Origin of the sequence: Flavobacterium filum DSM 17961, from assembly GCF_000425465.1 — a bacterium.
Lineage (GTDB): Bacteria > Bacteroidota > Bacteroidia > Flavobacteriales > Flavobacteriaceae > Flavobacterium > Flavobacterium filum.
The window spans coordinates 1-57,671 of record NZ_AUDM01000010.1 but is presented as its reverse complement, the minus strand read 5'-3'; the positions used below and the strand labels follow the sequence as shown (position 1 = coordinate 57,671).

Sequence of the window (57,671 nt, the reverse complement as noted above, 5' to 3'; positions counted from 1 at the left end):
TCCACGTTGGAACTTCGATAAATTTGAAGGTGCAGACAGAACATTAGGACTCCAAATGAAATCGGTTGGTGAAGTAATGGGAATCGGACGTTCCTTTCAAGAAGCATTGCATAAAGCAACACAATCTCTAGAAATAAAACGTAACGGATTGGGAGCCGATGGAAAAGGATATAAAAACTATGAGCAAATCATTGATAAATTGACGCACGCCAGTTGGGATCGCGTTTTTGTGATTTATGATGCTATTCAAATGGGAATTCCATTGAGTCGAATTCATGAGATTACAAAAATTGATATGTGGTTTTTAAAGCAATATGAAGAATTACATTTATTGGAAAAAGAAATTTCTAATTATACAATCGATACATTACCCAAAGAATTATTGTTAGAAGCTAAACAAAAAGGGTTTGCTGATCGACAAATTGCTCATATGATTCGCTGTTTAGAAAGTCAGGTGCATAAAAAAAGAGAAGAACTTTCCATCAATCGAGTTTATAAATTGGTAGATACTTGTGCAGCTGAGTTTAAAGCACAAACACCTTATTATTATTCCACTTTTGAAGCAGAAATTGAAACACCATCTGGTGAGCGATACGTGCACAATGAAAGTGTAGTTACAGATAGAAAAAAAATAATCGTATTAGGTTCCGGACCCAATCGAATTGGGCAAGGAATTGAGTTTGATTATTCTTGTGTGCACGGGGTTTTGGCTGCAAAAGAATGTGGGTATGAAACCATTATGATCAATTGTAATCCGGAAACGGTTTCAACCGATTTTGATACGGCTGATAAATTGTATTTTGAACCTGTTTTTTGGGAACATATTTATGATATCATTCAACATGAAAAACCGGAAGGTGTTATCGTTCAATTAGGTGGACAAACTGCATTGAAATTAGCCGAAAAATTAGATCGATACGGAATTAAAATATTAGGAACCAGTTTTGATGCATTAGATTTAGCTGAAGATAGAGGACGTTTTTCTGAATTATTAGCAGAGTTAAAAATACCTTATCCAAAATTCGGAGTTGCTGAAAATGCTGACCAAGCTTCTGCTTTAGCTGATGTGTTGGATTTTCCATTGTTGGTAAGACCTTCTTATGTATTAGGGGGACAAGGAATGAAAATCGTTATCAATAAGCAAGAATTAGAAGAACATGTAATTGATTTGTTGAAGAATATTCCCGGAAATAAATTGCTTTTAGACCATTATTTAGATGGAGCGATTGAAGCAGAAGCGGATGCCATTTGCGATGGGGAGAATGTGTATATCATCGGAATCATGGAACATATTGAACCATGTGGAGTACATTCCGGTGACAGTAATGCTACTTTACCACCTTTTAACTTGGGTGAGTTTGTGATGCAACAAATAAAAGAGCATACTAAAAAAATTGCTTTGGCCTTGAAAACAGTTGGTTTAATCAATATTCAATTTGCGATAAAAGATGATATCGTTTACATCATTGAAGCCAATCCAAGAGCTTCACGTACAGTACCATTTATTGCAAAAGCGTATGGTGAACCATATGTAAATTATGCCACCAAAATTATGTTAGGAGAAAATAAAGTGACGGATTTTACGTATAATCCGCAATTAAAAGGATATGCGATTAAGCAACCGGTTTTCTCCTTTAGTAAGTTTCATGGGGTTAATAAAAAGTTAGGTCCGGAAATGAAATCAACAGGAGAAAGTATTTTGTTTATTGATGATTTAAAAGATGACCAATTTTATGAATTGTACTCCAGAAGGAAAATGTATTTAAGCAAATAAAAAAAAGAAAATCCCAAGAATAAATCACTTGGGATTTTTTTATTTTACAGTAAAATCAAGTTTTATATTGACTTTCTTTGAAACTTTCTTGCTGACAATACTTGGGATTTCAATTGCAAAATCATCTGCATTAACAGCAAAATCACTTTTAATTTCAATTCCTTTATCTGTTTTACTGATTTTAGCGGTAATTTGAATTTCTTTAGTTTTACCATGCAATTCTAAAGTGCCTTTAATGGTATAATCTTTCCCGTTTTTATCTAAATTGGTAGCGGAGAATTTTTCAATTATTCCTTTAAAAGTTGCTTTTGGGAATTTATCGCTTTCAACATAATTCTCATTATAATGTTCTTCCATTAAGGCAATTCTAAAGCGAAAAAATTTTTGTAAAGCCAAGGCTGCTATTTCTCCGGTTTTTGTATTTAAGACACAAGAAACACTTTCATTTGTTGCTTTCACTTCTTCAAAGGAAGGAACGGAGGCTTCAAATGTAATTTTACCAGTTTTGGTAATCATTTTATCTTGTGCAAAAGCTGAAACAGTTATGACAAGAAGCAATAAAGTAAGATTTTTTTTCATTTTTTATTCCATTAAGCCATCAGTGTTCCATTGAATTACTTTATTTATATCCGATTGAGATAAGCGAGGCCCACCTAAAGGCATGGCACCGGGTGTGCCTTCTGCTCTTGAAATTCTATCAATTAAATCAAGGTTTAAAACCGCATCTTTTACTAATTCGTATGTGTGTAAAGAATTAGGTGCTCCACTTGTTGGTGTAGCTCCATGACAACTAATACAGTTGTTGTCAATAATTGATTTAATGTTTTGGTTATATTTTACTTCCGTGATATTATCAAGTTCTGTTAAATCTGATAAACTATCTGAAGTACAACCATAAAAAAATACGGAACAACAAAGTCCGAACAGGAAATTTTTCTTTGTATACATTTTTGCAATTTTTTAGTAAAATTAAATAAAAGTTATTAAGATTAAAAAAAAATAAATAAATTTGTTCTTGCTATGAAAAAAAATAAGTTAAAATTCTTTTTATTACTTATCGGGGTAAGTGCTGTATTTACGGCAGTATTTCTTTATTTTTACTTATACAAAGATCACCGCAATATTGCTCAAGAAAAAGCACAATTCACTCTTTCAGTAGCGGAATTGAGCAATGCTTTTTTAGAAAATTCAGAAGAGAGTTCCCAAAAATTTGCTGATAAAACGATAGAAACCTATGGAAAAATTTCCTCTGTAGATACTAACAATAATTCTTTAATGGTGGATGAAAAGTTATTTTTTACTTTATCTAAAAGTGATTTAAAAGATTTGAGAGTAAACCAAACCATAAAGGTAAAAGGAAGATTTGTAGGTTATGATGATTTGTTAGAAGAATTAAAAATGGATCAATGTAGTATCGTAAAATAGAATGAAATTGAAAAGTAAACTAATAATATCGATCCTTTTTATTGTATGGAATGTTTCCGCACAGAAATCTATTTTTGATATTGCCCGTTCAGGTTCAGTTGATGAATTAAATCGGGCATTTCAAAATAATAAATCAAGTATTGATTCAAAAAATGAATCCGGTTATACGCCACTAATTTTAGCCTGTTACAAACGTAACAATTCAGTAGCTAAAATGTTGATTGAAAAAGGGTGTGATATAAACTATGTTAGCGAAATGGGTTCGGCCTTGATGGCTTGTTCGGTCAACGGTAATAACGAAATTGCACTTTTTCTATTGAAAAATAATTGTAATGTCAATTTAACTGATTCAAACGGAACAACAGCTTTAATGTATGCAGTTCAGTTTAGGAATATAGAATTGGTAAAAGCACTTTTAGCTGCAAGTGCTGATAAATCTAAAATAGATAAAAAAGGGAAAACTGCTTTTGAATATGCTGTTTTTTCCGGAAATAATGAAATTACTAACCTTTTAAAATAATATTTATGAAAAAAATTACTTTGCTATGTTTAACATTATTAAGTTTTGCAGGATTTGCTCAACAAAAATCTACCGGTGTTGTTAATTTAACCTCAAATATGACGGCTGCACTTTTGTTAGATAGTGGAACTTCAACCGTTACGTTGACACTTTCGGGTCCAAATGACCGATATTTTGCATTACAATTTGGTTCTTTTGATTTTGGGATGCAATCCGGAACAGATTTAGTTTATTGGAACAATACAACTTTAGTTGACGCAAAACATGGCGGTATTGGTTCTACACCAAGTATAGATCCAATTAATAACTGGACATTGGTTACAAATCAAAATAATTCTCCTGTTGCAGGGAGAAGAACATTGGTTTACACGCGTCCATTTAATACCGGAGATTCAAATGATTATACTTTTAATTTTGCGGATAACACGATTGATTTAGCATGGGCTAGAGCTAGTTCAGCTTCCTTTGTAATGTCTAATCATGGTGGTGGAAACAGAGGATTATCATTTGATGTGCCATTAACTACATTGGGTGTAGAAGATTTTTCATTAGAAGCATCAAAATTGTATCCAAATCCATCTAAAGGTGAATTTTCTATTCAAACAAAAACGTATTTAAATCAAGTTAATATTTACACTCAAACCGGAGCTTTTGTAAAAACCATTTTTACTGAAAATAATGAAGAAGTTGTTAATGTAGAAGTTAACGGACTTTCAACGGGTATTTATTTGATTGAGTTAGTAAATGATAATCAAAAGACTTGGAAAAAGGTAATTGTTAACTAGTTGTAAATAAAGTAATTAATATTCATGAAAAAAATTCTACTGTCTCTTCTATTTCCTCTTATTTCTTTTTCTCAAGATGATTTACTAAAAGATATTGAAGTTGTTGATTCTAATCAAGTAGTGACTTCTGCCTTTAAATCGTTGAAAATTGTTAATTTGGAATCTACTAAATTGGCCTCAAAAGGCGATTTTTACTTTGTAGTGGCTCACAGATTTGATTATTTTAACAATGGATTTGAAGACTTTTTTGGTTTAGACAATGCCAATACGCAACTAAAATTTCTATATGGTGTAAACGAATGGCTAACGGTTCATTTGGCGAGAAGTGGTTTCCAAAAGACGTATGATTTGGCAGCAAAATATCGTTTGGTTACTCAAAAAGAGAATGGAACTCCTTTTACCATAGTTGGATTTAATAGCATTGCAATTAATTCAGAATTAAAAGAAAAGGATTATCCAAAATTGAAATTTGAAAACCGGTTGAGCTATGTAGCTCAAGTTTTAATTTCCCGAAAATTTTCTGAAAAATTAAGTCTCCAATTGGCTCCTTCTTTCTTTCATGAAAATACGTTAAGGGATATTTTAGACACTAATAATCAGCCAATTTTACCCAATCCGCAAGATAATAGTCAATTTGCTATAGGTATAGGAGGAAGGTATAAATTAACCAGCCGATGGTCTGTAAATGCTGATTATGCTGCCCATTTGAACCGTGCATCTTCTGCTATTACAAAGAATCCACTTTCTATAGGGGTTGATTTAGAAACCGGTGGACATGTATTTCAAATGCATTTTACCAATTCAAGAGCGATGCATGAAGCAGGATTCCTTGGTCAAACAACTGGTGATTGGGGGAAAGGTGAAATTGCTTTCGGTTTTAATTTAGTAAGAGTATTTTAAAATAAAATGTCCCAAATAGTGGTTAACTTTTTGGGACATTTTCAATATGCTCTAATTTCCTTTAATTCTTTTTCAAAAGGATTTTTTCTTGTGTAAATTGATACGCATCTTCTAAAAAGTCATACATTTTTTTCCAATTTGCATTTGGCTCATAATAATTGTTGTATGATTTTGAAGTTTTTATTGTAATTACATTACCATTTTGTGTAATTGTACTAATAAATCCACCGGTTTCATTTTCTTCCTTTTTATTGAACTTTTCAAGACCGGTTGCAGTGTATCCTTGAGGTATTTCAAACTGAATCTCATGTTGAATTTGTCTAGGGAAACTCATGTAAATGTTGTTTTTTCTGTTTTTTTCCTTTTCAGTTAATTCAATTTGAGAAGTTAAAAATTTACCCAATTCAAAAATAATATTGTTACCGGCTTTTTTCAAATATTGGTCTTTTATGGTAAATGATTCTTTATAAACCATAGGTTCTTTGCTTCCAAATCTACCAGAGTTTTCTAAAGTCATCTTATACTCTTCAACATCATGACCAAATTCTTCTTTTACAGAAGAAATGAAATTTTCTTTTTGTTTTTCTTTATATTTTGCGATTAAAGCATCAAATTCTTTTTGGTATTGTTCTCTTTTCTTTTTATTTGAGACTCTTTCTAAAAGCGTTTCTGTGTTATATTTTTTGTAGTCTTCATAAACATAATCAAAGAAATAAAGTTTATTAGATTGTTCGCTTGGTTTGTAATGTCCGGAATAGCTATTTTCTCTTTCAACTGCAATTGTAGCTAAGTCTTCTCCTAATTTTACTTTGGTTATTGATTTAGAGATATTGTCATTTTTTGTACTTCCGGGAAGTTTTATTAATTCAGCATCTACAATTTTTTTGTTTTTAGATACTTGTAACAAGTAAGCCTGAGTATTTTCAAGTTGTTCATTAAATTGATCCGCCGAAGAAAAAGGAGTAAAAAACTCTAAATAAATTGGGTTTTTTGTGTTAATTCTCAATAGAATAGTTACGTTCTGCTGAATTAACAAATCAGTTATTGAACCGTTATAACGAGCTGTACCAATTAAAATGTCATAAGAAATTTTATTATCTTTCAAAAAAGCCATGAAGTAATTGATGAATTCTTCTTCTTTTTGAAAAAATATTGGATTTTGATACAAAGAAAATGGGTAGAAAATTTTTGCATCATTTACAATAAAAGCTTCAACATATTGAGTAAAAAATTTATGTCTGGTGAAATAATATACTTCTCGAATTTTTTCCTCATCTGAACTGAAACTTTTACCTTTTAAAAATTTTTCAACTGGCCCTAAATCGCCATATGGTTTAAACTTTGAATCATAATAATTAAAAACATCTTCTTTGGAAACTTTTGATTTTACTATCTTTTCTTTATCTGATAAAAAAGCATCTGCTCTTTTTTCAAATTTGCCAGAACGTGCAAAAAACACTTGAAATTTATAGCATGGTAGTTCTACTAATGGATAAAACCATCGCGGAAAATCATTCTTCTCAATGTCTTTAGCTGTAAACTCATAATGACGCTCTCCACCTTTGTTACTAGGGATTTCTTTCAATTCTGGTGCTCCGTTATAGGTTGCAAAATTCAAAAAGAAGTCGTTTTCTGTTTGAAAAATTAGTTTATAATCCATAGTTGGATAAACGCTACCTAGCGTACGTTCAACTGGTTCAAAACCCATTTCCAATTGTGAGATAAAAGGTTCTTCGGAATGAAGATAATAATCAATAATGTCGCCAATTTCTAAATTAGGAATAGCTATCATTTTTTCTTTGTCGGCATTAACGGCTTCTTTGCTAACATTGATAATTGTTTCTTTACCGTTTGGTTTTACTACTTTTATACCTAAGGTGTTTTTTCCGGCACGTCTGCTCCAACCTTTATCTGAAGAAAAACGCTCTTTGAAGGTGAACTCTGAAAATTCTTTCACTGCTGCATCATCTAATAATTTTATTCTATTTCGCAATGCAGAGGTATAATTTACTTTTGTGCCAAATTTATGATAATCATGAAATTCATATTTATAAATGACAACAGCAGATTCATTTTTCCATTTCTCTGGAATCGTGTTTGATTTAGAATGAGGATCATCCTTTCCCCAGAAAAAATCACGAATTTTCAAATCATCTTGTGCAGTTAACGTAGTTGTTATAAAAAGGAAAAGGAAAAGAATTTTTTTCATTGAATTATAATTTAGATAGTGTAATAGATGAATTGTAAAGTTCGTTTAATTTTTTTTGTGTATTGTTCCAAGATTCTTGATTGCTTTTTCTTAAAATAGCATTTTTAAAAGTAAATACTTTTTTGTAAATCAATTCTTTTCCTTTCAAATTGAACTGAATATCTATTTCAAAGTCCTCATTTTTCACATTCAAATTCTCCGGTAATTTTTCAATTGTATAACCAGATGGAAGTGTGATTGAAATTTCTGAATCATATAATGTTTTAAAATCAAATTCATAGTCTGTTTCTCTATCTTTAAAGGTAAAGCTTTTATATTCATTCATAAATTCAAAGTTTAAATAGATTTCATCATCAAATTCACTGACTCTATTGGATGATTCTAAAGCATAATCTATTGTAAGTTTTGCATCTCGATTTTTTAAATCACTTGTTTTTACTTCTTTTACAAAGTTGTTTTTATCTCTTTTTGCTAAATAATTGACAAGTGCTTCTGCTTTTTTATCGGATTCAAAGCTATTGTATATATTTAAAAACTGACTTCTACTTTCTCCATTATAGCTTCGGTTACAACTACCTTTAAGTTTATCTTTTTCTATCGTTAATTTTGCCCTAAATGTTTCTTTGTTCATTTCTGCATTACCTGTAGGAACCTTGTCAATGATATAATCTTTGCTGTTTTCAATCATAACTTCTTTACTTTGAATGCGTTCGGCATAGTTTTCAATTGAACTGAATTTTTCTGTTCCATCTAGGAATATTTTTTTGCCTTTTAAAAACACAGTACAAATCATATGATTATCAACAGATAAAGATGGAATGGAATAGTTATAAGCAATATGTTTCGTTCCTATCCAAGTTAGACGAGCATCAAAACCGGCAATTTTTAGCATTTGTTTGATTAGATTGGCCATTCCTTTACAATCACCATAACGTTTTGAAAAAACTTGATGGGAATCATCCGGTTTAAAGCCCGCAATTCCATCTTCAAAAGCGATATATCGAATGTTATCTTGTACCCAATAGTAGATGTTTTTTATTTTTTCTTCATCAGATGTTGCTTTGGCAGTTAATTCGTTTACTTTACTTTTTAACTGTTCTGTATCGTCTTTCATTTGGTCAACCAACGATTTGTACCAACCATATAAATCTGCAGTTGTTTTGAAAAGCGTACCTTTTTTTCCATTATAATCATATGATTTTGCTAAGACAAGAATATGAGGATAAAGGTATGTTCTACCGGGTGAATTTTCTTCTTTAAACACCGCCGGAATATCTTTGAAATGATAAGTATAAACGGTAGTTTTATTTTTAGTGTCTTTTGTTTGAGTTTTTTCGATTTTATGACCATTAAAATTCATTTCTTTTAACTCAATTTCTAACCAATCCGGTACATTTATCTCAATTTTTTTATCTAAAACCGGAAATTCGTCATTAAAATGAAGCGTAGTAAAATATTTAACGTCTTCAAATTTTTTGTTCATGGTATAGTTATAAGTATATCCCTGAACCGGAAAGTCTATTTGAACATGTTTTACCCTAGCATCGTTATAGAATAAATCTTTGTCTTTATAAAATTCATCTTGAACAGTGAAAAGAGCTGTTTTATCATTTCGATATTTCAATAAAAAAGTTTCAATTTTTGATGAACTATCATAAAATTCGTATTTATAAATGTCTGCTCGATGATTAATATTCATCAATACTTCCTTAACGGCTAAGTCTACAGTAACATTTGAACTAGATTTATTAAAACCAAAATGGATAGTTTCAGTGCTTTCTAGTATGGCTACATCTTGTTTGTTGTATTTACTGCGAATAGATTTTGCAAGTTCAATGTCTTTAGGAGTAGGATCAATGTTTTTTTGTCCCCAAGAAACAGATAAATTCCCCAAGAATAGGAGAATAAATAAAGTTTTTAAATGCATAAAAATTGTTTTTGCTAAGAAAGTAAAAATATTAGAAATTTACTAACTATTAAACAAAAACAATTTTGTGAGTTTAAATTTGAAAATGGAGTTACTTTTTGAAGTATTTCCATGGAACAACTAACATTCCAAAGCATTCACCATCTTCTTTACCGGTATGTTTGTGATGCATTTTGTGAGCTCTTCTTACGGCTTTTGCATAGATGTTATTTGCATTTCTAAAAAGTTTGAAACGCTGATGAATGAAAATATCATGTACTAAAAAATAAGTTAAACCATAGGCAAAAATGCCTAATCCAATAGCTAAGCCAAGAGCAAAAATTTCATATCGCCAAAGTAGAAAAAAGCTAATACTAACAACTGCATAAAATATAAAAAAAGTATCATTTCGTTCAAACCAAGAATCGTGATCTTTTTTATGATGATCAGCATGTAAATGCCACAAAAAGCCATGCATTACATACTTGTGTGTAAACCAAGCCATGAATTCCATCATGAAAAAGGTTAGAAAAAAAACGAGAAAATGAATCCAAATACTCATATTTAAATGGTTTTTAAACGGTAATTAAAATAACATTTTGCCAACAATCCTACCTTTTCATAGTCAGGTACTCTAATTCGAGTATTTTTTATGGCAACAGAAGGAGTGTTTTTTAGTTTTGACAATAATTTTTTGTAATATACATAAGCGGTATAAACACCAAATTTTGCTTCAATCGGAAGTTTACGAATTCCTTCAAAACCGGCTTCAAAATCAGCTTCAATTTCTTTAATTATAGCAAGTTTAGAAGCTTCATCCAATTGATTCAAATCGGTATTTGGAAAATAGGTTCTGTTTAATTCTTCAAAATCAGCTTTTAAATCCCTCAAAAAATTAACTTTTTGAAAGGCAGAACCCAAACGCATGGCACTGTTTCTTAAATCATTATATTTTTGATCATCGCCATTCACAAAAACTTTTAAACACATTAAGCCCACAACATCAGCCGATCCATAAATGTATTCATTATATTCATCAGTTGTTTTATATTCTTTTTTGGATAAGTCTAATTTCATACTTTTCATAAAAGCATCAATTAATTCTTTTGGAATATCATAACGGTTCACCGTATGTTGAAAAGAATTTAAAATCGGGTTCAAACTGATTTTATGCTTAAATGCATTTTCCATTTCATTTTCAAATAAAGCAAATAATTCACTTTTGTCATAGTCATGAAAGGAATCTACAATTTCATCTGCAAAGCGAACAAAACCATAAATATTGTAAATATCTTGACGGATAGAAGGAGCCAACATTTTTACAGCTGAGGAAAATGAGGTGCTGTATGTTTTAGTAACATTTTGGCTACACTCAAAAGAAACTTTGTCAAAAATAGATTTCATAAACAGTAGCTTTAGTTTGTTTTTTTTGTGATTAATTCAGATACCAACTTTCCGGAAATTAACGAGGGTGGGACACCGGGTCCCGGTACGGTTAATTGACCGGTAAAAAATAGATTCTTTACTTTTTTACTCTTTAATTTTGGTCTTAGGAAAGCAGTTTGCAATAATGTATTCGCCATTCCATAAGCATTACCTTTATATGAGTTATAATCTTTTATAAAATCATTGACACAGAAAGATTCTTTAAAGATAATATTGTTTTTGACATTTTGCTCTGTTAATTTTTCAAAACGTTCAATGATGATGTTAAAGTATTTTTCTCTAATTTCTAAAGTATCTTCAATACCTGGAGCTAAAGGAATCAAAAATATACCTGCTTCTTTATTTTTTGGAGCGGCTGAATCATCTGTTTTTGATGGAAAACTAGCATAAAAAAGAGGTTCTTTTGGCCATTCCGGTTGGTCATAAATTGACTTGGCGTGCTCATCAAACGGAACATCGAAAAACAACGTGTGATGTTCAACATTTTCTATTTTTTTATCGAAACCAACATAAAATAGGAGTGAAGAAGGTGCAAAAGTTTTCTTTTCCCAGTAAGTCTCCGAATAGGCACGGTGTTCAATATCTAATAAGGTTTCAGAATGATGATAATCTGCTCCACTTAAAACTATATCGCAGTTTTTTTCTTCACCATTTACCTTGACTCCAACTGCTTTTTTATCTTTAACTAAAATTTTATCAACATTAGCGTTCGTTTGAATCGTTACGCCTAATTCTTTAGCCAAAGATTCCATTGCAAGTATCACACTATACATTCCGTTTCTCGGATGCCAAGTACCCATTCCAAAATCAGCAAAGTTCATGAAACTATAAAAAGCCGGTGTGTCTTTAGGTTTTGCACCTAGAAATAAAACCGGAAATTCAAGCACTTGTACTAATTTCTGATTGTTGAATCTTTTTCGAACTTCTTTGCTGATGTTGGAAAAAAACTGACCAACTTTCATTGCGGTTTGCGTAGTGATAAGTTCTAAAGGAGAAACACCCGGTCTGTACACTAAATCCTTTATAGCAATGTCATAATTGCTTTGTGCTTCTGCCATGAATTTTCGCAACACTTCTCCACTTCCTTTTTCAATTTCTTCGAAAGTGTTGATGATTTCGGGTAAATTATCTGCTATAATAATAAAGTCGCGAATACCAAAATATACTTGATATGCCGGTGATAACTTTATTAATTCATAGTAGTCTGATGGTTTTTTGTCAAAATCTGCAAAAAAACGATCAAAAACATCTGGCATCCAATACCAAGTTGGGCCAATGTCAAACGTAAAACCTTCTTTTTTTAATTGTCTTGCTCTACCGCCAATCGTATTGTTTTTTTCATAAACAGTTACAGTATTACCTGCTTTTGCAAGATAACACGATGCAGCAAGAGCTGAAAATCCGGAACCGATAATTATAATTTCTTTTTTCATATTGTTTAACAAATATAGTAAAAAAGTTAAACAAAAAAAAAAAAAAATTAGGAAAAATTTAAAGATTATTTGATAAATCAAGTATCGAGTTAAATATTTTCACATTCGGATGCTGATCTTTTTTTATGAATTCTGTTAGTCGACCAACCGTCCACAATTCTGAATTAGTATCTTTTAGAATTTCTTCATGCATAGTTTTCAGATAATCATTTATATCATCTTTTGTTGGTTCAACAGTCATGTATGAAATATAAGTTACATTGTCAAAATATTTAGGAATATCTTTTAAACTGCTAATCGGAACACTTTCACCTAAATATATTGTTTTGAATCCATTTAAAGTAATCTCGTAATTCAAATACATTAAACCTAGTTCATGAATTTCGTTTTCAGGTAAATAAAGTACAAAAACTTTATCTTCTCTCGTAGGTTCATAAAGCTGAACTTTTTCGGTATTTACCAAAACCTTTTGTTTGATCATAAAACTAATAAAATGCTCATGAGCCGGACTGATAGTTTCAGATTGCCACAACAGACCAATTTCATTCATTAATGGAACAAAAATTTCGAAAAATACATCACGAAACGATTTTTCAGATAAAAGATTATTATAAGTACTGATGAAAAGTTTTTGATCAAAATTCATCATAGCCATTTTGAAGGCATTGATAGCATGATGTTTTACACTTTTTTCATTCACAATTTCTCGTACCAATAAATTTAATTTATCTGGTGATAATTTGGCTATTTTAGAAATCTTGTATCCGTGATTGTGTAATAATGTAACATTTAAAATTTTTTGGAGAGCAGCCAAATCATAAAAACGAATGTTGGTATCAGTTCTCATGGGTTCGAGAACATTATAACGTTTCTCCCATATTCTAATGGTATGAGCTTTGATACCGGTAAGGTTTTCAAAGTCTTTTATGCTAAAAACATTTTTAACGTTGTTCATTCTTTTCTTTATTTCGTTAAACAAAATTAAGTAAAAAAAAGAAGCACCACACAAAAACAATCATTTTTTTGTGATTTGGAAGAAAAAAAGTTTCAAAAAAGGGAAAATATAAGAATTTTGTGACCACGATGGGATTCGAACCCATACGCCTTGCAGCACCACCCCCTCAAGATGGCGAGTCTACCAATTTCTCCACGTGGCCTAAAAAAGTAAAGACGTTGCATGCAACGTCTCTTTTGTGACCCGACTGGGGCTCGAACCCAGGACCCCAACATTAAAAGTGTTGTGCTCTACCAACTGAGCTATCGAGTCTTTTAAAACACTTTTGACGATGTTTTAAAGCTATATTTTGTTGTTTAAAGTGACCCGACTGGGGCTCGAACCCAGGACCCCAACATTAAAAGTGTTGTGCTCTACCAACTGAGCTATCGAGTCAAATGCATTTCTTGAATGCGGGTGCAAATATACGGTCTTATTATTTATTTTTCAAAGCAAATTTGTCTTAAATTTACATTTTTGAGTTAATCTTTCTTAATGCCTTATTTTACAGTAGTTTATTAGATGAAAAAAATAGTTTTACTTGGTTATATGGGAGCTGGAAAATCTTTTTTTGGAAAAGAATTGGCCAATATTACCCAAAGAAAATTCATCGATTTAGATGAATATATTCAAAAAAGTGAAAATACTTCAATTGAAATGCTTTTTAAAACCAAAGGGGAACTATATTTTCGTAAAAAAGAACATCAGTATTTGATTGAAATTTTAAACCGTGATGAAGAAATTGTGTTAAGTTTAGGTGGTGGAACTCCATGTTACTTCAACAACATGGATTTGTTTCAAAAAGAGGATGTAATTTCAGTTTACATCAAAGCTTCTGTTGAGACGCTTTTTCAACGTTTAAAAGCTCAAAAATCACAACGTCCTTTGATTGCTGGGATTGAAGATAATGATTTAAAAGAATTTATAGCTAAACACTTATTTGATCGATCCTATTTTTATAATCAAGCAAACATAAAAATAAACGTGGATGAAAAAGAGGTAAATGAAGTAGTAAATGAATTAGTAGCATTAATTCGTTAAAAACGCCACATCATTTTCTTTTTCAAAAATTACTTCAACATGTTCTTGCGATGAGGTAGAAAGCGAAATTCCTTTAAAATCTACTTTCACGGGATATTTTTTATGGTTTCGATCTACCAAAACTGCGGTTTTAAATTTTTTTAACGGAACATTTAAAAAATGTTTTACACCATATATTAAGGTAGCACCAGAATTTAAAACATCATCCACTAAAATAACACCTTTGTTTTGATAATCTAATGGTTGTAAAGAGGTTTGAATGGGAGCAAAAACATTATCTTTTTGAATAGTAACTTCACAAAGTACAAGTTGCAAAGAAGAAATTTTTTCTATTTCCTCTGCTATTTTTTTAGCAAATTCAAAGCCGTTTTTTGAAATCCCGGCAATAATTATTTCCTGTTCATCTACAAAAGTTTCATAGATTTGGTAAGCAATTCGTTTGGTAATGTGCTTTATTTCAATTGAGTTAAGAATGATGTTTTTTCCCATGTTCATTTTTTTCAAAGATAACAAATTGCTACTTTTTGAGTCAGAAATTGTGATGATTGTTTTTTTATTTTTTTATGGCAATTAAAAAAAGTTCTTTGTTTTCTCTTGGTTTAATGGAATTATACGCTTTTTTGAGGGTTTTAATAGAAAAGTAAGGTTCAAATAATGCTTTGTACTCACTTTTTGAACCACCAAATGGAGGACCTTCCTCAGTGAGTGGAAAATCAAAAAGTAAACCTACCAATTTGCCATTTTCATGTAATAGAGCGTTCATTTTCTCAACATACTTTTTTCTCAACAATGGCGATAACGCACAAAAAAAAGTTTGTTCAATGATTAAATCGAATCTTTCATCGAAATTAAAAAAATCATTAGTAATAAAAAAAGAAGAAGAGACGGATGGATTCTTTGATTTTAAATGCTGAATTGGTTCTTCAGCAATGTCTATAACATATACATTTGTAAATCCATTTTGAATGAGATAATCAAATTCATGACCATTTCCACAACCCGGAATAAGTATTTTTATCTCTTTGTCGTGAAGTTGGTCAATATATTCTTTTATTGGAGTTGTAATGCTACCGGCATCCCAGCCGGTTTCTTTGTTTTGGTAACGTTGTTCCCAATACTTTTTATTCATTTGTTTCGGCATCAAATTCAGTAGTGTAGTTTTCTAAGTCTCTTCTGTCTTTTTTGGTTGGACGTCCTTCACCGGTTTTTCGATAGTGCTCTTTTGATAGTTTTAATAATTCTAAATGAGCAAATGCTTCGGGTGAAGTTGTATCTTGTCTGTAAATATCTACTAACTTTGCTCCAACTCTGCTTTCAGGAATGGCTAATACTTTAATAGTGTAGGATATTTGATCTTTTCGAAACGAAATTTCATCAGCTGGAAACACTTCTTTTGAAGGTTTAGCAACGTGGCCATTTACTTTTACATTGTTTTTTTTGCAAAGTTCAGTAACCATGTTTCGGGTTTTAAAATAGCGAACGCACCATAAATATTTATCAACTCTCATTTAATTCAGAAATATTCGTTAATTGTGTTACAAAAATAAATCAAAATTGTATCTTGCAGCACTATTTTTTTGAATTACTTAATGGTAATTTTTGAAAAGTAAATTGTTTATTTTATTGCAAACTATGAAAAAAATCGTATTCCTTTTAATTGTTTCTTCTTTGATGTTTATTTCTTGTAAAAAAGATGATGATGGGATTGTAACAGTACCACCAAATGATAGAAATGAACAATATCTTACCGATGGTTATGCTATTGAAGAATATCTTAAAAGCAATTACATGGTTGTAGATTCAGATATGAATGTAACCATGAATAAAATTACCAATCCTTTTACGCAAATTTCTATTTGGAATCAAACGGAATATCCTTTGCAAAGTATTATCGTTAAAAATGATGTAAGAGATACTTACAAAACTGATGGTCGCTTTGATGATCCAGTTGATTATAAGTTATACTATATAATGTTAAATGAAGGTGGAGGAGAACGACCAACTACCATTGATTCCTCTTTTGTGGATTACAGAGGGTGGAATCTAAAAAATGTTGAGTTTGATAGAACTTCAAATCCGGTTTGGACTTCTTTTCCTAGTAGTATTGAATTTATTTCAGGTTTCAGACAAATTTTACCAAAATTAAAATCTGCAGAATCTGTAGTTGAAAATGGTGATGGAACATTAACACACATTAATTTTGGAAATTGTATCGTTTTTATTCCATCAGGTTTAGGATATTTTAATTTGCCAAGAGGTACAAATCTTCCGGCATATTCTAATTTAGTTTTTCAAATTAAGTTGAAAGGTGTTCATTATAATGATCATGATAGAGACAGAATTTTATCCAAATATGAAATTTATAACGGACAAACCGATTATTTCTTGCAAGACACAGATGGTGATGGTTTTCCGGACTTTTTAGATAGTAATGATGATGGAGATAATGTTTTAACCAAAAATGAATTAAAAATTCCTAGCACTGATCCGCAACAATATTATCAATTCAATGATATTCCTGATTGTAGTGGTAATCAAACCAATACAAGTCGATTACGACGACACTTAGATCCGAGTTGTTTTCAATAACATAAAACAAAAACAAAAAAATCCCGAATTTCTCGGGATTTTTTGTTGAGGTAAAAAGGTGAAAATTGTTATTTTCTTTTTAAAACAGCTTCTGCTTTTTCAATAATAGAAGCATGATTTAATTTGTATTTTTCCATTAACTGATCAGGAGTTCCGCTTTCGCCAAAACTATCTTGAACAGCAACATATTCTTGAGGAACCGGGTTGTTTAACGATAATGTTCTTGCCACACTTTCGCCTAAACTGCCTAAAATGTTATGTTCTTCAGCTGTAATCACACAACCTGTTTTCTTAACTGATTTTAAAATTGCTTCTTCGTCTAATGGCTTAATGGTGTGAATGTTTATTACTTCGGCAGAAATACCTTTTTCTTCTAATTTTTCAGCGGCTAACAATGCTTCCCAAACCAAATGACCGGTTGCGATAATAGTAACATCAGTTCCTTCATTCAATAAAACTGCTTTTCCAATTTGAAATTCTCCATTTTCAGGAGTGAAATTTGGAACTGAAGGTCGTCCGAATCGCAGATATACCGGTCCGTGATGGTCAGCAATGGCTAACGTTGCCGCTTTTGTTTGATTGAAGTCACACGTATTAATCACTGTCATGCCCGGAAGCATTTTCATCAAACCGATATCTTCTAAAATTTGATGTGTTGCTCCATCTTCACCTAAAGTTAATCCGGCATGCGAAGCACAAATTTTTACATTTTTATCAGAATACGCCACAGATTGTCTGATTTGGTCATACACTCTTCCGGTTGAAAAGTTAGCAAATGTTCCGGTGAAAGGAATTTTTCCACCAATGGTTAAACCAGCCGCAATACCAATCATGTTGGCTTCAGCAATTCCAATTTGAAAAAATCGTTCCGGATGATTTTTTTTAAAGTCATCCATTTTTAAAGAACCAATTAAATCAGCACAAAGTGCCACAACATTTTCGTTTTTTTGACCTAATTCAGTCAATCCGGCTCCAAAACCAGAGCGGGTATCTTTATTTCCTGTGTTTGTATATTTTTTCATAGTGTTGTTCAAGAGATTAATAATCACCCAAAGTTTCAGGGTTTTGAGCCAAAGCTTTTGCCAGTTGTTCGTCATTTGGAGCTTTTCCGTGCCATGCATGTGTGTGCATCATGAAATCAACCCCATTACCCATTTCGGTGTAAAGTAATACACAAACCGGTTTTCCTTTTCCGGTTCTTGATTTGGCTTCGGTCATTCCGGCAATAATAGCTTCAATGTTATTTCCTTCTTTAATTTCAAAAACATCCCAACCAAAAGCTTCAAATTTAGCTCTTAAATCTCCCATGTGAAGCACTTCATCAGTCGAACCGTCAATTTGTTTGCCGTTTACATCAATAGTTGCAATATAGTTATCTACTTTGTAGGCTGCGGCATACATCATGGCTTCCCAATTTTGTCCTTCTTGCAATTCACCATCACCATGCAAAGAATAAACCAAATGGTTGTCATGGTTTAATTTTTTGGCTAAAGCTGCACCAATAGCAACTGACATTCCTTGTCCTAAAGAACCGGAAGCTACTCTAATTCCCGGTAAACCTTCATGCGTAGTAGGATGACCTTGTAATCTAGAATTAATCAATCGGAAAGTTGCTAATTCCGATACCGGAAAATAACCGCTTCTGGCTAAAACGCTGTAAAAAACAGGAGAAATATGACCGTTTGATAAGAAAAATAAATCTTCTCCATTTCCGTTCATGTCAAATCCTTCTTTACGCTCCATTAGCACTTGATAAAGAGCGACAAAAAATTCAGTACAACCAAGAGAACCACCAGGGTGACCTGAATTAACGGCATGAACCATGCGAAGAATATCTCTTCTCACTTGAGTTGAAAAATCGTTTAATTGTTGTGTGTTGGGTTTCATTTTTATTGTAAAAGTTAAACTGCCGCAAAGGTAAGTCAATATTTAGATTTCAACTTATAATAGAGTGTCGTTTTTTGAAAAGTTTTCAAGAAAAATTGTTAAAAAGCAACTGTTTAGCATCCATAAAAAATTCATAAAAGAAATGATTAAAATTGGAAATCCACTATCTTTGCCCCTTTGTAAAAAATATTTATGAAGTTTGATTTATTAGCCACAGATGCCAACTCTAAAGCAAGAGCAGGAAGTATCACAACGGATCATGGTGTAATAGAAACACCCATTTTTATGCCGGTAGGAACGGTTGCTTCCGTAAAAGGAGTGCATCAACGAGAGTTGAAAAATGACATTAATCCCGATATCATTTTGGGAAACACTTATCATTTATACTTACGTCCGCAAACAGATATTTTAGAAAAAGCAGGTGGTTTGCATCAATTCATGAATTGGGATAGAAATATTTTAACTGATAGTGGTGGTTATCAGGTGTATTCTCTTTCTTCCAATCGAAAAATTAAAGAAGAAGGGGTAAAATTCAAAAGCCACATTGATGGTTCGTATCATTTTTTTTCTCCTGAAAGTGTAATGGAAATTCAACGAACGATTGGAGCTGATATTATCATGGCTTTTGACGAGTGTACGCCTTATCCGTGTGATTATCGTTATGCCAAACGTTCGATGCATATGACACATCGTTGGTTGGATCGTTGTATTGCACATTTAGATAAATTGCCATTTAAGTATGGTTATGAACAGACTTTTTTCCCCATTGTTCAAGGAAGTACGTATAAAGATTTGCGAGAACAATCAGCTGAATATATCGCTAATGCTGGTGCTCAAGGTAATGCCATTGGTGGTTTATCCGTTGGTGAACCGGCAGAGGAAATGTATGCTATGACAGAAGTTGTGACCGCTATTTTGCCTCAAGATAAGCCTCGTTATCTGATGGGAGTTGGAACACCAATCAACATTCTGGAAAATATTGCTTTAGGAATAGATATGTTTGATTGTGTCATGCCAACCCGAAACGCTCGAAACGGAATGCTATTTACGGCAAATGGAACGATTAACATCAAAAATAAAAAGTGGGAAGATGATTTTTCGCCAATTGATGAAATGGGAATCACTTTTGTGGACACAGAATACACAAAAGCGTATCTTCGTCATTTGTTTGCTGCTAATGAATATTTAGGAAAACAAATTGCAACCATTCATAATCTGGGATTTTATATGTGGTTAGTTAGAGAAGCTAGAAAACATATTTTAGCCGGAGATTTCAGAGTATGGAAAGATCAAATGGTGAAACAAATGAGTCAACGGTTGTAATTTTTTATCTAAAGAATCAAAAGAATCAAAAGAATCAAAAGAATCTAACAATCCAACAATCCTTTTCGAATGAAAATTATTGACAAATACATCCTAAAACGTTACATCGTTACATTCGTAGTGATGTTGTTGATGTTTATTCCTATTGGGATTGTGATTGATGTGGCGGAAAAAATCAACAAAATTCTTGAAACAAAAGTACCGTTTTCTGCGGTAGCCATTTATTACTTAGATTTTATTGTTTATTTTGCCAATTTACTTTTTCCAATTTTTCTGTTTTTATCCGTTATATGGTTTACATCTAAATTGGCTAATAATACAGAAATTATTGCCATTTTAAGTTCCGGAATTTCATTTACTCGTTTTTTAAGGCCTTATATTATTGGTGCTACAATGGTTTCCTTGTTTGCCTTAATCATGGGCTTTTTTCTAGTCCCAAAAGCAAGTAAAGGATTTAACGATTTTCGATATACTTATTTAAAGAATAACCCAGAAGTTAGGCAAAATTCAAACGTTTTCAGGCAAATTAGCGATGATGAATTTATTTATGTAAGTAATTTTAATTCTATTTCGCAAACAGCTTTCAATTTTACCTTAGAAAAATTTGATAAAGAAAAATTGAACTATAAAATAACAGCGAATCGAATAAAATGGAATGAAAAAGACAGCACTTATACGATGTTTAATTACCAAAAAAGAACTGTTGGTTTAAATGGTGATATTCTTGAAAAAGCTGAAAAAAGAGATACTGTTTTTAATTTTGATTTAGAAGATTTAACGCCTGTAGTTTATATTGCAGAAACATTAACGTTAACAGAATTAACTAAGTTTATTGAAAAGGAAAAGGCGAGGGGAAATGGCAATATTGATACTTATTTAGTGGTTTTATATCGAAAATATAGTTTACCTGTTACAGCATTTATCCTAACAATTATAGCAGTTTCTGTATCTTCTATGAAACGTAGAGGAGGAATGGGAGTAAATCTTGCAATTGGAATTGTAATCGCATTTACATTTATCTTTTTTGATAAAATTTTCGGAACTATGGCTGAAAAGTCTAGTATTTCACCTTTTGTAGCCGTTTGGTTTCCTAACGTTGTTTTTGGTATATTAGCTTTTTATTTGCTAAGAAATGCAAAACGATAACCTAAAAAGCTACTTACAACTTCATTTTATTGTCTTCATTTGGGGGTTTACAGCCATTCTTGGTGAGTTGATTTCCATTGATGCACTGCCTTTGGTTTGGTTTAGAATGACAATGGCTGTTTTTTTTATTGCTATTTTTATCTTTTATAAAAAAATTAATGTTGTAGTCCCAAGAAAAGTGATGTTTTATTTTTTTCTTTTGGGATTGGTCATCGCTTTACATTGGCTCACATTTTTTAAAGCCATTAAAGTTTCCAATGTATCTGTTACATTAGCTTGTTTGTCAACCGGAGCTTTTTTTGCCTCTTTTTTAGAACCCATTTTACACAAAAGGAAAATCATTTGGTATGAAGTTTTTTTTGGACTCATTGTGATATTTGGCCTGTATATCATTTTTAAAGTGGAAGGAAATTTTTATTTGGGAATAATTTTAGCCCTAATTTCAGCTTTTTTATCTGCTTTATTTTCGGTTATGAATAGTAAGTTTGCCAAAATGTATAGTCCGTCTGTTATTTCATTTTATGAGCTTTTTGGTGGTGTATTATTTTTCTCGATCTACTTACTATTTACACAAAGTTTTACTGCAGATTTTTTCACATTACAACCAATGGATTGGGTTTATCTTCTGATTTTGAGTTCGATTTGTACCGCGTATGCTTTTATTGCTTCAGTTGAAGTAATGAAATTCATCAGTCCTTATACGGTAATGTTAACCATCAATTTAGAACCGATTTACGGAATCATACTAGCGATATTAATTTTTAAAGACAAAGAAAAAATGAGTCCCGAATTTTATTTTGGAGCTTTATTAATATTATTTACGGTCATCGTAAATGGTTTAATTAAATTTCGATTGAAGAATAAAAGGGATTAATTTTTTATATTTGCTGTCCAAACTTGAATAAAACCTTTTTTATATGGAATATTTAGATTTTGAATTACCAATCAAAGAATTGGAAGATCAGCTTGACAAGTGCCAAATAATTGGTGAGGAATCTAATGTTGATGTTACGGCTACGTGCAAACAAATTGAAAAGAAATTAGAAGAAACTAAGAAAAAAATATACAAGAATTTAACGGCTTGGCAACGTGTTCAACTTTCTCGTCATCCAAGCAGACCTTATACCATGGATCACATCCGAGCGTTGTGTGGCGGTACATTTTTAGAACTTTTTGGAGACAGAAGTTTTAAGGATGACAAAGCAATGGTAGGTGGTTTAGGTAAAATTGGAGGTCAGTCATTCATGATTGTTGGTCAACAAAAAGGATTCAATACCAAAACCCGTCAATTCAGGAATTTCGGAATGGCTAATCCTGAAGGATACAGAAAAGCTCTTCGTTTGATGAAAATGGCTGAAAAGTTTGGAATTCCGGTTGTAACTTTAGTAGACACTCCCGGTGCTTATCCCGGTTTAGAAGCGGAAGAAAGAGGTCAGGGAGAAGCCATTGCTCGTAATATTTTTGAAATGTTGCGTCTAAAAACACCAATCATCACAGTAATTGTTGGCGAAGGTGCTTCTGGTGGTGCATTAGGAATTGGAGTAGGCGATAGAGTATATATGTTAGAAAACACTTGGTATTCAGTAATTTCACCGGAATCATGTTCTTCCATCTTATGGAGAAGTTGGGAATATAAAGAGCAAGCAGCTGAAGCTCTTAAACTTACTTCGTATGACATGAAAAAACAAAAATTAATTGATGAAATTATTCCTGAACCATTGGGTGGAGCTCATTATGACAGAGAAATCACTTTTAAAACAGTTGAACAATATATCATCAAAGGATATAACGAATTAAAAGACTTATCAACAACTGAGTTAGTGGCTCAAAGGATGGATAAATACAGCAAAATGGGCGAGTTTAAGGAGTAATTCTTACAGTTTCAAAACCTAATCCGAAGCCTTTACACTTCGGATTTTTTTGTGTTATCAACAAAAAATAAAATGTTGTTAACACTTTGACTTCATAAGTAGATGACGTTTTTAATTAAGAGATTAGTTATTTTAGCCAAATGGAAAATTTACGAAACATTAACCCTATAAAAGTAGATAAAACTACGATAATCAATCTTGAGAAAGGCAAACTTCCTCCGCAGGCTCTTGATTTAGAAGAAGCGGTATTGGGTGCCATGATGATTGATAAAAAAGGTGTTGATGAGGTAATTGATATTCTTCAACCGGATGCTTTTTATAAAGAAGCCCACAAACATATTTTTGAAGCAATCGTGCAGTTGTTTACGGATACGCAACCAATTGATTTATTGACGGTTTCAGCACAATTAAAAAAGAATGCCAAATTAGATATAGTAGGTGGTGACTTTTATTTGATTCAGCTTACACAAAAAATATCTTCTTCTGCTCACATCGAATTTCACTCCAGAATTATTCTGCAAAAGTTTATTCAGCGTAGTTTAATCAAAATTTCCTCAGAAATTATTGAAGAATCGTATGATGAAACCACAGATGTATTTGATTTACTTGACAAAGCCGAATCTAAATTATATGAAGTAACGCAAGGAAACATTAAACGGAGTTCAGAAACCGCTCAAAGTTTAGTTATCCAAGCTAAAAAGCGAATCGAAGAAATTGCCAACAAAGAAGGATTGAGTGGAGTTGCTACCGGTTTTGAAAAATTAGACAAAGTAACTTCCGGTTGGCAACCTAGTGATTTGATTATTATTGCCGCTAGGCCCGGGATGGGGAAATGTTTAGGTAAAGGAACAAACGTGTTGATGTTTGATGGTACCTTGAAGAAAGTTGAAGATATTTGCCCGGGAGAATTACTCATGGGAGATGACTCTACCCCAAGAATGGTTAAATCGATTGCCAGAGGTAGAGAAAAAATGTATTGGATTCATCAAAATAAAGCCATTTCGTATCGCGTAAATGAAAGCCATATTTTGTCATTAAAACGAAGTAGAAACGAAGGTGGACATAAAAAGGGAGATGTGTTGAACATCACTGTTAAAGAGTATTTAACCAAATCAGAAAAATTCAAATCAAATTATAAAGGATATAAAGTTGCTGTTGATTTTTCAGAAAAACCAGTTTCTTTAGAACCCTATTATTTAGGTTTGTGGCTTGGAGATGGACATGCTTACAGTCAAAGAATTACAAATATTGATGCCGAAGTTATTGATTATTTAGAAGATTATGCCAATCGTTTAGAATCTGAATTGGTGGTGTATGAGCAAACAGATAAAACCAAAGGTTACGGTATTGTCAATAGAAACAAACACACATCTGAAGAATTTTCGACTTGTATTCAAACGGAATTACGAAAGTTGAATGTCATTCAAAATAAGCATATTCCTCATTCGTATCTCATCAATTCAAAACAAAACAGATTAGAGCTGTTAGCCGGAATTATTGATGCTGACGGTTATTATACCGCTGAATTTAATTGTTTTGAAATTGTTCAAAAAGATGAAAAATTAGCACAACAAATAAAGTTTTTATGTGATTCATTAGGATACAGAACTTCATTAAAGAAGAAAAAAACATCTATTAAATCTACTGGTTTTGAAGGAGAAGCATTCAGATTGAGAATTTTTGGAAACATTTCTGAAATTCCAACAAAAATCGAACGGAAAAAAGCAAGAGAATGGAAAGCTAAAGTAGATTGGAAAGTTACCGGAATAAAAGTAGAATTAGATTGTATTGATGATTATTATGGATTTGAAATTGATGGGAACAGATTGTTTTTACTTGAGGACATGACCGTTACGCACAATACAGCCTTCGTCCTTTCCATGGCTAGAAACATGGCTATCGACTTCCATCAGCCTGTTGCCGTTTTCTCGTTGGAGATGTCTTCCGTTCAGTTGATTACGCGTTTGATTTCCTCTGAAACAGGATTGTCCTCTGAAAAATTACGTACCGGTAAATTAGAAAAACACGAATGGGAACAATTGAGTGTAAAAGTAAAAAACCTCGAAAAAGCCCCCCTTTATATTGATGATACACCTTCCTTGTCGATTTTTGATTTACGTGCAAAAGCTCGACGTTTGTCATCACAACACGGGATCAAACTTATCATTGTCGATTATCTTCAATTGATGACTGCCGGCGGCGGTGGAAAAGGTGGCGGAAACCGTGAACAAGAAATTTCTACCATTTCCAGAAACCTCAAAGCTTTGGCTAAAGAATTGAATATTCCGGTTATTGCTTTGTCTCAGCTTTCTCGTGCGGTTGAAACACGTGGTTCCAGCAAGCGTCCATTGCTTTCTGACCTTCGTGAATCGGGAGCTATTGAGCAAGATGCCGATATCGTATCGTTTATTTATCGTCCGGAATATTACAAAATTGACGAATGGGATGATGATGAACGCTCTCCAACCGAAGGTCAAGCAGAATTTATTATCGCTAAACATAGAAATGGCGGACTTGAAAACGTTCGTTTGAAATTCATTGGAAATCTCGGTAAATTCGACAATCTTGACGACTTTTCCAGCGGATATAGTGATTTGCCTTCTCGAATGAATATGGATGACACACCGTTTATCACTAAAAACCTTCCATCTCCAAATGAAGCGTTTGGTAGCAACATGAATGCGGAAGATGACGATTCTGACGTTCCGTTTTAAAATTTAATTTTCTCACCCTATAAGTCATAGTTGATTTTTTGATGCACATATGACTTGTAGGGTAATAATTTTTATCATTTTCTTCACAAAAAATCGTTTATCTTTGGCATAACAACTTTTTTTCAACTAAAAAATTTGCCAACTTTGAAAAAGACAATTTTTTACGTATTTCTATTTTTGATCTCCTTTACGGTAAAAGCTAATTTTATTCTTTTACCGATGGATGAAAGCACCCAACAAAATCATCTCAAAGCCTATGGAATAACCTATTGGGCTTTAGAAAATGATTATAAAGCTAGTTGGTTGCTCAATTATCGAGGGGGTTCATTTTTATTGCCCGATGCTCCTGAAATCAGAAAAGAATGTCAGATTCGAGGGGTTTCTTTTGAGCTTTTGTCCAATAGTCAAGCTAATCAAATTTTGGAGGAAATCAGTAGTCCATCGCAAAACATGGAATCAGTTGTCTTGGAAAAAGCACCAAAAATTGCCGTTTATACTCCAAAAGGCAAACAGCCATGGGATGATGCCGTGACGTTGGTTTTAACCTATGCTGAAATTCCGTTTAAAGCGGTTTATGACGAAGAAGTATTAACAGACCAATTACTTTTATATGATTGGTTGCATCTTCACCATGAAGATTTTTCAGGTCAATATGGAAAATTTTTTGGAGCGTATCGAAATGCTCCTTGGTATATTGAACAAAAAAGAGATGCCGAAGCGTTGGCTGCCAAATTAGGCTATACAAAAGTGTCAGAAGCAAAATTAGCCGTTGCCAAAAAGATTCGTGATTTTGTTGTGGGTGGCGGATTTATGTTTGCCATGTGTTCGGCCACCGATAGTTTTGACATTGCTCTCTCCGCAGAAGGGGTAGATATTTGTGAACCAATGTTTGATGGTGACGAAAGCGAAGCCAATTATCAATCCAAAATTGATTATTCAAAAACATTTGCCTTCCGTGATTTTATTTTGGAGAGAAGTCCAACAGTTTATGAATTCTCTGATATCGACATGACTACTAAACGCAAAATGCCGATGGAGAAAGATTATTTCACGTTAATGGAATATTCTGCCAAATGGGACCCAATTCCCACTATGTTATGTCAAAACCATACGCAATTGGTAAAAGGTTTTATGGGACAAACTACCGCTTTTGATAGTGAATTAGTCAAATCACATGTATTAGTCATGGGCGAAAACCGCTATAATGGTGAAGCCAGATACATTCACGGCACCAAAGGAAAAGGAATGTTTACCTTTTTCGGTGGTCACGATCCTGAAGATTATCAGCATTTAGTAGGTGATGCTCCAACCGTTTTGGATTTACATCCCAATTCACCAGGTTATCGGTTAATATTAAATAACGTTTTGTTTCCGGCAGCGAAGAAGAAGAAGCAGAAGACTTAATAATTCAGAAAATAAAAAATCCAAAATTAAGATTTATTAATTTTGGATTTTTTTTGATTTAAACATATTCAAAGTTTCATTCCAAATCAACTCAAATTCTCCTCATTCTCTTTATCCAAATATTCCTGAACGATTTCAATTGCATTGGTCACCACATCACTTAAAGCGGTGATAAATGTACCTTCTTCAGCAATACTAATGGCGTGCTTAATCGCTTCAATTTCTTTGGTAATGATTTCATACGTTACAGGTCGATTCGCTTTTTGAATTCCTTCTAAAATTAAATCGATAATTTCTTGTTCGGTTCTTCCGCGTAAGTGTTTTTCCTGACGGATGATAATATGATCAAACATTCTGGCTGCAATTTCGGCACAGTCGCGAATGTCTTCATCTCTTCGATCGCCCACTCCGGCAATGATTCCGATTTTTCGAGTTGCTTCTATATTGCTCAACAAATCTTCTATAGCGGAATAACCCGCCGGATTGTGAGCAAAATCAATCATCACTTTGAACTTTTTAAATTCAAAAATATTCATTCTACCCGGTGTTTGTGCCACACTCGGAATAAAAGTTTGTAACGATAAGCTAATGTCATCCGTTTTAAAACCATATAAATAACTAGCCAAAGTAGCCGCTAAAACGTTTTGAATCATGAATTTTGCTTTTCCGCCTAAAGTCAATGGTATGTGTAACGCTTTTTCAACACGAATTTTCCAATCTCCTTTTTTGATGGTAATGAAACCATTTTCAAAAACGGCAACAATCTTTCCTTCTTTACTCAATTTTTTGACCACCGGATTTTCTTCATCCATTGCAAAATAAGCCACTTGACAACCTAAATCGTTGGCAATTTTTAAACATTGTTCGTCTTCTGCATTTAAAATTGCCCAACCTTCTTTTCTGACACTGCGAACAACTACACTTTTCACTCGTGCCAAATCGTCTAACGTATCAATGTCATTTAATCCCAAATGATCTTCCCGAATATTGGTAATAATAGCAATATCACATCGGCTAAATCCTAATCCGGCTCTTAAAATTCCTCCTCTTGCCGTTTCTAATACCGCAAATTCAACCGTTGGATCTTTTAAAATATACTCCGCACTGATAGGACCGGTAGTATCTCCTTTTTCCAACATGTGGTTTTGGATGTAAATTCCATCTGAAGTAGTAAATCCAACTCTAAAACCATTATTTTTCACAATGTGTGCTAATAATCGGGTAGTGGTCGTTTTTCCATTCGTACCCGTAACTGCAATAATTGGAATACGACTCGGTTTTCCCGGTGGATAAAGCATGTCGATAACCGGAGCAGCAACGTTTCTTGGCAAACCTTCAGATGGGGCTAAGTGCATTCTAAATCCGGGAGCGGCATTTACTTCTAAAATCACACCTCCGTTTTCTTTTAACGGTTGAGTTAAATTTTCTGCCATGATGTCGATTCCGCAAACATCTAAACCAATTACTCTGGAAATTCGTTCGGCTAAGAAAATATTTTCAGGATGCATCATATCGGTAACATCAACAGAAGTACCACCTGTACTCAAATTTGCAGTTGATTTCAAATAGACAATTTCATCTTTTTTCGGAACAGTTTCCAATGTGTAACCTAACTTATCTAATAAATCAGTCGTATCTCTGTCCACAGTAATTTCAGTTAACACATTTTCATGACCATAGCCTCTTCTTGGGTCTTGATTGGTGATGTCAATTAACGCTTGAATAGAGTGACTACCATCGCCAACCACGTGAGCCGGAACTCTTTTGGCGGCAGCAACCAATTTATTGTCAATCACCAATACTCTAAAATCAAATCCGGTGATGAACTTTTCTACTATGACTCTCCGGCTGTATTTTTTTGCATGAGCTAAACCTTCTACAGCGTCTTCCCAAGTCACTACATTGATAGAAGCACCTTTTCCATGGTTACCGTCCAATGGTTTAATCACGATAGGATAACCAATTTTTTTGATGGTGTGTTCTAAATCTTCTTCGTCCACGCAAATGGAACCACTTGCCACCGGAATAGATGCCATTTCTAACATGCGTTTGGTTTCTTCTTTGTCGCAAGCAATATCAACGGCAATGTTACTGGTTTTGCAAGTAATAGTGGCTTGAAATCGCATTTGATTTACACCATAACCCAATTGTACTAAAGAGTTGGTTCCCAATCGAATCCAAGGAATATCTCTGGCAACTGCTTCTTCTACAATACTTCCGGTAGAAGGTCCAAGACGAACACGTTCTCTGATCTCACGCATTTTTTGAATATCGGCTTCTAAATCATAATCCGTTCCGGCAATCAAAGCTTCTGCGATTCTAACGGAACTTTCAGCAGCAAAAAGGCCAACATTTTCTTCCACATAACTGAAAACAACATTGTAAATTCCTGGAGTTTTGGTTTCTCTAGTGCGTCCAAAACCGGTTTCCATTCCGGCTAAGGTTTGAATTTCAAGAGCAATATGTTCAATAACATGTCCCATCCAAGTGCCGCGTTCAATTCTTATAAAAAATCCACCACGCGTTCCTTCTGAACAACGGTGTTCAATCATGGTAGGAAACATGGCTTCAATTCGTTCTCTAAAACCTTCAATTTTATTGGTAGGAAATTGTTCCATTTCCTCTAAATCCAAACGCATTTGAATTAATTTCTTTCTTTGAACGCTCCAAATATTAGGGCCACGCAAGGCTTGTATTTTTAAAATTTTCATAAATCTTTATTGAAATTAGTTAGTTTAGTAAATCTGTAATGATTTTGTTAAAAATAATAATTTTTTATTTGGTATGAACAATAGCGTTATTATTTTTTCTGTTTTTATTTAGGAAGTCGCAATTTATGTCATCTTTAAAGTTGATTTTCAATAAAATAAAATGAATAGTTGTAGCAGTTTTGGTTAATTTATTGATTTTAATTCAAGTTAAAAGATAAGTTTAGATAGCATATTTTGTTATTTTTGCCACATGAAAAGTAAAGGAAAATTAATTATAATCGGTGGAGCGGTTGATAAAGGCAGTTTTACCGAATCCAGTTTTGATCAGGATGTTTCAAAGAATATGAACTTTTTTGAAACAGGAATTTTAAAACGAATTATAGACGAATCCAAACATAAAGAAAAATCGAGAATTGAAGTGATTACAACTGCTTCAAAAATTCCACGTGAAGTTGGCCCCGAATACGCGAAAGCCTTTCGTTATTTAAATGCCACCAATGTTGATGTTTTATATATTGAAAGAAGAGAACAAGCTTCAGAAGAGGAAGTTTTAAATCGATTAAAAGCAGCAGACATAGTCATGTTCACAGGTGGCGATCAGTTGCGATTATCTTCTATTTTAGGCGGAACAAAATTCCATGATATTTTATTGGATAAATATAGAAATGATCATTTCATTTATGCCGGAACTTCTGCTGGTGCAGCCGCAGCTTCTAACAATATGATTTATCAAGGAAGTAGTAGCGAGGCTTTATTAAAAGGAGAAGTGAAAATTACATCCGGTTTGGGTTTAATTGATGATGTGATTATTGATACTCATTTTGTTCAACGAGGCCGTATTGGTAGATTGTTTCAAGCAGTTGTTGGTAACCCAAAAGTATTGGGCATAGGTTTAGGAGAAGATACCGGATTACTTATCACAGAGGATAAAAAAATGGAAGCAATCGGTTCTGGATTAGTAATTTTGGTGGATGGTAGAGAAATTAAAGACACGAATCTAACTCAAGTTGAATTAGGTCAACCGGTTTCCATCAATCATTTGGTTACCCACGTAATGAGTATGTATGATACGTTTGACTTGGATACGTATAAAATGAAAATTCATTCTTCGCAATATGTTTAAGAAGCAGAAATAGGCAAGGTAATGGGTAAAGGGTTATTGGCAAAAGGTTATTGCGATGCCCATCACCAATTACCCTTTATCAATTACCAATTATCAAAAAAAATGAAAATAATCATCCACGGTGGCTTTTTCTCAGAATCATCCACCAACCTTGAAACCAAAATTGCCAAGCAAAACGCATTACTTCAGATAGTAAAAGATTCCTTTCAATATTTGCAATCGCATTCGGCTTTAGAAGCTGTGGTATATGCTGTTTCATTGTTAGAAGATGATGCTTTGTTCAATGCCGGCATTGGTTCGCAAATTCAAAGTGATGGTAAAATCAGAATGAGTGCCGCTTTAATGGATGGTGTTTCCATGAAAATGAGTGGAGTAATCAATATTGAGGAAGTAAAAAATCCGATTCAAGTCGCTTCGGTATTGATGAAAGAAGACGATAGAATTATTGGTGGAGAAGGAGCGACAAACTATGCTCGCAAACACGGTTTTGAGGTGTTTTCAACCGAAATTCCACAACGTAGAGCAGAATATGAAGCTAAATTGCAAGCTACCGGTTCGGGTACAGTAGGATGTGTCGCAATTGATGCCGATGGTAGAATTGCTGTTGCTACATCAACTGGTGGAAAAGGTTTTGAAATTCCGGGAAGAATTTCTGATTCAGCCACGGTTGCCGGAAATTATGCTAACGAATTTTGTGGCGTAAGTTTAACCGGAGTAGGAGAAGACATTGTCAGTGGAGCAATTGCCGCAAAAATCGTAACCCGCGTTACAGATGGAATGACGCTTGAACAAGCGTTTAACAAAACTTTTCAAGAACTGAAACCTTTTGATGGTTTTGCAGGTGCGATTGCCATTGATAATAAAGGAAATATGTTCCATCAAGATTCTCATCCAAGTATGGTATATGCCAGTTTTGATGGAGAAAATGAAGAAGTGTTTCAATAAAAAAATCCCAACCTTTCGATTGGGATTTTTATATTAAGTAAGTTGTAATCGGGTTGATAAAACGTTTATTTTACTTTATTCACAATAGCTTTAAAAGCTTCCGGATGATTCATGGCTAAATCAGCTAAAACTTTACGGTTCAATTCGATACCGTTAGCTTTTACTTTCCCGATAAATTGAGAATAACTCATTCCTTCCAATCTAGCACCGGCGTTAATACGCATGATCCATAATGAACGGAAGTTTCTTTTGTTTTGCTTTCTGTCACGGTAAGCATATTGCATTGCTTTTTCTACCGCGTTTTTAGCTACTGTCCAAACGTTTTTACGTCTACCAAAGAAACCTTTGGCTTGCTTTAATACTTTTTTTCTTCTTGCTCTTTTAGCAACTGAATTTACTGATCTTGGCATAATTTTCTTGTTTTTTTGTAGCAGGCGTCCCGAATTCAATCAAGGGCACTTATTGGCCATACTCCAAGGTTATTAAAATTGTTTTAACCTAAAGAATTAACAGATAGTACTAACGACTAATTACTAGTCACTATTTACTAATTAAATAATTCTTAATTGTTCTTTAACACTTTTCACATCAGACGCATGTACTAATGCAGAATGAGTTAAAGCTAATTTACGCTTTTTAGATTTTTTAGTCAAAATGTGACTTTTAAAAGCGTGTTTTCTCTTGATTTTACCAGAGCCAGTCACTTTGAAGCGTTTCTTAGCACTGGATTTTGTTTTCATTTTAGGCATAATTTCCCAAATTTATTTGTGATTCAACTTACTTACTATTTTTTGGTGTCTGATTATAATCTCAGTAACTAACTCAGAACCTCAGTTCCTTATTTCTTCTTCTTCGGAGCAATATACATAATCATTCTCTTTCCTTCTAGAACCGGTAAAGCTTCCACTTTTCCCAATTCTTCCAAGTCTTGTGCTAAACGCAACAAAAGAATTTGTCCTTGCTCTTTATAAATGATAGAACGTCCTTTAAAAAACACGAATGCTTTTAACTTTGAACCTTCTTTTAAGAATTTTTCTGCATTCTTTTTCTTAAATTCATAGTCGTGCTCATCGGTTTGTGGACCAAATCTAATTTCTTTTACAACAATTTGAGTTGATTTAGATTTTAGTAATTTATCACGTTTCTTTTGCTCGTAAATAAATTTACCGTAATCCATTAATTTACATACCGGTGGTTCTGCATTTGGCGAAATTTCTACCAAATCTACTTCTAATTCTTCGGCCAAGCGAAGAGCTTCAGTGATTTTGTAAACTCCCGGTTCAATGTTGTCGCCAACTAAACGAACTTCAGGCACTCGAATCAAGTTATTGATACGGTGTGCGTCTTTTTTTTCTACTCTGGGTTGAAAACCCCTGTTGTTTCTAATTGCTATGACTATTAAATTTTAAGTTAAACAATAAATGGTTTTAATGTTTTGTTTATTTCTTCTGATACAATTGAAGCAAATTCTTCAATCGTACAAGTGATGTTTCCTTTTCCTTCTTGACCGTGTCTTCTCACAGAAATCGTGCCGTTCTTTTCTTCTTCTTCTCCAACAATAATCATGAACGGTAATTTTTTCACTTCGGCATCTCGGATTTTTTTACCGATCGTCTCGTTGCGATTGTCAATTAGGCCGCGAATTTCGTGATTTTCCAGCAAACTTAAAACTTTTTTGGCATAATTTTCATATTTCTCACTCAAAGACAAGATTATAGCTTGTTCCGGCATTAACCATAATGGGAAATTTCCGGCCGTATGTTCCAGTAAAATAGCAATAAAACGCTCCATTGACCCAAACGGTGCTCTATGAATCATTACCGGGCGATGCATCTCATTATCAGAGCCTTTATAGGTCAATTCAAATCGTTCAGGTAAATTATAATCTACTTGTATGGTGCCTAATTGCCATTGTCTTCCCAAAGCATCTTTCACCATAAAATCCAATTTCGGACCATAGAATGCCGCTTCACCATATTCAATGACAGTATTCAATCCTTTGTCTCGGGCAGCATTGATGATTGCGTTTTCCGCTTTTTCCCAATTGTCATCACTACCAATGTATTTATCTCTGTTTTCTTGATCACGTAAGGAAATTTGAGCCGTAAAGTTTTCAAATCCTAAAGAACCAAAAACATATAAAACCAAATCAATTACGTTTTTAAACTCAGCATCTAATTGTTCCGGTGTACAAAAAATATGGGCATCATCTTGCGTAAATCCTCTTACACGCGTTAAACCGTGCAATTCTCCACTTTGCTCATAACGATAAACCGTTCCAAATTCCGCATAACGTTTTGGTAAATCTTTATAACTCCAAGGTCTGTTGTTATAAATTTCGCAATGATGCGGACAATTCATTGGCTTCAACAAGAATTCTTCACCTTCTGCTGGTGTATGAATCGGTTGAAAACTATCAGCACCATATTTTGCATAGTGACCCGAAGTCACATATAATTCTTTCTGACCAATATGTGGTGTAACAACTTGCTCGTAACCTGCTTTCTTTTGAGCTTTTTTCAAAAATTGCTCTAAACGATCACGCAAAGCCGCACCTTTTGGTAACCATAATGGTAAGCCTTGTCCAACACGTTGAGAAAAAGCAAATAACTCTAATTCTTTTCCTAATTTTCTGTGGTCTCTGCGTTTGGCTTCTTCTAATAACTCTAAATAATCAGTTAAGTCTTTTTGTTTAGGAAAAGAAATACCATAAACACGTGTTAACTGCTTGTTTTTTTCATCTCCACGCCAATAAGCACCCGCCACACTCATGATTTTCATGGCTTTAATCAATCCGGTGTTCGGAATATGACCACCACGACACAAATCAAAAAAGTTGGAATGATCACAAAATGTGATAGTTCCGTCTTCTAGGTTAGAAATTAATTCTGTTTTGTATTCGTTGTTTTTATAAATTTCCAATGCTTCTGATTTGGAAACCGGACGCATTTTAAACTCATGTTTTTCACGAGCAATTTCAAGTACACGATCTTCAATGGCTTTAAATTCTGCTTCTGTAATTTTTGTATCACCAAAATCTACATCATAGTAGAATCCATTGTCAATTGCCGGACCCAACGTTAACTTGATGCCGGGATATTTTTCTTCCAACACCTGAGCCATTACGTGAGAGGTGGAATGCCAAAATGCTTTCTTTCCCTCTTTGTCATTCCAAGTATATAAAATTAAAGAACCGTCGGTGGTTAAAGTGGTTGTCGTTTCAATAATAGTACCATTATAGGATGCAGAAATTACATTTCTGGCTAATCCTTCACTAATACTTTTTGCAACATCCATTGGTGAAGAATTCTTTTCAAATTCTTTCACCGAACCATCCGGTAAACTAACTTTTATCATACTTAAACTGTTATTCCTTAATTTAGGAATGCAAATATATAAGATTCACGAGTGAATGTGAAATTTAAATTATAATTTTTATCAGTTTTCACCGCGTATAACAATACTTAAACTATTGCTAATTAGTTTTAGTTTTGGTTAGATTCACATAACTTTGTATAAAAACAAATAAATGAGAGTTTTAATTACCGGAGCTACCGGATTGGTAGGGAATGAATTAATGACATTGTTAGAAAAAAATGGCATTGAAATTCACTATCTCTCTACATCAAAAAGTAAAATTATTTCCGGTACAAAAGCCAAAGGATTTTATTGGAATTTGAAAAATGCAACCATTGATGAAAGTTGTCTGGAGGGAGTTGATACAATTATTCATTTGGCGGGAGCTACCGTTTCTAAACGATGGACAGCTGCTTATAAACAAGAGATTATCGAAAGTAGAGTCTTGAGTACTCGATTGCTTTTTAATGCTGTTAAAAATCATCCGAATCAAATCAAGCAAATTGTCTCCGCTTCCGCAATTGGAATTTATCCGGATAGTTTGACAGCTTTTTATACTGAAGATGAAAAAGCAGTTGACAATAGTTTTTTAGGACAAGTTGTTTTTAAATGGGAAGAAAGTATTGATGTTTTTAAACGCTTAAACATCAAGGTTTGTAAAATTAGAATTGGTTTGGTTTTGTCTAATAAAGGTGGAGCACTTCTAGAAATGGTGAAACCCGTAAAAGTAGGTTTTGGTTCTCCATTTGGCACCGGAAAACAAATGCAATCTTGGATTCATGTTACTGATTTGGCGGCAATTTTTGCTTTTGCTTCTCAAAACCAATTGGAAGGTGTTTACAATGCCGTTGCTCCACATCCGGTTAATAATACAGAACTCACCAAATCCATTGCAAAAGCGGTCAAAAAACCACTTTTTATGCCAAACATTCCTCGATTTGCGATGCGAATGATTCTAGGCGAGATGCATGAATTATTATTTTCCAGCCAAAAAGTAAGTGCTCAAAAAATACAACAAGCCGGTTTTCAATTTCAATATTCAACAGTAGATAAAGCTCTTGAAGACTTATTAACATAAAAAAACTCCTCTTTTAGGAGGAGTTCTTATTATGTATTTTAAAAATTATTTTGTAGCAGTTACCGTAACTTTTAATTCGATTTCGTCATCTACAAATTTATCTTTTAAGTTGTCAAAAATCGATTTTGAAGCATAGTTTACACCCCAAAGTGTACGGTTAATTTTAAACGACTCGCTGCTTAGTGTCAAGTTGTTGCCATCAACAGCAATAGATGCCGGAAAAGAAACCGGTTTAGTAATTCCTTTTAAAGTTAAATTACCGTTTACAGTGGTTTTTGCGTCAACCGTTTCTACAGAAGTGATTTCAAATGTACCTTCCGGGAATTTTTTTGTATTGAAAAAATGGTCAGCGTCTTCTTCTTTCCCTAAACCTTTTAAGTGACCTTCTAAATCTTCTTTTCCGTCACCGGCTTTTAAGTCTAAAACAGTGATACTGTTCATATCGATGGTGAATTTACCGCTTTCCACTTTTCCGTTGTTCAACGAAAGTTCTCCGGCCGATAACGAAATGGTACCATTGTGTTTTCCGGCTGGTTTGGTTCCAACCCATTCAATAGATGATTTTGTAGCATCTACTTTGAAGGTGTTGGCGTCTGCCGAAGCTTCTGCTGCTGTTTCAACCGGTTCTGTTGATTCTGCTTCTTTTTTACAAGAAGTTAACGATAAAGTGGTTACAACCACCAAGCTTAAAATGATTTTTTTCATAGTTTTATGTTTAAAGTTTCAACAAAAGTAGAAAAGCTATAGGTTGCATACTCTTAAAAAAATATTAAAATGAAAGAAGTATTGCGACAAATTTTGCTGACAATTTGACATTTTTAAATAATTGGCAGTACTTTTGCAATCCAATGAAAACAAAGCAATGTTTAAAAAATTTTTTAAAAATATGAACCAAGAGCATACAGAAAATAGTGAAAAGGAAATCATTGAAAATGAGGTTTCAGTAGAGCAAAACCAAGAAAACACCGAGATTCCTCCGGTAGAAATGACCAAAGAAGAAAAATTAGAAGAAGAGTTAGCCAAAGAAAAAGATAAATTTTTACGCCTTTTTGCCGAATTTGAAAATTTCAAAAAACGAACTGCAAAAGAACGAATCGATTTATTTAAAACTGCCAATCAAGAAGTTTTACAAGCGATGTTACCTGTTTTGGATGATTTTGATCGTGCATTGGTTCAAATTTCAAAAAATGACACTACTGAAGAACAAGTATTATTAAAAGGAGTAGAGTTGATTCATGATAAATTGAAATCAACTTTAGTATCCAAAGGACTTGAACAGGTTGAAATCAAAGCAGGTGACGATTTTAATGCAGATTTTGCTGAAGCCATTACCCAAATTCCGGCTCCGTCTGACGATTTGAAAGGTAAAATTGTAGATGTAGTGGAAAAAGGATATAAGTTAGGCGATAAAATTATCCGATTTCCAAAGGTGGTAATTGGTCAGTAAAAACAAGTAGCAACTTGTTCTTACTGATAAAAAAATATAAATTTCGAATTCTAGAAAATGAAAAAAGATTATTACGAAATATTAGGCATTTCAAAAGGTGCTTCTGCTGAGGAAATCAAAAAAGCCTATCGCAAAAAGGCGATTGAATTTCACCCTGATAAGAATCCGGGCAACAAAGAAGCAGAAGAAAATTTTAAAAAAGCAGCTGAAGCCTACGAAGTATTAAGCGACCCCGATAAAAAAGCCCGTTATGACCAATATGGTCATGCTGCATTTGAAGGCAATGGCGGATTTGGCGGTGGTGGCATGAACATGGATGATATTTTCAGTCAATTTGGTGATATTTTCGGAAGTGCTTTTGGTGGAGGTTTCGGTGGATTTGGTGGCGGATTTGGCGGTGGCGGTCAACGTCGTATGAAAGGAAGTAATCTCCGCATCAAAGTGAAATTGACGTTGGAAGAAATAGCCAACGGTGTTGAAAAGAAAGTTAAAGTAAAACGTAAAATTCAAGCTCCGGGTGTATCGTATAAAACGTGTGGAACGTGTAACGGTTCCGGCCAGGTGTTGCGTGTGACAAACACTATTTTAGGTAGAATGCAAACGGCAACTACGTGTCCAACTTGTGGTGGTGCCGGACAATCCATCAGATCTAAACCAGCGAATGCCGATGCTCAAGGAATGATTTTGGAGGATGAAACCGTTTCGATTAAAATTCCGGCAGGCGTAGTAAACGACATGCAATTAAAAGTTTCCGGAAAAGGAAATGATGCACCGGGCAACGGAGTTCCGGGTGATTTGATAGTAGCGATTGAAGAAATTGAACACGAATTTTTAAAACGAGAAGGGGAAAACCTTCATTATGACTTATATATCAGTGTCGCGGAAGCCGCTTTAGGTGTTTCCAAAGAAATAGAAGCCGTGGGTGGAAAAGTTCGCATTAAATTGGAAGAAGGAATCCAATCTGGAAAAATTTTACGATTAAAAGGAAAAGGGATTCCAAGTTTAAATTCGTATGGCAATGGCGACTTGTTGGTGCATATTAATGTTTGGACACCCAAGACGTTAAACCGCGAACAGCGTCAGTTTTTTGAGAAAATGCTGACAGATGAAAACTTTATTCCGCATCCTGAAAAAACAGATAAATCTTTTTTTGAAAAAGTTAAGGATATGTTTTCATAATTTGAAAAATATTTTTACATTTGAACTTTACTAGGAAACTAGTAGATTCTTTTTCATAGCAATTTTTCCCATCCTTGTGCAAATAAGGGTGGGTTTTTTTTTGTTTTTGAATTACCACGAAGATTGAAATCCACGATGTTAGTTTAAGACATTGTAAAAGCAGTATGCATTTATTTTTTCACAATTTTAACTGTAGAATTAGAGCTGTCATTAACTTTCAAAAAGTAAACGCCATCCGTTAAATGGGAAAGATCATGAAATGTTTTTAGTGCGTTGAGGTTTGCATTCATAACCATTCTTCCCGTGATATCAATTAAATAGAAGGATTTTCCAATGTATTCATCAGGAGATTCAATCGTTATGAAATCATGTGTCGGATTCGGGTAAATTTGTATTGCTTTTTTGGGATGATTTACTTCTCCTAAAGATAAAGTAGTCACTATAACTGTTTGAGCATAAGTAGCCGTTTTTCCACATGATTCTACTGTTAATTCAATGGTAAATTCTCCCGTAGCGGTATAAGTATGCGAAGGATTTGCCTCTGTAGAAGTCGTTCCATCCCCAAAATTCCAGAGATAGGAAGTCGCATTTTCTGAGGTGTTGGTTAGCGAAAATTGTCCGTCACCCAATTCTTCAATCACAAAATTTGCCATCGGGTCATATTCACCAATTTGCCATTCTAACAATTGGTCAAAAACAATCACTTTAGCAGCCGATCGAATAGCTGTGGCTACTTCATTGGTAAGTCCGGCAGTAAAGGTAATTTGCTCAGGATTTTTTCGGAATAAAGTGGCATAAAAACTACACGCAGCCGCATAGGTTCCGGCTACAGAAGGGTGACTTCCATCTGCTGAGTACAATTCGATACTTGGATAATTTTCTCTAATGTATCGCCAAACGGCACCTACCGGAGAAAGAATCGCATCGTTTTGTTCCGCCATAAAGCGGTAGCGTTCATTCAATAAATCATCCATGCCGGTGTAGGTGCAAACCGGTGGCCAATTGGCACAATTGGACGCATCACCGTTTTTTCTTCCCCAAGTCATGTAAAAAACGGTTTCCGCACAGGGGTTTTGTTGGTTGATGAGATTATTTAACTGTTGAGCATACGGATATACTTGGTTTTGAACTTGCGAATCGGGAAAAGAAGGGAGTTGGCTTTGTTCTTGCAGGACCACAAAATCCCAAGTACCTTGAGCTATTTTGTTGAGCGAAGTAGCATTGGTGCTGTGTCCCATAAATGTGTAACCGCCCGGCGTGTAGCTGTCATATATCAAATCATCGCCGGTGGAGTTGGCGACATTGTCAATCATTTGTGGTAAATTATTGGTAGCGGTATAACTGTTTCCCAAAAATAAGGTGCGTTTCGTACTGTTTTGTCCGCACACAACGGAAAAACAACCTAAAAAACTCAACCCAACTAAGTGTAATTTTATCTTCATATTCAATGGATAATCATTTACAAGGCGGAAGGTACAAAAAAATGGGTTGAAATAATTTGTTGATTAAAAATCAATGCGAAGCAGATTATTTCTTTGCTTCTCTTCCTTTATATTTTTATTTTCAAAAACTAGAAAGTTTTGCATATTGAGGGTATCTCGATTGTTTTTGATTTCAATTTCGTAATATTCTTGACCATCAATAATTAGAGGATTTAGCCAATCAATTTCGACAAAATCAGGTTGTGACTTTTTTACCATTTCTATATCCGTTTCGATTATTATACTATCTGCCCAATCAATCGTTTCATTGTAGTAATTTTTGCAACTAACAAGTGAAAAAAGAAGGATTGTGATTATATAATGAATAGTTTTTTTCATATTCTTTTTTTTACCCCGAAGTTAGGAGACTTCGGATAGCAGGGTTATCGGGGTGACGCTCGCACTAGCTGGGACTGACCAAGCCATAGTTTATATTGTGTGTTTTGTATAGTACTATCTAATTTTCAGTTAACATTGTATCCAAATTTACGGCTTAATAAAGTTTCTTTCCACCAACTTTCTCGTTCAATTATTATTTCGCTATCAGTTGTTGATTTGAAAATATCCAAAATCGAAAATCTGAAGTTTTCTTTTATGTGGTCAAATTCCAATTTTTTAAGTTCTTTATTTCCGCCATTTCCAATTTGCACATAGGATTTCCAACGGTTTAAAATCATTTCATCTCCATAAGCAGAACCAACATACATTTTTCCATTTGAATTATCGGTGATTAAATAAACTCCTTTTTGGTTTTGCAATGCAGTTTTCCAAGTGTCTTTTGTAATTACTCGTGAAAGTTCATTCCAAGATATATTCACTTTATCATAACCAGGAAAAATATCATTATCAAAAACGTCTGGTAAAATTTGAGCAATTTCGCAATCGTTGATTACTGAAGTTGCATTTCGCACCATATTCTGAGATTTGTTGTTAAACCGTATTACTAGACGACCAAAATATTTTTCATATTCCTTTAGCGTTTCATATTCGTAACCAACTCCGTTTTGGATATTTAAATCTTTCGTTATTCTGCCGATATGAAATAAAAGCCAAAGGTTTTCATTACTTTTTATGCGAATAAATCCGACTGTTATTTGTCCATTTTTATAAGACTTTTTCTTGTCATAATTCCAATAATTTCCACCAAGAATAATGTCCATTTCGTTGTTTTTAAACATTTCAATTGGGTTCCAATTTCCTCCAAACATTAAATTAAATCTGATTTTTGTGTTATTCAGATTATCTAATTTTAAAATGTCATTTAGCTTAATTATATTCATTTTTGATTTTTTTTCTTATTGTAACAAGAGTTTTAAGCTTTATTTTTATTTATCAAAAAGGTTTTTCTAAATTACCAGCTAATGCGAGCGTCACGCTCGTACACTCTTTTTTTTAATTATCTATTTTTCAAAGATTGATTTTGATTGTGGGTACGAGCGTGACGCTTGCACTAGCTGGGAAAAAAAGAATTATTAATAAAATTGAATACGTGTGTCTTTTTTCATTATATGTATTTGTTTTAATAATTGTAATGATTCTATTTTATTTTTTCAAAATATGGTTCAAAAAAATTTAAATCTACTTCATACACAATTTTAGGTTTTAAGCCAAGTTCAACTTTCTCAAACAATTCAATAAGTTTTGTGGCATCAATTAACTCAATTGGAGGAGCACCATCTCTAGAGGCTTCTCTTTTAGCATCTTCCGAAAAAGTTCCTGTAGTTAAAATAATTCCTTTTTCAGCTCTTCCAATCATTGCATTTCTAAAATCACCAACTTGAGCTCTTGAAACTGTACCTTTGTATCTTTTGCACTGAAAAAGGACTTTAATGCTTACAAAAGGATTTAATTCTAATGTCCCATAGCCATCAATTCCTCCATCATGTGAACCTCCAGTGACTTGTACATTTTCAAATCCATGCTCACGTAATAATCTTTTACAAATATCCTCGAAACCTTTTGGTGTAACATCTTGAAGAACTTTCAGTAAATTAGGTTTTAATGTATGTTCAATATTATCTGGTTCATCTTCTTCTTGTTCTTTGATTATTTCAGATTCTGATTTTGCTTTTCTCGCTTTTTGATTTATTTCAACCCATTTTAGAAATATTTCCCTCCCTTGCTTTTCGGTTAAAGAGGTCTCAAAACCCTTAGTTGTAAGTATCCAAATTCCTTTACTTGATGCGTCTAAAAGTCCTTCCCAAACTAAATACTGTCTTGCCCATGCAACTTGGTTGTAAAATTTTGGTATTCCAGTTTTTGTGGTCTCTTCTAATATTTCGTCTGAAATATTTAGGTTTTTAGCAATTTGTGCCGTTACTTCTTTTGGTCTACCTGAACCACCAAGTTGTCTCAATGCATCGAGTAATGGGCCCATCCAATTAGGAAAAGTAGATTGTTTGTTTTTTTTTGTTATCATTTCAATATATTTGATCTAACAAAATTTAAGAATTTATGTTTCTAGTCTTGAATTTTTAATTTTTGCTAATATAATAATTCTTTAATAAGTTATTTTTAATCGTTTATTTTAATTAAATATTTTCCCCAGCACTTCACCCACGTGAGGGATTGCAGCGGAAAGCCCGGAATGTAGCCGGAGCATGCGGAGGCGAAACGAGGACTTGTAGCGGAAAGCCCGACCCCGTTGCTCACCACTCTTTTTTTTGTACTTGAGTTTCCTACAACGGGGTCACGCCCACATAAAAAAATTTACTTTATTTACGGGGTTCTATTTCGGTTTTGGCTGTTATTTCCTATATTTACCCAAACGCAAAAAAGAGTATGAGCAACATCTTAGAAGTTAGGAATGTAGTGAAAAAATATGGCGATTATACGGCCTTAAACAACGTTTCGCTTTCGGTTCCAAAGGGAAGTATTTATGGACTTTTGGGTCCGAATGGTGCCGGAAAAACGTCTTTAATTAGAATCATTAATCAAATTACCATGCCCGATAGTGGCGAAGTGTTTTTGGATGGCGAAAAATTACAACCGCATCACATTCAACATATCGGTTACTTGCCCGAAGAACGCGGTTTGTATAAATCCATGAAAGTGGGCGAACAGTGTTTGTATCTCGCTCAATTAAAAGGTTTATCGAAACAGGAAGCCAAAAAACAATTGGATTTTTGGTTTGAAAAACTCGGAATTCAAGGTTGGTGGAACAAGAAAATTGAAGAACTTTCCAAAGGAATGGCACAAAAAGTGCAGTTTGTGGTCACGGTTTTGCACAAACCCAAATTGCTGATTTTTGATGAGCCGTTTTCAGGGTTTGATCCGGTGAATGCGAACATCATTAAAGACGAAATTCTGGAGTTGAAAAAGCAAGGTTCTACCATTATTTTTTCGACGCATCGAATGGAAAGTGTGGAAGAATTGTGTGACCATATCGCCCTGATTCACAAATCCAATAAATTGATTGAAGGCAAATTGACCGATGTGAAACGCGAGTTTAGAACACACCATTTTGAAGTGGGCATTTTAACAGCCAACGTTGAGGGATTAATGTATGATTTGACACAAAATTTCACGGTGAATCCGGCTGATTTTAAATCGCTCAATGACGATTTGAAATTAGAAATCGGTTTAGGTACTGCCAACCCGAATGAATTGTTGAGTATATTAACGCAACGCGGACAAGTGACGCATTTTGTGGAGAAAATTCCAACGGCCAATGAAATTTTTATTAAAACAGTAAGTCAAAACTAATGAGTATTTTAAGCTTAATAATCAAGAGAGAATTTATTGCCAAGGTTCGCAATAAATCGTTTATAGTGATGACGTTTTTGAGTCCGCTATTGTTTGTGGGAATCGCTGTTTTTGTTGGGTTTTTGGCTTCGATGAAAGCCGATTTAAAACGCATTGCCATTCACGATGAAGGCGGCAATTTTGTGAAAGAATTTGTCAACGACGAAGAATATGCCTACTATGATTTGTCTAAAATCGATTTGCAATTGGTGAAAGACAGTGTACTGGGTGAAAGTTATGAAGGATTGATTTACATCCCGAAAACGGATAGTTTATCGACGGTGCAAAATCAAGTGCAGTTTATTTCGAATGATAGTCCGTCGATGGATTATATTTTGGATGTAGAAGATATCATTGCTAATAAAATTACCGACTACAATTATGAAAAATTAGCCATTGATACCGCACGTATTAATTTAGCGAAAGCGGATGTGAGTATTGTGTTGAAAAAAGCATCGGGCGAGGAAACCGTAAAAGGGTTGAATGAAATCAAATTGTTTTTAGGAGGGATTTTCGGTTATTTAATCATGATGTTTATTGTGATTTACGGCAATTTCGTCATGCGAAGTGTGATTGAAGAAAAAACAAATCGAATCATTGAAATTATTATTTCCTCCGTAAAACCGTTTCAATTGATGATGGGTAAAATCATTGGAAATTCGTTGGCGGGAATTTTACAATTCTTAATTTGGACAGTGTTGGGATTGATTTTATTTTTCATTTTTTCTACCGTTTTTGGCATGCAAATGGGAGCAGGTTCTGCGGTTTCAGCTGAGGCGGTTGCACAAGCTAACCCGAGTGGTTTTGTTGAAAAATTGCCATTATATATCAATGAGTTTAAACAATTGCCTTTGTTTACGTTGTTGTTTTCTTTTGTGATTTATTTTATTGGCGGATTCTTTTTGTACAGTTCCTTTTATGCCGCTATTGGTGCCGCAGTGGACAATGAAACGGATTCACAACAGTTTTTGTTACCGATTATTTTGCCTTTGATTTTAGGTGTTTACATTGGATTTTTTACGGTGTTAAATGATCCGCACGGAACGGTTGCAACGGTGTTTTCAATTTTTCCGCTTACGTCACCGATTGTAATGTTGATGCGAATCCCGTTTGGTGTACCGTGGTGGCAATTGGTTTTGTCGATGATTTCCTTGTATGCTACCTTCTTTTTAGTGGTTTGGTTTGCCGCCAAAATTTACCGTGTCGGAATTTTGATGTATGGAAAAAAACCAACATGGAAAGAATTGTATAAATGGATGAAGTATTAAAATAACGGATGAATTTAAGTATTGAAAATATTTTATTAATTGGTTCAATTCTGCTGTTAATCAGTATTATTGCTGGAAAAACATCCTATAAGTTTGGGGTTCCAACATTAGTATTGTTCTTGGCTATTGGAATGTTAGCCGGTTCTGAAGGGCCAGGAGGTATTCATTTCGATGATCCGAAGTTGGCACAATTTATCGGGATTGTATCCTTGAATTTTATCTTGTTTTCAGGAGGTTTAGATACGAGTTGGAGTTCTATCAAGCCCATTTTATGGCAAGGAATTGCTTTATCTACTATTGGTGTTTTTATCACAGCAATTTCTGTAGGTGTTTTTGTTTATTATGTTACTGATTTTACCATTTATGAATCGTTATTATTGGGTTCAATTGTTTCCTCAACTGATGCCGCTGCCGTATTTTCCATACTAAGGTCGAAGAGTTTGGCATTGAAATCTAATTTACGTCCAACACTTGAGTTGGAAAGCGGTAGTAATGATCCCATGGCATATGTCTTAACGATTGCTTTCTTGGGATTAGTGGTCAATCAGGAGCAAGATCAAAATGTTTGGTCAATTGTTCCGTTGTTTTTACAACAAATGATTATTGGTGCGGGTGCCGGTTTACTTTTTGGAAAGTTGAGTAAATACATCATTAACCAAATCAAATTAGATTTTGAAGGATTGTATCCGGTTTTGGTGATTGCTTTAATGTTTATCACTTTTTCTGCCACCGATTTTGTTGGCGGAAACGGTTTTTTAGCCATTTATTTATGTGCAGTTTATTTGGGAAATCAAGACATCATTCACAAAAGAACCATCCTGAAAATGTTTGATGGATTGGCTTGGTTAATGCAAATTGTATTATTCCTGACGTTAGGCTTATTGGTTTTTCCGTCACATATCGTTCCGGTAATTGGAATTGGCTTGTTGATTTCTGCTTTTATGATTTTGGTAGCCAGACCTATTAGTGTGTTTTTAAGTTTGATTCCATTTAAACTCAAAAACAGAAAAAAACTATATGTTTCCTGGGTAGGTTTGAGAGGTGCGGTCCCAATTGTGTTTGCCACTTATCCGTTACTTGCTGGAATTGAAAAAGCAGATATGATATTCAATATCGTATTTTTTATAACGTTGACTTCTATTCTTATTCAAGGCACAACCTTGACTGTAATTGCTAATTGGCTTCATGTTTCTTTACCGGAAAAAGTAAAATTAAAAGGCCCATTAGAAATCTTTTTTGACGAAAATCCAAAGTCTCATATTGGTGAAATAAACATCGTTGAGTCTGATTATGGTGTCGGGAAGAAAATAGTTAATCTAGGTTTCCCAAAAAATGCTTTGGTAACGATGATTAAGCGAAATGAAAAATACATCACACCAAGCGGTTCCACAATTTTAGAATCCGGAGATAAATTAATTGTACTTTCCGATAAAAAAGAAAGTATTGACATCATTACAGAAAGTCTAAAGCGTAACGAAATTCCCCTCAAAAAGCGATTTATTATTTTTGTTGAAACAACTGAATTAAGTCATTTATTGATTCAAAATGCATTAACAATTGCTCAAAACCAAGACGTTAAATTTTGTTTAGTTCATCAATCCAGTAATTTTCTGCCAACTATTATTGATAGCTCTGAGCGTAAAATTGCAGTTAGAAAAGCCAGAAGTGAAGCTTTGTTAAAGTTAAAAGAAATTGCCAAAGAAGATTTTGAATCAATTGAAGTTGATTTTTTTGTTTCCGAAGAAAAAATTATAAAAATGTATGAAGAGCTGAAAAATTCAGTTTATGATGATTATGTATTTGTGGGATTAAAAGGAACAAATTATATCAAAAAACATTTGATTGGAAGCATAGCAACTCAAATTACAGATAATATTAATGCAACAACATTTGCCATTCCTTATCATAAATCTACGGTTGAGATAGATGAATTTTATGTTGGGATTAATAACCCACAAAGTTTTAATTTTGATGCCTTGAATAGAACCATTGCATTTTTTCCAAAATTAGAAAAAGTCATCGTTTTTACCATTTCAAATAATAAAGAAAATGAACTTTTTTCAAGAGATATTTTAGAAAAAATTCATCATCAAAAAGAAATTGAATTTGAAGTTATTTACAGAGTTGTAGAAAGCAAAGAAGCTTTGAAGGATATGATCGAATGTTCAGAAACCAGCATGAATAAAATGTTGGTAATTCAAAAAGGAGCAAGAAATATTTCTGACAAAATGTTTAGAAACTTTTTCACCAATGAATTTGTTTATGAAGGAAAATTTGCCATGATTATTTTACCGCATAACGAAATAACAATATTAGATTAAATTAATACAATATGCCCAAAATATTAATCATAGAAGACGAAGCAGCCATCCGAAGAGTATTAACTAAAATTCTTTCGGAGGAAAGCGATACGTATCAAGTTGAAGAAGCGGAAGATGGACTTTCCGGAGTAGAAAAAATTAAAAATGAAGACTACGATTTAGTGCTTTGTGACATCAAAATGCCTAAAATGGATGGGGTAGAAGTGTTGGAAGCGGTAAAAAAAGTAAAACCCGAAATTCCGATGGTGATGATTTCCGGTCATGGCGATTTGGAAACGGCTGTCAATACCATGCGATTGGGAGCCTTTGATTACATCTCAAAACCACCCGATTTGAATCGATTGTTGAATACGGTACGCAATGCGTTAGACCGAAAACAATTGGTGGTTGAAAATAAAATTCTCAAAAAGAAAGTCAGCAAAAATTATGAAATGATTGGTCAATCGGAACCGATTAACCATATCAAAGAAATGATTGAAAAAGTGGCTCCTACAGAAGCTCGAGTGCTTATAACCGGACCCAACGGTACTGGAAAAGAGTTGGTAGCTCATCAATTACACGAAAAAAGCGAACGTTCGGCTTTTCCGATTATTGAAGTAAATTGTGCCGCTATTCCATCAGAATTAATTGAAAGTGAATTGTTTGGTCATGTAAAAGGAGCCTTTACATCAGCGGTAAAAGACCGTGCCGGAAAATTTGAAGCGGCTGATGGCGGAACGATTTTTTTGGATGAAATTGGTGACATGAGTTTGGCTGCACAAGCGAAAGTATTGCGTGCTTTACAAGAAAATTTGGTACAACGAGTTGGAGCGGATAAGGACATCAAAGTGAATGTTCGTGTGATTGCAGCTACCAATAAAGACTTGAAAAAAGAAATTGCCGAAGGACGTTTTCGCGAAGATTTGTATCATCGTTTGGCGGTGATTTTGATAAAAGTGCCGGCTTTGAATGATAGACGAGATGATATTCCGCTGTTAATTGAGCATTTTGCTAACAAAATAGCTGAAGAACAAGGCAATGTAGCCAAACAATTTTCTATTGCTGCAATTAAATTATTACAAGAATACGATTGGACCGGAAATATTCGCGAACTTCGCAACGTGGTAGAACGCTTGATTATTCTTGGCGGAAATGAAATTTCAGAGAATGATGTGAAGCTTTTTGCGAGTAAATAGAAAGAGTGATTAGTGAATAGTAATTAGTGATAAGCCACTAATTACTATTCACTAATCACTAATCACTAAAATAAAATATGCAACTAAAAAAAATAAACCCATACCTTCAAAAAGCCTTAATAGAAAATGGTTTAACGGAGGCCAATGAAATACAATCGGAAACCTTTTCTACTTTGAAGAGTGGAGCAGATGCGGTAATCCAATCACCAAACGGAAGCGGAAAATCAACAACTATAGTTTTGAATGTTATTCAGCGACTGGAAAAACCGGTTGGTGAAAGCACACGAGCATTGATTATTGTGGAAACCAAAGAAAAAGTGATGGAAGTGGTTGAACTATTTCAAAAGCTAGGAAATTATAACGATTTGCGAGTGATTGGTGCACATGAAAAAGGCGATATTGATTACGATAAAAACCAAATTTCCCTAGGAATGGATGTGTTGATTGGCACGCCAACCAAAATTAACGATATGTTTTCATCAGCAGGTTTCAATATGAATACCATTAAAATGTTTGTCGTAGATGATGCTGACGTTTTGTTTCGAAACCGAATGGATGCCATTATTCTAAGACTTTCCTTAAGTGTTGAAAAAACGCAACGTCTTTTCTTTTGTTCTACCATAACCGAACGCGTAGAAATTTTGGCGGATAAAATCATGATAGAACCTGTTTTCTTCGAAGCAGAGTAAACCCTTTACCAATTACCTTTAACCCTAAACCTTATTTAAAATGGGCATGATGAAAATATTCTCCGGAAGTGAAATAATGGCTTCCGTATTAAAAGAAAAAATAGAAGAAGTTGGAGTAGAAGTACTTCAAAAAGACAATATCCAATCGGCACGATTAGGTGGTTTTGGCAACTTGGATTTGGCGGTGGAATTGTTTGTTGATGAACGATATTATGCTGAAGTAGCTCCGGTGATAGAGCAATTTAGGATGAGTATTTAGTAGTACTTTAGACCTGAAAGGTTTTCAAAACCTGTCAGGTTTAAAAATTAAATATTTTACTTAAATACCTTTAAGTAATAAGCCAAAACCGAAATAAACACCCCAAATACCCCAATAAATCCAAACGAATGCCGCAAACTGGTTAATTCTGCAATATGTCCAATAACCGGTGGTCCGAGTAAAAATCCAACAAAACTTATACCGGTAACTATCGTTAAGGCTTCTCCTGTTGGGATGGTTGTACTTCTTCCGGTTGTACTATAAATGATTGGAATTACATTGGAAACACCAAAACCTACCAGCATAAATGCTAACATAGAAGGAATCAATAAGGGAAATGCAACGGCCGTATACAATCCGGTTGAGATAGTAATTCCGCTTACAATCAATATATTTCTGGCTCCAAATTTTCGTACCAAAATGTCACTTAAAAATCTACCAGAAGCCATAGTAATCATAAAAGAAGTATAGCCCAAAATAACAAGTGCTCCCGGTGCTTTGACGATATCTTTGAAGTAAACACCGCTCCAATCAAACATAATCCCTTCGCTGGCCATACAACAAAAACCAATTATACCTAACCAAATTAGATTTTTATCCGGCATTTTAAACGTCAACTTGGGTCCCGAGATTTCTTTTGTAACCGATTTTACTTTTACCAATTGACGATAATTAACCAGAATTAATAATCCTACCAAAAGAAAAATTAGTATAAAGTGCTGATGAGGTGTAAGTTCAAGTGCCATCATGCCTAAACCAATTAGAGCTCCACAAAATCCTGCCAAACTCCAAGAACCGTGAAAAGAACCCATGATCGGTTTTTTGAATATTTGTTCGGTGTAAACCCCTTGTGTATTCATTGAAATGTTGCAAAATTGACTACCAATTCCAAATAAAAACAAAGCCAGAGCCAATTGCCAAGCTTGTGAAACCAAGCCAATATTGGTTAAACAAAAGGCATAAAAAGGCAAGGATATAAGTAAAACTTTCCGACTTCCGAAACGCGTAACCACTTTTCCTGAAAACGGCATTGCAAAAAGTTGTCCGATTGGAAGAGCAAAAAGCAAAGTTCCCAATTCGCCTTCGCTTAGTTGTAATGTAGCTTTAATATCCGGAATTCTGCTGGCCCATGAAGCAAAACAAAATCCCATTCCAAAATAAAAGAAACTCATGGCTAAACGAATTCTATTCAAATACGATTGTTTCGCTTTGCGATAGGTTTTTTTGTGTTTTTGTTTCGGGATAATTTTTCCAAGAAAGCTGTAATCAAGTAAAGGCATGAAAGTTTGGAATGGTTCTGACCACAAAATTAAATAAAAATAAAGTGTTAGCTTTTGATTTTGAACGGATTTGCGAATGAATTGTTTATTATTCAATAATTGTAAATACATTTTATCAATTTCCAAAATAATTGTCTTATGAATTATCATTTTCAAATCAGATGATTACACAATTCGATTATCTTTGCACCTTTAAAAATTGAAATATTCATTATATCTAATAATCGATTCCGATAATTATCGGAACGAAAAATCCAACCATCTAAAATGATTACAGTAAACGATATCTCCGTTCAGTTTGGCGGAACTACTTTGTTCAGCGATGTTTCTTTTGCTATCAATGAAAATGATAAGATTGCCTTAATGGGTAAAAACGGAGCCGGAAAATCTACGCTTTTAAAAATTATTGCTGGAGCTAATAAACCTTCTACCGGGAATATATCGGCACCTAAAGAAGCCGTAATTGCTTATTTGCCACAACATTTGTTAACCAAAGATGATGCAACCGTAATGGAAGAAGCCTCAAAAGCATTTGCTGAGGTTTTTGATATGAAAGCTGAAATTGATCAAATTAATGAGCAACTAACCATTAGAACTGATTATGAAAGTGACGATTACATGAAATTAATCGAACGCGTTTCAGAATTGAGTGAGAAATTTTATTCTATTGAAGAAGTCAATTATGAAGCTGAGGTTGAAAAAGTGTTGAAAGGTTTAGGTTTTGAAAGAGAAGATTTTACTCGACCTACTTCTGAATTTTCTGGAGGGTGGCGAATGCGAATTGAATTGGCAAAAATATTATTGAAAAAGCCGGATTTGATTTTATTGGATGAGCCTACCAATCATATGGATATTGAAAGTATTCAATGGTTGGAGGAGTTTTTGATAAATTCGGCTAAGGCGGTAATTGTGATTTCACACGATAGAGCTTTTGTGGATAATATTACTAATCGAACTATTGAAGTGACTATGGGTCGTATTTACGATTACAAAGCTAAATATACTCATTACCTTGAATTGCGAAAAGACAGACGAATTCATCAGCAAAAAGCTTACGATGAACAACAAAAAATGATTGCAGAAAACATGGAATTTATTGAACGATTCAAAGGAACCTATTCCAAAACATTACAAGTGCAATCACGTGTAAAGATGTTGGAAAAATTGGTTCCGGTAGAAATTGACGAAATAGACAATTCGGCCTTGCGTTTGAAATTTCCGCCTTCTGTACGATCTGGGCAATATCCGGTTGTAGTGAAAGATTTACATAAAAGTTATGGCGATAAAGTCATTTTCAAAGATGCCAATATTGTCATTGAAAGAGGGGAGAAGGTCGCTTTTGTGGGTAAAAATGGAGAAGGAAAATCAACCATGATTAAAGCCATCATGAAAGAAATCGAAATCAACGGTGGAAGTGTTGAAATTGGGCATAATGCTCAAATTGGCTATTTTGCTCAAAATCAAGCCTCGTTGTTGGATGAGAATATGACTATTTTTGAAACGATAGATACCATTGCAGTGGGAGATATTCGTACGCAAATCAAAAATATTTTAGGAGCTTTCATGTTCCAAGGCGATGATATTACCAAAAAAGTGAAAGTGCTATCCGGTGGAGAAAAAACTCGATTGGCCATGATTAAGTTGTTATTGGAACCGGTTAATTTATTGATATTGGATGAGCCTTCCAATCATTTAGATATGAAAACTAAGGACATTATTAAGGAGGCTTTGAGAGATTTTGACGGTACATTAATATTGGTTTCTCACGACCGAGATTTTTTGGATGGATTGGCTACCAAAGTATTTGAATTTGGAAACAAACGTGTAAAAGAGCATTTTGAAGATATAAAAGGATTCTTAGCCATGAAAAAAATGGAAAATCTTCGTGAGATTGAAAAATAAGCAAAGTTTTTTAATTTAGGCGTAACCCGGTGGGTCGGGCTGTACGTTACAAGTCCTCGTCTGCTAGTTGGTTTTTGTCGGGTTGTGCTCGGCTTCCGTTGGTCGCCGGCACAACCCGCAAAAACACAAACTAGCATCCTGCGGGCTTTTCACTTCCATCCCTTACGCAAATCGGTAATATGATTTATAAAAAAACATCCCACTATTTCTAGCGGGATGTTTTCGGTTTTAACACCTTTATATAATTAACAAGTATTTACAGGTCTGTAATGATGAATTGACTTCTTCTGTTTAATTGATGTTCAGCTTCAGTACATTCTACACCATCCGCACATTTATTAATCAATTGAGTTTCACCATAACCTTTAGCCGTTAAGCGTTCTGGAGCGATACCGTTTTTAATCAACCAATCACGAGTAGATTTTGCTCTACGATCCGATAATTGTTCATTATAACGGTGAGAAGCTCTACAATCAGTATGTGAACGAATATCAACTTTCATGGTTGGATATTGCATCATTACATCTAAGATTTTAGCAATATCAATTGCAGCATCCGGACGAATGTTCCATTTGTCTAAATCAAAGTAAATCAAATTGATTCCAAAAATATCAGCTAAATCTCCACCAATTGGAATTTTCTTCACAGAAGTTTCTAACTCAATTGGAAGTTCAGTAGAACCACTTTCTTTTCCAATAATAACCGGAACTTCTTTGGTGTTATAGGATTCTCTTTCTGCTCTAACATAATGTTTTTTCTCACATTCCACTTCGCCAAAATCATAACGACCATCAGGTCCGGACATAATTTCTTTTAACTTATTGAATTTTTCATCAAATAAAGTCAGTTTTGTGTTTGGTAAGATTTCACCTGTTTCAGCATCAGTAACTATACCTACAAGAACTTGCTCACAATTAAATTCTATTTCTTTTGTTTCTAAGAATTTATAGATATCATCATTTCCGACTCCATTCGGACGATTAGAAGTTAAGAAACCTCTTTTATTTGCTTTATTAATGATTAAGGCAAAATCATCAAACGGACTATTGGCTGGTTCACCAACGTTGTGTACTTGTTTGTAGGAACCGTCTTTTTCTAATTTAGAAATAAAAATATCCAATCCTCCTAAACCTGGGTGACCATCTGAAGCAAAGTATAATTCATTATCACTCGTCACAAATGGGAAAGTTTCTCTTCCTTCTGTGTTTAATTCAGTTAAATTTACGGGAGTTCCATAAGAGTCATCACCTAAAATATCCACTTTAAAAATGTCTGATAAACCTTTAGTTCCGGGCATATCTGATGCAAAGAATAATGTTTTTTCGTCAGCACTTAATGTTGGATGTGCAACTTGATAGCTATCACTGTTAAAAGGTAATTCTTTGATATTTGTCCATTTATCATCCACTAAAGTAGCTTTGTAAATTTTCAGTAAAGTCACTTTATTGGCATCTTTACCTTTTTTACCATCTAAGAAGTTGTTACGCGTAAAATATACCGTTTTTCCATCTTTTGTAAAAGCCGGAGTGGACTCATGGAATTTAGAATTCAGTTTCTTACCATAACGATCGGTATTTGATAAGGCACCTTCCTGATTCAAATCAGCGGAATAGAAATTCGAGAAATATTGATCAGTCCACGAGTGTTTTCTTTTAGAAAAATTACCGGTGTCTCTAGTAGAAGTAAAAACTACTTTATCAAGATAAAACGCAGGTCCATAATCAGAATATTGAGAGTTAACTCCAGCATCTTCTAATTTATAGCGACCTGAATTTTTCTTAATGATTTCTCTATAATCTTTTTTCTCTTTTGCTAAAAGACCTCGTAAATCATTGCCGCTTTTTTGGTTGAATTTTGCCATCATTTCATCCGCTTTGGTATAATTACCAACTGATTTTAATGATTGTGCATAACGGAAATAATATTCGGCTTCAACTTCTTCGGTCATGGCAAAAAGTTCACCATACCATTTTTCAGCTTTTACTAATTCGGCATTGTAATAATATCCGTTAGCAATTTTTTGAAGCATTTCAGGATTTTTGAATCCTTTTTCGGCTATTCGCTCATAGGTTTTGATTGCCTCTATATAAGCGAATTTGTCATAGTTTTTATCTCCTTTTTTAACACCGGCTTTCTGAGCAGAAGCATTAAAAGTGAGTAAACTAAACAGTGTAATGTATAAAAAATTTATTTTCATGACGTAATGCTTTATTAGAAGAATCTAGGTGAAACAATTTTGTTGTGACGTTTGAATAATTCAAATCTAAGGAAAATTTCGTGCGATCCTGAATTATAATTTCTTAAACGTGTCGTCTCTAAGTCATAGCCATATCCTATGAAGACACTATCAGATACTTGGAATCCGGCCATACCACTTACAGCAGCATCCCATCTCCAAGCCGCTCCTAACACAAATTTTTCATTGATTAAGAAGTTACCAGAAACATCAATTTGCAGAGGTGCACCTTCTGTAGCTTTAGTCATTAAAGCTGGTTTAAATTTTACATTATAGCTTAAATCAAAAACATGACCGGCAATAAAATAAAAGTTCATTCTTTCGGCATTCACTGAAACCGAGTTGTCATTGTAACGGGTGGTTTCAAAAAAGTTAGGTACAGATAATCCAAAATAAGTTTTATCAGAATGAAAATATACTCCTGCACCAAAATTTGGAGTTAGGGTGTTACTAAAATTCTGTAATTGAGGATCTGCAGTTTGATTTGGGTCAATATTTAATTTATTGATATCTAAATTAAATATATTTAAAGTACCCTTAACTCCAAAAGAAAGTTTGAAAGTTTCTGATGTAGGCACTGTATAGGAAACATCAGCTGAAATAGTATTTTCATTTGTTGGACCAATTCTGTCGTTTACAAATGAAACTCCTAAACCTAATTTACTCTCATTAATTGGAGTATTAACAGAAACAGCGTTCGTTACGGGAGCTCCATCTAATCCTACCCATTGTGTTCTATGTAGGCCGAAAATACTCATGGCTCCTCTCGATCCAGCGTAAGCCGGATTGACATTGATTGTGTTATACATATATTGCGTATACTGAGCATCTTGCTGAGCAATTCCTGCAAAACCTGTTAACAGTAAAGCGAAAAATAAAAATTTTGTTCTCATTTAGTTTCTTTTTTAGAAACCTGAGGGATTTTACTCCCTCAGGAGTTTAATTTTATCTTGTTAGGTACAAATATCCTGATTTATTTACAACATCACCTGTGATTGTTGTATATTGAATGATATAGAAATAGGTTCCTGTTGGTAATTCAGCAGACTTATTAACGGTCGCTCTACCTTCTGAAACTCCACGGAATGCTTTTGAACTATTATCATAGTTCTGAACATCATACACTAACACGCCCCAACGGTTATAGATTTCAACTGAATTGCTTGGATAACATTCAGTATTTTCAATGTTTTCAATATTGAAAAATTCATTAAAGCCATCTCCATTTGGAGACATAGCATTATAGATATTTACTGCACTACATGGTAATACATCACAATCGTCATCAACTTCAACTGTTACTTCCATAGTTTTTAAACAATCACCATCTAGGAATTCATATTTGAAGATATAATTACCAACAGCTACTTGGAATGGATTAAAGATAGACGAAACTGAATCACCATTTTGATTAACCCAACTACCCCCAGTTACTCCCGCAACAGAGTTAAGATCAACTAAAACTGTTACATCATCTTCATTATTACAAGCAACATAACGATTAAATCTAGTTACAGAATCGGTAATTGATAAGGTTACTGCTGTTCTTGTAGAACTAACACAACTTCCTACAACGGCTTCTGCAAAGTAAGTCACAGATCCAATTTCACTTAAGGAAGGATCAGTAACAACATTACCATTAATATCATACCAAACTACTGTTACACCATCCGGTACACTTACAGAAGCTGTAATTGTTTGAATTGGATTCAATGAACACTCATCAATATTACCAGATGATATTGGTGCATCTATAACTGACGGTTGATTATCAATCACTACACTCAATGAAGTCATTGAAGGACAACCATTTTCGAATGCTACTACGGTGTATGTTCCACTTGGAGCTGTAATGTTAGCACCATTGATATTTACTCCATTAGATGGTGTAACTTCGTAAACATAATTTGAGTTATAGTTCGAAATCGTAAAGCTTCCATTAGCATCATTACATGTTGGTTGTACCAAATTCACAAGAATTGGTGCCTCGTTTTGCTCTCCAAATACATCCCATGAACAAGTAGTTGTATTAAAAGATGCTGACTCATAACAAGCTAGAGTTGGTTCAGTTGGAATTTCACCAGTTACCTCCCACGCACAAGTTGTTGT

The 57,671-nt window shown here is 33.9% G+C and carries 51 protein-coding genes, 3 tRNA genes and 1 pseudogene (1 of these 55 running past the window's edge); 25 read left to right on the top strand and 30 right to left on the bottom strand.

The window, feature by feature from the left end:
- Nucleotides 1-1,774: the 3' portion of a carbamoyl-phosphate synthase large subunit gene (carB, locus tag H601_RS0107300; RefSeq protein WP_026710893.1), read on the top strand. Its footprint begins 1,079 nt before the window's first position; 1,774 of the gene's 2,853 nt are visible here — the last part of the coding sequence; its start codon lies off the left edge, out of view; it ends in the stop codon at nucleotides 1,772-1,774.
- Nucleotides 1,775-1,813: 39 nt separating this feature from the next.
- Here the strand turns inward: carB and H601_RS0107295 are convergent, their stop codons facing one another.
- Both H601_RS0107295 and H601_RS0107290 read right to left on the bottom strand, forming a co-directional pair.
- Nucleotides 1,814-2,353: a YceI family protein gene (locus H601_RS0107295; protein WP_026710892.1), complete on the bottom strand. Its 540-nt coding sequence runs from the start codon at nucleotides 2,351-2,353 to the stop codon at nucleotides 1,814-1,816.
- A 3-nt stretch (nucleotides 2,354-2,356) separates the two neighbouring features.
- Nucleotides 2,357-2,722 (bottom strand): c-type cytochrome, encoded by a 366-nt coding sequence (locus H601_RS0107290; protein WP_035655699.1) that lies wholly within the window; start codon nucleotides 2,720-2,722, stop codon nucleotides 2,357-2,359.
- A gap of 72 nt (nucleotides 2,723-2,794) precedes the next feature.
- On the opposite strand from H601_RS0107290, the gene H601_RS0107285 reads away from it, so the two are divergent.
- From H601_RS0107285 to H601_RS0107270, 4 genes are read left to right on the top strand one after another with little or no spacing between them, the layout of a single operon-like run.
- A complete protein-coding gene (locus H601_RS0107285) occupies nucleotides 2,795-3,199 on the top strand; it encodes an OB-fold protein (protein ID WP_026710890.1) in 405 nt (134 codons plus the stop codon).
- 7 nt (nucleotides 3,200-3,206) lie between these two features.
- Nucleotides 3,207-3,719 (top strand): ankyrin repeat domain-containing protein, encoded by a 513-nt coding sequence (locus H601_RS0107280; RefSeq protein ID WP_026710889.1) that lies wholly within the window; start codon nucleotides 3,207-3,209, stop codon nucleotides 3,717-3,719.
- 5 nt (nucleotides 3,720-3,724) lie between these two features.
- Nucleotides 3,725-4,504, top strand: coding sequence for a T9SS type A sorting domain-containing protein (locus H601_RS0107275; RefSeq protein WP_026710888.1), 780 nt, complete (start codon nucleotides 3,725-3,727; stop codon nucleotides 4,502-4,504).
- Between the two features lie 24 nt (nucleotides 4,505-4,528).
- Nucleotides 4,529-5,404, top strand: coding sequence for a DUF5777 family beta-barrel protein (locus H601_RS0107270; RefSeq protein WP_026710887.1), 876 nt, complete (start codon nucleotides 4,529-4,531; stop codon nucleotides 5,402-5,404).
- Between the two features lie 61 nt (nucleotides 5,405-5,465).
- Here the strand turns inward: H601_RS0107270 and H601_RS0107265 are convergent, their stop codons facing one another.
- From H601_RS0107265 to H601_RS0107225, 9 genes are all read right to left on the bottom strand, one after another.
- Nucleotides 5,466-7,613 carry a DUF3857 domain-containing protein gene (locus H601_RS0107265; RefSeq protein WP_026710886.1) on the bottom strand — a complete coding sequence of 716 codons (2,148 nt, stop codon included), beginning with the start codon at nucleotides 7,611-7,613 and terminating at the stop codon, nucleotides 5,466-5,468.
- Between the two features lie 4 nt (nucleotides 7,614-7,617).
- Nucleotides 7,618-9,540 carry a transglutaminase-like domain-containing protein gene (locus H601_RS0107260; RefSeq protein ID WP_026710885.1) on the bottom strand — a complete coding sequence of 641 codons (1,923 nt, stop codon included), beginning with the start codon at nucleotides 9,538-9,540 and terminating at the stop codon, nucleotides 7,618-7,620.
- Nucleotides 9,541-9,631: 91 nt separating this feature from the next.
- Nucleotides 9,632-10,081 carry a sterol desaturase family protein gene (locus H601_RS0107255; RefSeq protein ID WP_035655697.1) on the bottom strand — a complete coding sequence of 150 codons (450 nt, stop codon included), beginning with the start codon at nucleotides 10,079-10,081 and terminating at the stop codon, nucleotides 9,632-9,634.
- A gap of 2 nt (nucleotides 10,082-10,083) precedes the next feature.
- A complete protein-coding gene (locus H601_RS0107250) occupies nucleotides 10,084-10,923 on the bottom strand; it encodes a phytoene/squalene synthase family protein (protein WP_026710883.1) in 840 nt (279 codons plus the stop codon).
- 11 nt (nucleotides 10,924-10,934) lie between these two features.
- The gene (locus tag H601_RS0107245) at nucleotides 10,935-12,398 is read right to left on the bottom strand and encodes a phytoene desaturase family protein (protein ID WP_026710882.1); all 1,464 of its coding nucleotides are present in this window, start codon (nucleotides 12,396-12,398) and stop codon (nucleotides 10,935-10,937) included.
- 58 nt (nucleotides 12,399-12,456) lie between these two features.
- A complete protein-coding gene (locus H601_RS0107240) occupies nucleotides 12,457-13,353 on the bottom strand; it encodes a MerR family transcriptional regulator (protein WP_026710881.1) in 897 nt (298 codons plus the stop codon).
- Nucleotides 13,354-13,473: 120 nt separating this feature from the next.
- A tRNA-Leu gene (locus tag H601_RS0107235) sits at nucleotides 13,474-13,555 on the bottom strand.
- Between the two features lie 37 nt (nucleotides 13,556-13,592).
- A tRNA-Lys gene (locus tag H601_RS0107230) sits at nucleotides 13,593-13,665 on the bottom strand.
- A gap of 50 nt (nucleotides 13,666-13,715) precedes the next feature.
- Nucleotides 13,716-13,788: transfer RNA gene (locus H601_RS0107225), tRNA-Lys, on the bottom strand.
- Nucleotides 13,789-13,914: 126 nt separating this feature from the next.
- On the opposite strand from H601_RS0107225, the gene H601_RS0107220 reads away from it, so the two are divergent.
- Nucleotides 13,915-14,433: a shikimate kinase gene (locus H601_RS0107220; RefSeq protein WP_026710880.1), complete on the top strand. Its 519-nt coding sequence runs from the start codon at nucleotides 13,915-13,917 to the stop codon at nucleotides 14,431-14,433.
- Here H601_RS0107220 and H601_RS0107215 read toward each other — a convergent pair.
- From H601_RS0107215 to H601_RS0107200, 3 genes are all read right to left on the bottom strand, one after another.
- Nucleotides 14,422-14,922, bottom strand: coding sequence for a phosphoribosyltransferase family protein (locus H601_RS0107215; RefSeq protein WP_026710879.1), 501 nt, complete (start codon nucleotides 14,920-14,922; stop codon nucleotides 14,422-14,424). The two genes, H601_RS0107220 and H601_RS0107215, sit on opposite strands and share 12 nt — an antisense overlap.
- Nucleotides 14,923-14,986: 64 nt before the next feature.
- A complete protein-coding gene (locus H601_RS0107205) occupies nucleotides 14,987-15,562 on the bottom strand; it encodes a methyltransferase domain-containing protein (protein ID WP_084139948.1) in 576 nt (191 codons plus the stop codon).
- On the bottom strand, nucleotides 15,555-15,941 hold the full coding sequence (locus H601_RS0107200; protein ID WP_026710877.1) for an RNA-binding S4 domain-containing protein: 387 nt from the start codon (nucleotides 15,939-15,941) through the stop codon (nucleotides 15,555-15,557). The genes H601_RS0107205 and H601_RS0107200 overlap by 8 nt, the downstream gene beginning before the upstream one ends.
- A gap of 124 nt (nucleotides 15,942-16,065) precedes the next feature.
- Between H601_RS0107200 and H601_RS16130 the strand changes: the two genes are divergently transcribed.
- Nucleotides 16,066-17,022, top strand: coding sequence for an FKBP-type peptidyl-prolyl cis-trans isomerase (locus H601_RS16130; protein ID WP_156900364.1), 957 nt, complete (start codon nucleotides 16,066-16,068; stop codon nucleotides 17,020-17,022).
- A 68-nt stretch (nucleotides 17,023-17,090) separates the two neighbouring features.
- Here the strand turns inward: H601_RS16130 and H601_RS0107190 are convergent, their stop codons facing one another.
- Both H601_RS0107190 and H601_RS0107185 read right to left on the bottom strand, forming a co-directional pair.
- On the bottom strand, nucleotides 17,091-18,044 hold the full coding sequence (locus H601_RS0107190; protein WP_026710875.1) for a transketolase family protein: 954 nt from the start codon (nucleotides 18,042-18,044) through the stop codon (nucleotides 17,091-17,093).
- 16 nt (nucleotides 18,045-18,060) lie between these two features.
- Nucleotides 18,061-18,909, bottom strand: coding sequence for a transketolase (locus H601_RS0107185; protein WP_026710874.1), 849 nt, complete (start codon nucleotides 18,907-18,909; stop codon nucleotides 18,061-18,063).
- A gap of 192 nt (nucleotides 18,910-19,101) precedes the next feature.
- Between H601_RS0107185 and tgt the strand changes: the two genes are divergently transcribed.
- From tgt to H601_RS0107155, 6 genes are all read left to right on the top strand, one after another.
- Nucleotides 19,102-20,232: a tRNA guanosine(34) transglycosylase Tgt gene (gene tgt / locus H601_RS0107180; protein WP_026710873.1), complete on the top strand. Its 1,131-nt coding sequence runs from the start codon at nucleotides 19,102-19,104 to the stop codon at nucleotides 20,230-20,232.
- A gap of 69 nt (nucleotides 20,233-20,301) precedes the next feature.
- Nucleotides 20,302-21,378, top strand: a complete 1,077-nt coding sequence (locus H601_RS0107175; RefSeq protein ID WP_026710872.1) for an LptF/LptG family permease — start codon at nucleotides 20,302-20,304, stop codon at nucleotides 21,376-21,378.
- The gene (locus H601_RS0107170; RefSeq protein WP_026710871.1) at nucleotides 21,365-22,252 is read left to right on the top strand and encodes a DMT family transporter; all 888 of its coding nucleotides are present in this window, start codon (nucleotides 21,365-21,367) and stop codon (nucleotides 22,250-22,252) included. Before H601_RS0107175 ends, H601_RS0107170 begins: the two co-directional genes overlap by 14 nt.
- A 43-nt stretch (nucleotides 22,253-22,295) precedes the next feature.
- Nucleotides 22,296-23,249: an acetyl-CoA carboxylase carboxyltransferase subunit alpha gene (locus tag H601_RS0107165; RefSeq protein WP_026710870.1), complete on the top strand. Its 954-nt coding sequence runs from the start codon at nucleotides 22,296-22,298 to the stop codon at nucleotides 23,247-23,249.
- 140 nt (nucleotides 23,250-23,389) lie between these two features.
- Nucleotides 23,390-25,963 (top strand): replicative DNA helicase, encoded by a 2,574-nt coding sequence (dnaB, locus tag H601_RS16125; RefSeq protein WP_084139947.1) that lies wholly within the window; start codon nucleotides 23,390-23,392, stop codon nucleotides 25,961-25,963.
- Nucleotides 25,964-26,182: 219 nt separating this feature from the next.
- The gene (locus H601_RS0107155) at nucleotides 26,183-27,367 is read left to right on the top strand and encodes an asparagine synthetase B (RefSeq protein ID WP_425402332.1); all 1,185 of its coding nucleotides are present in this window, start codon (nucleotides 26,183-26,185) and stop codon (nucleotides 27,365-27,367) included.
- An 86-nt stretch (nucleotides 27,368-27,453) separates the two neighbouring features.
- On the opposite strand, the gene cphA is transcribed toward H601_RS0107155, so the two are convergent.
- Nucleotides 27,454-30,078 carry a cyanophycin synthetase gene (cphA, locus tag H601_RS0107150; protein WP_026710868.1) on the bottom strand — a complete coding sequence of 875 codons (2,625 nt, stop codon included), beginning with the start codon at nucleotides 30,076-30,078 and terminating at the stop codon, nucleotides 27,454-27,456.
- 250 nt (nucleotides 30,079-30,328) lie between these two features.
- Here cphA and H601_RS0107145 point away from each other — a divergent pair, with 250 nt between their 5' ends.
- Together H601_RS0107145 and H601_RS0107140 are read left to right on the top strand one after the other, a co-directional pair.
- On the top strand, nucleotides 30,329-31,201 hold the full coding sequence (locus tag H601_RS0107145) for a cyanophycinase (RefSeq protein ID WP_026710867.1): 873 nt from the start codon (nucleotides 30,329-30,331) through the stop codon (nucleotides 31,199-31,201).
- Nucleotides 31,202-31,303: 102 nt separating this feature from the next.
- Entirely contained in the window at nucleotides 31,304-32,146 is an 843-nt protein-coding gene (locus H601_RS0107140; RefSeq protein WP_026710866.1) for an isoaspartyl peptidase/L-asparaginase, read from the top strand.
- A gap of 65 nt (nucleotides 32,147-32,211) precedes the next feature.
- Here H601_RS0107140 and rplT read toward each other — a convergent pair whose 3' ends face one another.
- The 4 genes from rplT to thrS form a co-directional block, all read right to left on the bottom strand.
- Nucleotides 32,212-32,556, bottom strand: coding sequence for a 50S ribosomal protein L20 (gene rplT, locus H601_RS0107135; RefSeq protein WP_026710865.1), 345 nt, complete (start codon nucleotides 32,554-32,556; stop codon nucleotides 32,212-32,214).
- Between the two features lie 141 nt (nucleotides 32,557-32,697).
- Nucleotides 32,698-32,895, bottom strand: a complete 198-nt coding sequence (gene rpmI, locus H601_RS0107130) for a 50S ribosomal protein L35 (RefSeq protein ID WP_026710864.1) — start codon at nucleotides 32,893-32,895, stop codon at nucleotides 32,698-32,700.
- 89 nt (nucleotides 32,896-32,984) lie between these two features.
- On the bottom strand, nucleotides 32,985-33,533 hold the full coding sequence (gene infC, locus H601_RS0107125; protein ID WP_211223540.1) for a translation initiation factor IF-3: 549 nt from the start codon (nucleotides 33,531-33,533) through the stop codon (nucleotides 32,985-32,987).
- A gap of 23 nt (nucleotides 33,534-33,556) precedes the next feature.
- A complete protein-coding gene (thrS, locus tag H601_RS0107120) occupies nucleotides 33,557-35,503 on the bottom strand; it encodes a threonine--tRNA ligase (RefSeq protein ID WP_026710862.1) in 1,947 nt (648 codons plus the stop codon).
- 172 nt (nucleotides 35,504-35,675) lie between these two features.
- Between thrS and H601_RS0107115 the strand changes: the two genes are divergently transcribed.
- Nucleotides 35,676-36,581, top strand: a complete 906-nt coding sequence (locus tag H601_RS0107115) for a TIGR01777 family oxidoreductase (protein ID WP_026710861.1) — start codon at nucleotides 35,676-35,678, stop codon at nucleotides 36,579-36,581.
- Between the two features lie 45 nt (nucleotides 36,582-36,626).
- Here the strand turns inward: H601_RS0107115 and H601_RS0107110 are convergent, their stop codons facing one another.
- Nucleotides 36,627-37,286 carry a YceI family protein gene (locus tag H601_RS0107110; RefSeq protein WP_026710860.1) on the bottom strand — a complete coding sequence of 220 codons (660 nt, stop codon included), beginning with the start codon at nucleotides 37,284-37,286 and terminating at the stop codon, nucleotides 36,627-36,629.
- Between the two features lie 181 nt (nucleotides 37,287-37,467).
- Here H601_RS0107110 and H601_RS0107105 point away from each other — a divergent pair, with 181 nt between their 5' ends.
- Complete coding sequence (locus H601_RS0107105) at nucleotides 37,468-38,028, top strand: nucleotide exchange factor GrpE (protein WP_421815449.1); 561 nt, start codon at nucleotides 37,468-37,470, stop codon at nucleotides 38,026-38,028.
- 57 nt (nucleotides 38,029-38,085) lie between these two features.
- On the top strand, nucleotides 38,086-39,207 hold the full coding sequence (gene dnaJ, locus H601_RS0107100) for a molecular chaperone DnaJ (protein WP_026710858.1): 1,122 nt from the start codon (nucleotides 38,086-38,088) through the stop codon (nucleotides 39,205-39,207).
- Nucleotides 39,208-39,377: 170 nt separating this feature from the next.
- Here dnaJ and H601_RS16895 read toward each other — a convergent pair whose 3' ends face one another.
- The 4 genes from H601_RS16895 to H601_RS0107080 all read right to left on the bottom strand — a co-directional run bounded on the left by H601_RS16895 (nucleotide 39,378) and on the right by H601_RS0107080 (nucleotide 43,107).
- The gene (locus tag H601_RS16895; protein ID WP_051220691.1) at nucleotides 39,378-40,649 is read right to left on the bottom strand and encodes a T9SS type A sorting domain-containing protein; all 1,272 of its coding nucleotides are present in this window, start codon (nucleotides 40,647-40,649) and stop codon (nucleotides 39,378-39,380) included.
- A 63-nt stretch (nucleotides 40,650-40,712) separates the two neighbouring features.
- Nucleotides 40,713-41,027, bottom strand: a complete 315-nt coding sequence (locus H601_RS0107090; protein WP_026710857.1) for a hypothetical protein — start codon at nucleotides 41,025-41,027, stop codon at nucleotides 40,713-40,715.
- A gap of 125 nt (nucleotides 41,028-41,152) precedes the next feature.
- Nucleotides 41,153-41,968: a GIY-YIG nuclease family protein gene (locus tag H601_RS0107085; protein WP_026710856.1), complete on the bottom strand. Its 816-nt coding sequence runs from the start codon at nucleotides 41,966-41,968 to the stop codon at nucleotides 41,153-41,155.
- 257 nt (nucleotides 41,969-42,225) lie between these two features.
- A complete protein-coding gene (locus tag H601_RS0107080) occupies nucleotides 42,226-43,107 on the bottom strand; it encodes a restriction endonuclease (RefSeq protein ID WP_026710855.1) in 882 nt (293 codons plus the stop codon).
- 362 nt (nucleotides 43,108-43,469) lie between these two features.
- On the opposite strand from H601_RS0107080, the gene H601_RS0107075 reads away from it, so the two are divergent.
- The 6 genes and pseudogenes from H601_RS0107075 to H601_RS0107050 all read left to right on the top strand — a co-directional run bounded on the left by H601_RS0107075 (nucleotide 43,470) and on the right by H601_RS0107050 (nucleotide 50,144).
- Complete coding sequence (locus H601_RS0107075; RefSeq protein ID WP_026710854.1) at nucleotides 43,470-44,393, top strand: ABC transporter ATP-binding protein; 924 nt, start codon at nucleotides 43,470-43,472, stop codon at nucleotides 44,391-44,393.
- Entirely contained in the window at nucleotides 44,393-45,700 is a 1,308-nt protein-coding gene (locus H601_RS0107070; protein WP_026710853.1) for an ABC transporter permease, read from the top strand. Before H601_RS0107075 ends, H601_RS0107070 begins: the two co-directional genes overlap by 1 nt.
- 8 nt (nucleotides 45,701-45,708) lie before the next feature.
- Nucleotides 45,709-47,169: pseudogene (locus H601_RS16805) on the top strand (potassium/proton antiporter); the annotation flags it as partial.
- An 863-nt stretch (nucleotides 47,170-48,032) separates the two neighbouring features.
- Nucleotides 48,033-49,196 carry a sigma-54-dependent transcriptional regulator gene (locus tag H601_RS0107060; protein ID WP_026710852.1) on the top strand — a complete coding sequence of 388 codons (1,164 nt, stop codon included), beginning with the start codon at nucleotides 48,033-48,035 and terminating at the stop codon, nucleotides 49,194-49,196.
- A 77-nt stretch (nucleotides 49,197-49,273) separates the two neighbouring features.
- Entirely contained in the window at nucleotides 49,274-49,885 is a 612-nt protein-coding gene (locus tag H601_RS0107055) for a DEAD/DEAH box helicase (protein WP_026710851.1), read from the top strand.
- Between the two features lie 40 nt (nucleotides 49,886-49,925).
- Complete coding sequence (locus tag H601_RS0107050; RefSeq protein ID WP_026710850.1) at nucleotides 49,926-50,144, top strand: putative signal transducing protein; 219 nt, start codon at nucleotides 49,926-49,928, stop codon at nucleotides 50,142-50,144.
- Nucleotides 50,145-50,200: 56 nt separating this feature from the next.
- Here the strand turns inward: H601_RS0107050 and H601_RS0107045 are convergent, their stop codons facing one another.
- Complete coding sequence (locus H601_RS0107045) at nucleotides 50,201-51,574, bottom strand: MFS transporter (RefSeq protein WP_245571624.1); 1,374 nt, start codon at nucleotides 51,572-51,574, stop codon at nucleotides 50,201-50,203.
- Between the two features lie 117 nt (nucleotides 51,575-51,691).
- On the opposite strand from H601_RS0107045, the gene H601_RS0107040 reads away from it, so the two are divergent.
- The gene (locus tag H601_RS0107040) at nucleotides 51,692-53,326 is read left to right on the top strand and encodes an ABC-F family ATP-binding cassette domain-containing protein (protein WP_026710848.1); all 1,635 of its coding nucleotides are present in this window, start codon (nucleotides 51,692-51,694) and stop codon (nucleotides 53,324-53,326) included.
- Nucleotides 53,327-53,582: 256 nt separating this feature from the next.
- Here H601_RS0107040 and H601_RS0107035 read toward each other — a convergent pair whose 3' ends face one another.
- The 3 genes from H601_RS0107035 to H601_RS15425 form a co-directional block, all read right to left on the bottom strand.
- Nucleotides 53,583-55,523, bottom strand: coding sequence for an OmpA family protein (locus tag H601_RS0107035; protein ID WP_026710847.1), 1,941 nt, complete (start codon nucleotides 55,521-55,523; stop codon nucleotides 53,583-53,585).
- A 14-nt stretch (nucleotides 55,524-55,537) separates the two neighbouring features.
- A complete protein-coding gene (locus H601_RS0107030; RefSeq protein WP_026710846.1) occupies nucleotides 55,538-56,455 on the bottom strand; it encodes a PorP/SprF family type IX secretion system membrane protein in 918 nt (305 codons plus the stop codon).
- Between the two features lie 52 nt (nucleotides 56,456-56,507).
- The coding region (locus H601_RS15425; protein ID WP_035655694.1) for a T9SS type B sorting domain-containing protein at nucleotides 56,508-57,671 on the bottom strand (1,164 nt) is incomplete at its 5' end.

What these genes read in the sequence shown, in the direction of transcription:
- H601_RS0107175 (WP_026710872.1), top strand. Translation starts at nt 20,302, where the DNA reads ATGAAAATTATTGACAAATACATCCTAAAACGTTACATCGTTACATTC.
- dnaB (WP_084139947.1), top strand. Translation starts at nt 23,390, where the DNA reads ATGGAAAATTTACGAAACATTAACCCTATAAAAGTAGATAAAACTACG.
- H601_RS0107190 (WP_026710875.1), bottom strand. Translation starts at nt 18,044, where the DNA reads ATGAAAAAATATACAAACACAGGAAATAAAGATACCCGCTCTGGTTTT.
- H601_RS16895 (WP_051220691.1), bottom strand. Translation starts at nt 40,649, where the DNA reads ATGAAGATAAAATTACACTTAGTTGGGTTGAGTTTTTTAGGTTGTTTT.
- H601_RS0107090 (WP_026710857.1), bottom strand. Translation starts at nt 41,027, where the DNA reads ATGAAAAAAACTATTCATTATATAATCACAATCCTTCTTTTTTCACTT.
- H601_RS0107075 (WP_026710854.1), top strand. Translation starts at nt 43,470, where the DNA reads ATGAGCAACATCTTAGAAGTTAGGAATGTAGTGAAAAAATATGGCGAT.
- H601_RS0107205 (WP_084139948.1), bottom strand. Translation starts at nt 15,562, where the DNA reads ATGAATAAAAAGTATTGGGAACAACGTTACCAAAACAAAGAAACCGGC.
- H601_RS0107270 (WP_026710887.1), top strand. Translation starts at nt 4,529, where the DNA reads ATGAAAAAAATTCTACTGTCTCTTCTATTTCCTCTTATTTCTTTTTCT.
- H601_RS0107030 (WP_026710846.1), bottom strand. Translation starts at nt 56,455, where the DNA reads ATGAGAACAAAATTTTTATTTTTCGCTTTACTGTTAACAGGTTTTGCA.
- H601_RS0107050 (WP_026710850.1), top strand. Translation starts at nt 49,926, where the DNA reads ATGGGCATGATGAAAATATTCTCCGGAAGTGAAATAATGGCTTCCGTA.
- H601_RS0107085 (WP_026710856.1), bottom strand. Translation starts at nt 41,968, where the DNA reads ATGAATATAATTAAGCTAAATGACATTTTAAAATTAGATAATCTGAAT.
- rpmI (WP_026710864.1), bottom strand. Translation starts at nt 32,895, where the DNA reads ATGCCTAAAATGAAAACAAAATCCAGTGCTAAGAAACGCTTCAAAGTG.
- H601_RS0107040 (WP_026710848.1), top strand. Translation starts at nt 51,692, where the DNA reads ATGATTACAGTAAACGATATCTCCGTTCAGTTTGGCGGAACTACTTTG.
- H601_RS0107110 (WP_026710860.1), bottom strand. Translation starts at nt 37,286, where the DNA reads ATGAAAAAAATCATTTTAAGCTTGGTGGTTGTAACCACTTTATCGTTA.
- cphA (WP_026710868.1), bottom strand. Translation starts at nt 30,078, where the DNA reads ATGAAAATTTTAAAAATACAAGCCTTGCGTGGCCCTAATATTTGGAGC.
- H601_RS0107275 (WP_026710888.1), top strand. Translation starts at nt 3,725, where the DNA reads ATGAAAAAAATTACTTTGCTATGTTTAACATTATTAAGTTTTGCAGGA.
- H601_RS0107170 (WP_026710871.1), top strand. Translation starts at nt 21,365, where the DNA reads ATGCAAAACGATAACCTAAAAAGCTACTTACAACTTCATTTTATTGTC.
- rplT (WP_026710865.1), bottom strand. Translation starts at nt 32,556, where the DNA reads ATGCCAAGATCAGTAAATTCAGTTGCTAAAAGAGCAAGAAGAAAAAAA.
- H601_RS0107045 (WP_245571624.1), bottom strand. Translation starts at nt 51,574, where the DNA reads ATGATAATTCATAAGACAATTATTTTGGAAATTGATAAAATGTATTTA.
- tgt (WP_026710873.1), top strand. Translation starts at nt 19,102, where the DNA reads ATGAAGTTTGATTTATTAGCCACAGATGCCAACTCTAAAGCAAGAGCA.
- H601_RS0107200 (WP_026710877.1), bottom strand. Translation starts at nt 15,941, where the DNA reads ATGAGAGTTGATAAATATTTATGGTGCGTTCGCTATTTTAAAACCCGA.
- H601_RS0107165 (WP_026710870.1), top strand. Translation starts at nt 22,296, where the DNA reads ATGGAATATTTAGATTTTGAATTACCAATCAAAGAATTGGAAGATCAG.
- H601_RS16130 (WP_156900364.1), top strand. Translation starts at nt 16,066, where the DNA reads ATGAAAAAAATCGTATTCCTTTTAATTGTTTCTTCTTTGATGTTTATT.
- H601_RS0107260 (WP_026710885.1), bottom strand. Translation starts at nt 9,540, where the DNA reads ATGCATTTAAAAACTTTATTTATTCTCCTATTCTTGGGGAATTTATCT.
- H601_RS0107070 (WP_026710853.1), top strand. Translation starts at nt 44,393, where the DNA reads ATGAGTATTTTAAGCTTAATAATCAAGAGAGAATTTATTGCCAAGGTT.
- H601_RS0107295 (WP_026710892.1), bottom strand. Translation starts at nt 2,353, where the DNA reads ATGAAAAAAAATCTTACTTTATTGCTTCTTGTCATAACTGTTTCAGCT.
- H601_RS0107115 (WP_026710861.1), top strand. Translation starts at nt 35,676, where the DNA reads ATGAGAGTTTTAATTACCGGAGCTACCGGATTGGTAGGGAATGAATTA.
- dnaJ (WP_026710858.1), top strand. Translation starts at nt 38,086, where the DNA reads ATGAAAAAAGATTATTACGAAATATTAGGCATTTCAAAAGGTGCTTCT.
- H601_RS0107060 (WP_026710852.1), top strand. Translation starts at nt 48,033, where the DNA reads ATGCCCAAAATATTAATCATAGAAGACGAAGCAGCCATCCGAAGAGTA.
- H601_RS0107140 (WP_026710866.1), top strand. Translation starts at nt 31,304, where the DNA reads ATGAAAATAATCATCCACGGTGGCTTTTTCTCAGAATCATCCACCAAC.
- H601_RS0107215 (WP_026710879.1), bottom strand. Translation starts at nt 14,922, where the DNA reads ATGGGAAAAAACATCATTCTTAACTCAATTGAAATAAAGCACATTACC.
- H601_RS0107185 (WP_026710874.1), bottom strand. Translation starts at nt 18,909, where the DNA reads ATGAAACCCAACACACAACAATTAAACGATTTTTCAACTCAAGTGAGA.
- H601_RS0107250 (WP_026710883.1), bottom strand. Translation starts at nt 10,923, where the DNA reads ATGAAATCTATTTTTGACAAAGTTTCTTTTGAGTGTAGCCAAAATGTT.
- H601_RS0107080 (WP_026710855.1), bottom strand. Translation starts at nt 43,107, where the DNA reads ATGATAACAAAAAAAAACAAACAATCTACTTTTCCTAATTGGATGGGC.
- H601_RS0107290 (WP_035655699.1), bottom strand. Translation starts at nt 2,722, where the DNA reads ATGTATACAAAGAAAAATTTCCTGTTCGGACTTTGTTGTTCCGTATTT.
- H601_RS0107035 (WP_026710847.1), bottom strand. Translation starts at nt 55,523, where the DNA reads ATGAAAATAAATTTTTTATACATTACACTGTTTAGTTTACTCACTTTT.
- H601_RS0107055 (WP_026710851.1), top strand. Translation starts at nt 49,274, where the DNA reads ATGCAACTAAAAAAAATAAACCCATACCTTCAAAAAGCCTTAATAGAA.
- H601_RS0107155 (WP_425402332.1), top strand. Translation starts at nt 26,183, where the DNA reads ATGGATGAAAGCACCCAACAAAATCATCTCAAAGCCTATGGAATAACC.
- H601_RS0107220 (WP_026710880.1), top strand. Translation starts at nt 13,915, where the DNA reads ATGAAAAAAATAGTTTTACTTGGTTATATGGGAGCTGGAAAATCTTTT.
- H601_RS0107240 (WP_026710881.1), bottom strand. Translation starts at nt 13,353, where the DNA reads ATGAACAACGTTAAAAATGTTTTTAGCATAAAAGACTTTGAAAACCTT.
- H601_RS0107145 (WP_026710867.1), top strand. Translation starts at nt 30,329, where the DNA reads ATGAAAAGTAAAGGAAAATTAATTATAATCGGTGGAGCGGTTGATAAA.
- H601_RS0107265 (WP_026710886.1), bottom strand. Translation starts at nt 7,613, where the DNA reads ATGAAAAAAATTCTTTTCCTTTTCCTTTTTATAACAACTACGTTAACT.
- H601_RS0107255 (WP_035655697.1), bottom strand. Translation starts at nt 10,081, where the DNA reads ATGAGTATTTGGATTCATTTTCTCGTTTTTTTTCTAACCTTTTTCATG.
- thrS (WP_026710862.1), bottom strand. Translation starts at nt 35,503, where the DNA reads ATGATAAAAGTTAGTTTACCGGATGGTTCGGTGAAAGAATTTGAAAAG.
- H601_RS0107285 (WP_026710890.1), top strand. Translation starts at nt 2,795, where the DNA reads ATGAAAAAAAATAAGTTAAAATTCTTTTTATTACTTATCGGGGTAAGT.
- H601_RS0107105 (WP_421815449.1), top strand. Translation starts at nt 37,468, where the DNA reads ATGAACCAAGAGCATACAGAAAATAGTGAAAAGGAAATCATTGAAAAT.
- H601_RS0107245 (WP_026710882.1), bottom strand. Translation starts at nt 12,398, where the DNA reads ATGAAAAAAGAAATTATAATTATCGGTTCCGGATTTTCAGCTCTTGCT.